Annotated in this window: 39 protein-coding genes and 1 pseudogene (1 of these 40 running past the window's edge); 20 read left to right on the top strand and 20 right to left on the bottom strand. The window is 60.3% G+C overall.

Annotation, left to right across the window (positions count from 1 at the left end; genetic code table 11):
* Positions 1 to 2,538, top strand: the 3' portion of a protein-coding gene (locus tag A9J21_RS16675) for an autotransporter domain-containing protein (RefSeq protein WP_156545963.1). Its footprint begins 1,326 nt before the window's first position; 2,538 of the gene's 3,864 nt are visible here — the last part of the coding sequence; its start codon lies beyond the left edge, outside the window; its stop codon occupies positions 2,536 to 2,538.
* A gap of 561 nt (positions 2,539 to 3,099) precedes the next feature.
* Here the strand turns inward: A9J21_RS16675 and A9J21_RS31605 are convergent.
* A complete protein-coding gene (locus tag A9J21_RS31605; protein ID WP_156545961.1) occupies positions 3,100 to 3,315 on the bottom strand; it encodes a hypothetical protein in 216 nt (71 codons plus the stop codon).
* 78 nt (positions 3,316 to 3,393) lie between these two features.
* A complete protein-coding gene (locus tag A9J21_RS31600) occupies positions 3,394 to 3,891 on the bottom strand; it encodes a hypothetical protein (RefSeq protein WP_156545959.1) in 498 nt (165 codons plus the stop codon).
* Here A9J21_RS31600 and A9J21_RS16665 point away from each other — a divergent pair.
* Both A9J21_RS16665 and A9J21_RS16655 read left to right on the top strand, forming a co-directional pair.
* Entirely contained in the window at positions 3,890 to 4,246 is a 357-nt protein-coding gene (locus A9J21_RS16665) for a hypothetical protein (RefSeq protein ID WP_156545958.1), read from the top strand. The two genes, A9J21_RS31600 and A9J21_RS16665, sit on opposite strands and share 2 nt — an antisense overlap.
* Before the next feature lie 737 nt (positions 4,247 to 4,983).
* The gene (locus A9J21_RS16655) at positions 4,984 to 5,310 is read left to right on the top strand and encodes a type II toxin-antitoxin system HicB family antitoxin (RefSeq protein ID WP_066737554.1); all 327 of its coding nucleotides are present in this window, start codon (positions 4,984 to 4,986) and stop codon (positions 5,308 to 5,310) included.
* Positions 5,311 to 5,584: 274 nt separating this feature from the next.
* Here the strand turns inward: A9J21_RS16655 and A9J21_RS16650 are convergent, their stop codons facing one another.
* The 4 genes from A9J21_RS16650 to A9J21_RS31995 all read right to left on the bottom strand — a co-directional run bounded on the left by A9J21_RS16650 (position 5,585) and on the right by A9J21_RS31995 (position 12,224).
* Complete coding sequence (locus A9J21_RS16650) at positions 5,585 to 7,288, bottom strand: phage integrase family protein (RefSeq protein ID WP_066737551.1); 1,704 nt, start codon at positions 7,286 to 7,288, stop codon at positions 5,585 to 5,587.
* 205 nt (positions 7,289 to 7,493) lie between these two features.
* Positions 7,494 to 9,191 carry a hypothetical protein gene (locus tag A9J21_RS31595; protein WP_156545956.1) on the bottom strand — a complete coding sequence of 566 codons (1,698 nt, stop codon included), beginning with the start codon at positions 9,189 to 9,191 and terminating at the stop codon, positions 7,494 to 7,496.
* Positions 9,184 to 10,221 (bottom strand): ATP-binding protein, encoded by a 1,038-nt coding sequence (locus tag A9J21_RS16640; protein ID WP_066737547.1) that lies wholly within the window; start codon positions 10,219 to 10,221, stop codon positions 9,184 to 9,186. The genes A9J21_RS31595 and A9J21_RS16640 overlap by 8 nt, the downstream gene beginning before the upstream one ends.
* Positions 10,215 to 12,224, bottom strand: a complete 2,010-nt coding sequence (locus A9J21_RS31995) for a hypothetical protein (RefSeq protein ID WP_066737545.1) — start codon at positions 12,222 to 12,224, stop codon at positions 10,215 to 10,217. Before A9J21_RS31995 ends, A9J21_RS16640 begins: the two co-directional genes overlap by 7 nt.
* Positions 12,225 to 12,745: 521 nt before the next feature.
* Between A9J21_RS31995 and A9J21_RS16630 the strand changes: the two genes are divergently transcribed.
* The 10 genes and pseudogenes from A9J21_RS16630 to A9J21_RS31990 all read left to right on the top strand — a co-directional run.
* Positions 12,746 to 14,098, top strand: coding sequence for a deoxyguanosinetriphosphate triphosphohydrolase (locus tag A9J21_RS16630; RefSeq protein WP_066737543.1), 1,353 nt, complete (start codon positions 12,746 to 12,748; stop codon positions 14,096 to 14,098).
* Positions 14,099 to 14,185: 87 nt separating this feature from the next.
* Positions 14,186 to 16,807 (top strand): PD-(D/E)XK nuclease family protein, encoded by a 2,622-nt coding sequence (locus A9J21_RS16625; RefSeq protein WP_066737542.1) that lies wholly within the window; start codon positions 14,186 to 14,188, stop codon positions 16,805 to 16,807.
* The gene (locus tag A9J21_RS16620) at positions 16,804 to 19,983 is read left to right on the top strand and encodes an exodeoxyribonuclease V subunit beta (protein WP_066737536.1); all 3,180 of its coding nucleotides are present in this window, start codon (positions 16,804 to 16,806) and stop codon (positions 19,981 to 19,983) included. The genes A9J21_RS16625 and A9J21_RS16620 overlap by 4 nt, the downstream gene beginning before the upstream one ends.
* A gap of 251 nt (positions 19,984 to 20,234) precedes the next feature.
* Entirely contained in the window at positions 20,235 to 20,438 is a 204-nt protein-coding gene (locus A9J21_RS16615; protein ID WP_066737534.1) for a hypothetical protein, read from the top strand.
* Positions 20,439 to 20,482: 44 nt separating this feature from the next.
* Positions 20,483 to 22,942, top strand: coding sequence for a TerB N-terminal domain-containing protein (locus A9J21_RS16610; RefSeq protein WP_066737532.1), 2,460 nt, complete (start codon positions 20,483 to 20,485; stop codon positions 22,940 to 22,942).
* Positions 22,939 to 24,243, top strand: coding sequence for an ATP-binding protein (locus tag A9J21_RS16605; RefSeq protein WP_066737530.1), 1,305 nt, complete (start codon positions 22,939 to 22,941; stop codon positions 24,241 to 24,243). Before A9J21_RS16610 ends, A9J21_RS16605 begins: the two co-directional genes overlap by 4 nt.
* Before the next feature lie 22 nt (positions 24,244 to 24,265).
* Entirely contained in the window at positions 24,266 to 26,551 is a 2,286-nt protein-coding gene (locus A9J21_RS16600; protein ID WP_066737527.1) for a DEAD/DEAH box helicase, read from the top strand.
* Positions 26,552 to 26,606: 55 nt separating this feature from the next.
* Positions 26,607 to 30,737: a hypothetical protein gene (locus A9J21_RS32355; protein WP_066737589.1), complete on the top strand. Its 4,131-nt coding sequence runs from the start codon at positions 26,607 to 26,609 to the stop codon at positions 30,735 to 30,737.
* A 4-nt stretch (positions 30,738 to 30,741) separates the two neighbouring features.
* The gene (locus A9J21_RS16590; RefSeq protein WP_066737525.1) at positions 30,742 to 32,931 is read left to right on the top strand and encodes a hypothetical protein; all 2,190 of its coding nucleotides are present in this window, start codon (positions 30,742 to 30,744) and stop codon (positions 32,929 to 32,931) included.
* 38 nt (positions 32,932 to 32,969) lie between these two features.
* Positions 32,970 to 33,151, top strand: a pseudogene (locus tag A9J21_RS31990) (IS5/IS1182 family transposase); the annotation flags it as partial.
* 364 nt (positions 33,152 to 33,515) lie between these two features.
* Here the strand turns inward: A9J21_RS31990 and A9J21_RS16585 are convergent.
* Together A9J21_RS16585 and A9J21_RS16580 are read right to left on the bottom strand one after the other, a co-directional pair.
* Positions 33,516 to 33,866, bottom strand: coding sequence for a hypothetical protein (locus A9J21_RS16585; RefSeq protein ID WP_066737524.1), 351 nt, complete (start codon positions 33,864 to 33,866; stop codon positions 33,516 to 33,518).
* A 152-nt stretch (positions 33,867 to 34,018) separates the two neighbouring features.
* Entirely contained in the window at positions 34,019 to 34,717 is a 699-nt protein-coding gene (locus A9J21_RS16580) for a hypothetical protein (protein WP_066737523.1), read from the bottom strand.
* A 375-nt stretch (positions 34,718 to 35,092) separates the two neighbouring features.
* Between A9J21_RS16580 and A9J21_RS16575 the strand changes: the two genes are divergently transcribed.
* Positions 35,093 to 35,326: a hypothetical protein gene (locus tag A9J21_RS16575; RefSeq protein ID WP_066737521.1), complete on the top strand. Its 234-nt coding sequence runs from the start codon at positions 35,093 to 35,095 to the stop codon at positions 35,324 to 35,326.
* A 303-nt stretch (positions 35,327 to 35,629) separates the two neighbouring features.
* Here the strand turns inward: A9J21_RS16575 and A9J21_RS16570 are convergent, their stop codons facing one another.
* Both A9J21_RS16570 and A9J21_RS16565 read right to left on the bottom strand, forming a co-directional pair.
* Positions 35,630 to 36,235, bottom strand: coding sequence for a hypothetical protein (locus tag A9J21_RS16570; RefSeq protein WP_066737519.1), 606 nt, complete (start codon positions 36,233 to 36,235; stop codon positions 35,630 to 35,632).
* Between the two features lie 16 nt (positions 36,236 to 36,251).
* Positions 36,252 to 36,803 (bottom strand): helix-turn-helix domain-containing protein, encoded by a 552-nt coding sequence (locus A9J21_RS16565; protein WP_231906954.1) that lies wholly within the window; start codon positions 36,801 to 36,803, stop codon positions 36,252 to 36,254.
* A gap of 214 nt (positions 36,804 to 37,017) precedes the next feature.
* Here A9J21_RS16565 and A9J21_RS16560 point away from each other — a divergent pair, with 214 nt between their 5' ends.
* Entirely contained in the window at positions 37,018 to 37,509 is a 492-nt protein-coding gene (locus A9J21_RS16560; RefSeq protein ID WP_066737517.1) for a hypothetical protein, read from the top strand.
* A gap of 342 nt (positions 37,510 to 37,851) precedes the next feature.
* Here the strand turns inward: A9J21_RS16560 and A9J21_RS16555 are convergent, their stop codons facing one another.
* On the bottom strand, positions 37,852 to 39,522 hold the full coding sequence (locus tag A9J21_RS16555) for a hypothetical protein (protein WP_156545954.1): 1,671 nt from the start codon (positions 39,520 to 39,522) through the stop codon (positions 37,852 to 37,854).
* 175 nt (positions 39,523 to 39,697) lie between these two features.
* Between A9J21_RS16555 and A9J21_RS16550 the strand changes: the two genes are divergently transcribed.
* The gene (locus A9J21_RS16550; RefSeq protein ID WP_156545952.1) at positions 39,698 to 40,468 is read left to right on the top strand and encodes a hypothetical protein; all 771 of its coding nucleotides are present in this window, start codon (positions 39,698 to 39,700) and stop codon (positions 40,466 to 40,468) included.
* A gap of 433 nt (positions 40,469 to 40,901) precedes the next feature.
* Positions 40,902 to 42,089 (top strand): H-NS family nucleoid-associated regulatory protein, encoded by a 1,188-nt coding sequence (locus tag A9J21_RS16545; RefSeq protein ID WP_066737511.1) that lies wholly within the window; start codon positions 40,902 to 40,904, stop codon positions 42,087 to 42,089.
* Between the two features lie 269 nt (positions 42,090 to 42,358).
* Here A9J21_RS16545 and A9J21_RS16540 read toward each other — a convergent pair whose 3' ends face one another.
* The 8 genes from A9J21_RS16540 to A9J21_RS16505 all read right to left on the bottom strand — a co-directional run bounded on the left by A9J21_RS16540 (position 42,359) and on the right by A9J21_RS16505 (position 49,846).
* Positions 42,359 to 43,165, bottom strand: coding sequence for an HAD family hydrolase (locus A9J21_RS16540; RefSeq protein ID WP_066737585.1), 807 nt, complete (start codon positions 43,163 to 43,165; stop codon positions 42,359 to 42,361).
* Positions 43,166 to 43,300: 135 nt separating this feature from the next.
* A complete protein-coding gene (locus A9J21_RS16535) occupies positions 43,301 to 44,170 on the bottom strand; it encodes a branched-chain amino acid ABC transporter permease (protein ID WP_066737509.1) in 870 nt (289 codons plus the stop codon).
* On the bottom strand, positions 44,167 to 45,027 hold the full coding sequence (locus A9J21_RS16530) for a branched-chain amino acid ABC transporter permease (protein ID WP_066737506.1): 861 nt from the start codon (positions 45,025 to 45,027) through the stop codon (positions 44,167 to 44,169). Before A9J21_RS16530 ends, A9J21_RS16535 begins: the two co-directional genes overlap by 4 nt.
* On the bottom strand, positions 45,024 to 45,833 hold the full coding sequence (locus A9J21_RS16525) for an ABC transporter ATP-binding protein (protein ID WP_066737505.1): 810 nt from the start codon (positions 45,831 to 45,833) through the stop codon (positions 45,024 to 45,026). The genes A9J21_RS16530 and A9J21_RS16525 overlap by 4 nt, the downstream gene beginning before the upstream one ends.
* Positions 45,830 to 46,600, bottom strand: a complete 771-nt coding sequence (locus A9J21_RS16520) for an ABC transporter ATP-binding protein (protein ID WP_066737503.1) — start codon at positions 46,598 to 46,600, stop codon at positions 45,830 to 45,832. Before A9J21_RS16520 ends, A9J21_RS16525 begins: the two co-directional genes overlap by 4 nt.
* A complete protein-coding gene (locus tag A9J21_RS16515; RefSeq protein ID WP_066737501.1) occupies positions 46,600 to 47,844 on the bottom strand; it encodes an ABC transporter substrate-binding protein in 1,245 nt (414 codons plus the stop codon). Before A9J21_RS16515 ends, A9J21_RS16520 begins: the two co-directional genes overlap by 1 nt.
* A gap of 36 nt (positions 47,845 to 47,880) precedes the next feature.
* Complete coding sequence (locus A9J21_RS16510) at positions 47,881 to 48,426, bottom strand: carboxymuconolactone decarboxylase family protein (protein ID WP_066737499.1); 546 nt, start codon at positions 48,424 to 48,426, stop codon at positions 47,881 to 47,883.
* 19 nt (positions 48,427 to 48,445) lie between these two features.
* Positions 48,446 to 49,846, bottom strand: coding sequence for an LLM class flavin-dependent oxidoreductase (locus A9J21_RS16505; protein ID WP_066737498.1), 1,401 nt, complete (start codon positions 49,844 to 49,846; stop codon positions 48,446 to 48,448).
* Positions 49,847 to 50,014: 168 nt separating this feature from the next.
* On the opposite strand from A9J21_RS16505, the gene A9J21_RS16500 reads away from it, so the two are divergent.
* Together A9J21_RS16500 and A9J21_RS31035 are read left to right on the top strand one after the other, a co-directional pair.
* A complete protein-coding gene (locus A9J21_RS16500; RefSeq protein WP_066737496.1) occupies positions 50,015 to 50,296 on the top strand; it encodes a hypothetical protein in 282 nt (93 codons plus the stop codon).
* 908 nt (positions 50,297 to 51,204) lie between these two features.
* The gene (locus A9J21_RS31035) at positions 51,205 to 51,852 is read left to right on the top strand and encodes a response regulator transcription factor (RefSeq protein ID WP_082926466.1); all 648 of its coding nucleotides are present in this window, start codon (positions 51,205 to 51,207) and stop codon (positions 51,850 to 51,852) included.
* A 1,404-nt stretch (positions 51,853 to 53,256) separates the two neighbouring features.
* Here A9J21_RS31035 and A9J21_RS16480 read toward each other — a convergent pair.
* Positions 53,257 to 55,014: a hypothetical protein gene (locus tag A9J21_RS16480; RefSeq protein WP_307188114.1), complete on the bottom strand. Its 1,758-nt coding sequence runs from the start codon at positions 55,012 to 55,014 to the stop codon at positions 53,257 to 53,259.
* A gap of 150 nt (positions 55,015 to 55,164) precedes the next feature.
* Here A9J21_RS16480 and A9J21_RS16475 point away from each other — a divergent pair, with 150 nt between their 5' ends.
* A complete protein-coding gene (locus A9J21_RS16475) occupies positions 55,165 to 56,274 on the top strand; it encodes a LuxR family transcriptional regulator (RefSeq protein WP_066737486.1) in 1,110 nt (369 codons plus the stop codon).
* Positions 56,275 to 57,671: the final 1,397 nt, after the last annotated feature.

Raw genomic sequence — 57,671 nt, 5'->3', positions numbered from 1 at the left:
GCCTCGGACGCCAACCTTGGCGCGCCAGCCGGCACACTTGGGTTGAACGGCGGCACGCTGCGGACTACCGCAGCCATGACCACGGCGCGCGCAACGACGCTCGGGGCGGGGGGCGGTACGTTCGAGGTGACGAACGGCACGCTCACGTACAACGGTATCATCGACGGCCCCGGCAGTCTGACCAAGGCGGGGAGCGCCACGCTCGACCTGAACGCCGTGAACACCTATGCCGGTGGCACGCTGGTCAGTGCTGGCACGCTGAGCGCAAACGTCAATGGGGCGCTGGGCACTGGCGGGGTCAGTGTCGATGGCGGCACGCTTCGCCTGTATGGGAACTTTGATCTCGGTGGCCGACAGGTAGTCAATCGATCCGGCTACATCCAACTCTTCGGCGCAGGCAGCCTTGGCAATGCGCAGGTGACGAACCTCGGCGGGTTCACATACCTGCTCGGCAGCAGCACGGCGGCCAATGCGACGATTGTCAACAACGGCGGCGTGATGTCGTTTCAGGAGGGCAGCACCGGCGGTAACAGCCAGGTGACGACCCGCAGTGGCAGCTACACCGAGTTCTGGGGCTGGAGTACCGCTGGCAACGCCTCGCTGGTGACGGAGGCCGGGGGCTGGGTCGATTTCTCGGGCACGTCCGGTCCGGCGTTCGACCATCGGATCACCGCCGGCGCCATCGCCGGGGCGGGGCGCTTCCAGCTTGGCCAGAACGTCCTGACCGTAGGGGGCAACAACACGTCCACCACCGTAAGCGGCACGATCGAGGATGGCGGGGCCGGTGGCGGCAGCGGCGGGGGGCTGGTCAAGATCGGCGCTGGCACGCTGACGCTGAGCGGCGCGAACACCTATACCGGGGCGACGACGGTGAACGCGGGCACGCTGGCCGTGAACGGCAGTGTGGCAGGGGCGGTCACGGTGAACAACGGCGCCACGCTGAGCGGCGCTGGCAGCGTCGGAAGTACCGTGATTGCATCGGGCGGCACGCTGGCACCGGGCAATTCCATCGGCACGCTGACGGTCAACGGCAACTTGACGCTGGCGTCGGGTTCGACCTATCGAGTGGAAGCCGACCCGGCATCGTCGGCCAGCGACCGCGTTGCGGTGAGCGGTACAGCCACACTGGGCGGTGCGGTGGTCCATGCCGGCCCCGACGGCAACTTCGCGTCCACGCGCCGCTACAGCATCCTGACCGCCGGCACGGTGCAGGGCCGCTTTGCATCGGTCAGCTCGAACTACGCGTTCCTCGACCCGACGCTGACCTATGGCGCCAATGAAGTCACCCTGGCACTCACGCGCAAGGTGGTGACGGACCCCGTGCCGCCCGTCTCGCCGCTCGTTCCGGGCGCAGGTGGTGGCGCTGGCGGGGGCACCGCGCGTGCGATGCGCTTTGCCGATGCCGCAGTCACCGGCAACCAGCGTGCCGTGGCTAACGCACTGGAGACCCTGCCGGACAGCAACCCGGTGCACGAAGCCGTGGTGACGTTGCCCGAGGGCGCGCCGCCGGCCGTCTTCGACAGCCTTTCCGGGGAGGCCCACGCAAGCGTGTCCACGGGTCTGATGACCCTGGCGGGTGGGGCGCGGGCGCTGCCGCTGGCGCATTTGAATGACAGCCTGTCCGCCGGCATGCTGCCCGGCGCGCCCATCGCCCAGCTTGGTGGCCTCCTGCCGGCTGCCGCACTGCCCATTTCCGCCGCCCAGCCGCTGTGGGTGGAAGTGCTTGGCAACTGGCAGACCTTTCATGGAAGCGCAGATGCAGCGCGCGTGCGCCAGCAGACTGGCGGCTTCTATCTGGGTGGCGACGGTGCGGTGGGGCAAGGCTGGCGCATCGGCGGCGCGTTCGGCTACGCCAACAGTACGCTGCGAGTGAGCGAACGGTCGTCGCGCGCCATCACCGATTCATTCAGCGCGACGCTCTACGGCGGCCGCGCATTCGCGCTTGGCGGCGGCAAGCTCAAATGGCTGTTCGGTACCGCCTATAGCTGGCACGACGCCGACACGGACCGGCAGGCCAGCCTCGGCGGCAGTACGGTGCAGTCCCTGACCGCCAGCTATCACGCCAGCACCGCGCAAGTCTTCACGGAAGCCGGCTTCGCCATGCCTCTATCGGCAACCATCCAGCTCGAGCCGTACGGGGGCGTGGCGTGGAGCGACACACGCACGCGCAGCTTCGCGGAGGCGGGCGGCTCGGCCGCCCTGCACAGCCCAGGCGATAGCAACACGTTGACCACCACAACGCTCGGCCTGCGTACCAGCGCGCGCGTCCAGTTTGGCGGCACTGAGGCGGCGTTCTACGTCGGAGCCGGCTGGCGCCATGCGTTCGGCGACGTACGCCCGGCTACCACGCTGGCTTTCGATGGCAGCCAGCCGTTCACGGTAACGGGTGCACCGATCGCGCAGAACGCGGCGCTGGCCGAACTGCGCGCCGACTTCGCCATCTCGCCCATGGCAACGCTTGGCTTGCGCTATACCGGCCAGTTCGGTGGCGGAAACCAGGACCATACCGGCACGTTGGGATTGCGCTGGAGATTCTAGGGTTGAGGGCGAGCGAGGAGGGCGGTTCGGTCGCTTCGAAGGCGGCCTCTGCATGGCGTCATCCGCAGGGTCATTCGCGGAGTGTCGATACCAATGGCCTGCGCGCCGATGACTTCACCGGCGCGCAGGCCTGCGTCGTAGGCTTCAGCGCGCAGCATCAAGGTTCGCGGCGTTAAGCGGGCGGGCAGCCCGATGCTATTGCTACTCTCGTAGCTTTCCTTCACCGGGCAGCCCTTTTTCACGCAAAAGTTGCCGTCACTGATCCTTCATATCCCCCGAGCGGTGGCCTGTGCCGCTGCGGCGTCACCGCACATCGTGCAAGCAGCACACGTGTTGCTTGCGCTCAATGGCGACCGATCGCAGATGCCAGCGTGGGCCCCACGTCCGACGGCGACGCCAACCGGAGCCAGCAACTACGAAGTTATTTTTGTCCGGGTGGATGCCTTCCGGGGGAAGACGTCGACACCCACCCGCGGCGGTTCGAGCGGTACCCATGGGATGGATTTGATGAAGGTAAGCGCGATGAAACCGGACAGATTAGTGCGTGACGATACGCCTAAACTAAGAACTTTTCCGCTGCTTCTTGCCACGATCAGCACGGTCTTCCTTGCCAGCCGTTGTCTCGCTCTTTGCCTTCTTTCCGTTCTTCGACTTCTTAGCCGACGCCGAAGAACGATCACTGGACTTTTTGTCTGCCTTCTTGCCTTCGGATTTCTTCTCCGCCTTCTTATCCTTCTTCCGAGTGTCGTCACTCGCTGTCCCCTTGTCCTTCTTCATGATGGTCTCCTTGGAGAGGTGTTCAGCGTGAGAAAGGCCCACGCGGTAATGACATCGCAAGTGTCATGCCAGATCGTCTCACATCGCAAAGTTCACGAGAACACTGGAGAGCCGCCCACAGCGAGCCAGTTCTCGAAAGATCAATGAGGAGAAATTGCCGTGTAAAGTCGCACCTACGCCGTTGCGAGTCTCGCCGATTGCGCTTCGACCGCTTCCACGCCTGAGGTCTGTTCGCGGGAAGCGGTTGTCTTTCGCTTCGGATTGCACGCTTACCTTCGCCGCCATCCATCCTGTGCGATTCAAGCATTTCTTCCGTCTCACTTGTGCGATCGGCGGATTGCTGGCCAGCCGATCGTGACCACGCTCAACGCCAGCCACACGCCGAATAGGTTCTACCGTGCCGTCGGGGTCGCCGTGGCCTTCGTGGGGATGCCGCTGGCGATCCTTGAAGGCGTGCATGCCGCTTAAGCGCCGTGGCGTGCTACCAAGCGCGGCCGGGGTAGGTACATGGGATTCACCGCCACGCTGCATCCACCAGCGGCTGACGCCGGGCATGAAGTTGTACGGCGTCAACATGCTGAATTACACACTGCCGTTCTACCGGGGCCATCTGCTGATGATGGTGGATGCGGCGGACGAACTGGCATTTGGCACCACGGTGGAAACGCCACGATGGGTGGCCGACATGGCGGCCTTCGCAACGGTCTGGGCGCAGGGCGAGCCCGCGATGGCGGTCAGGTCGCCCCAGACGTACCCGGAACTGTCGCCAGGTCTTCCGCTCACGAAAGTCGAGGGTGAAAAACCACGCTGCGATCGCTACCGCAACGAAGGCAACTATATAAGAGGTAGCGACGCTAGCCGCAGCTGTCCTGGTATCGAGCGGGGCGGAAGCCTTTGGCTGGTACGGCGGTCGACGAACCTGGCGACTTGACATAGAGACTAGAAGGGTAGGCCAGGCGCCGAGCGCTGAGACAGCGCCATGGTGTCCGACCCTGCCATGCCGACCAGGCCTGCCTGCGCGCACCGGCGGCTTCGCCCATCCCACAGACCGCCGCCAACACGCCTGGCGCGGCCGACGGCGCCGCGGCGCTGGCGCTTTTTCTGCGCGACGGGACGGTCCATTCGTCTTGGAGAACAGCACAGCTGTTCGGAAGGCGAGGAGAGCATGACTGGACGCAATATACTGTATATGTGTACAGTATATTGCGTCCAGTCGCAACGGCAGACGAGGCGCTATGGAAGTAGTGCAGTTGCCGGATTGGGTTGGCTCCCTCCTTGCGTACGAGACGCGGCTCGTTGTGTCGCCCAGACCTCCGTAGCGGAGTAGGCACGACAGCAAAAAGCGCGACACACATCTTGTTCGACGGTATCACTATTGATACTATAATTCCATGGCAGACATCGAGAAGATCCTCTGCCCAGATGAGGCGCGACGCGAAAAGCGTCAAGTTCAAAGATCTAGCGAAGGTGTGCAAAGAGTACTTTGGTGAACCACGCCATGAAGGCGGAAGCCATCAAATCTTCAAGACGCCGTGGCCCGGTGATCCCCGTGTGAACATTCAGGACAAGACGGGCATGGCCAAGCCATATCAAGTTAAACAGGTCTTGAATGCTATTGAGAAGCTAGCATTGAAGCCGTCCGAGAAAGAGTAGAAAAGGAGCAATACCGTGCCATTCGATCACTACACTTACCGTGTTACCTGGTCCGCCGAGGATGAGGAATATGTGGGCCTGTGCGCGGAGTTTCCCTCCCTCTTGTGGTTGGCCGAGGACCAGGTCGAGGCCTTGAAGGGCGTGCGCAAACTCGTCGCAGACGTCGTGCAAGATATGCGCGCCTCCGGCGAGAAGATTCCCGAGGCGTTCGCCGATCAGAAGTTCAGTGGGAAATTCCAGGTCCGGATCCCGCCGGAGCAACACCGCGCGCTCGCACTTGAAGCCGCCGAGCAGCACGTCAGTCTGAACCGCTTGGTGAGCTCACGGCTCAAGGTTGCGTGACGCCACACCTACCATAAAAAAGAGCAGATGAGTCCCGCAAAGGCTTTTTTCCTTTCCATAGAGCCGGGATACGAAGGCGCCGAGCAGTTGCTAAACGCTGGCGCTACCTCATGCTCCTTCGCGCCTTCCGAAGTCGAGCCAGCAATTGGATTGTCAGAGAGATACCCATCACCAACGCGACGCGGGGCCAGTTAGCGTGGTGTTCGTAGCCTGAGCTTAGGTGGCGGGCGAGGCTCATACTTGTGTCCCGGCCAATTTACCTTTGGCTGCCGTACTAGCGTCGTCCGAAAACCCTCTCCAATTGGTTGGCGCGCTGCATGTCGTCGTCGTGCAGATAACGGGAGGTGGTCGTGATGGACGCGTGTCGAAGGTTTTCGCGTACCGTGGTCAGCGATGCGCCCTGCGCGAGCGCGTGAGTCGCGTGAGTGTGGCGCAGCCAGTGAGGGGTCGCGCGCCGGAGCTTGTCCGCCAGGGGACGGTGGTCCGACTCGATCTCATTTGCCGCGAGCGTGAGGAAGCGCCGCAGCACGGCCCGCAGTCGCGGTGTGGTGATCGGCGATCCGTCCTCCAGGTCCGCGAGGATGGGGCTGTGGCGGTCCCATCGCGCGGGCATGACAGGCAAACCGCGCGAGACCAGATACTGGTCCAGTGCCTGGCTAGCCATGGAGGGCAGCGCGACCTTGCCCCGGCGCTCGCCTTTGCCGACCAGATGGAGCCAGCGCTCGCCGCGCGGTCCGATCTCGATGCCACCGAGGCTCACGCCGACGAGTTCGGCCGCCCGCAACCCCGTCGCATACCCGAAATCCAGCAAGAAGCGCAGCCGTGTCGCGGCATCCGGCGTCCAACCGTGCGACCACTCCAGGCCATCCGCGAGAGTACGCACCAGCGCCCATTCCCCTTCCGTGAAGGCTCTTGACGTGTCGAGATCCGCGGCGCGCTGGGCGCCCCGCACCTTGAGCCCCGCAAACGGGTTGGCGAGTACATAGCGCTGGGCGATCAGCCAACGAAACAGCGCGGCGATGACACCCAGGGCATAGGCGATGGAACGGGGCGCCAGGGCCCCTGCGAAGGGCCGCCATTCGGGAGATGGCCGGGGCCGTGCCGGACCCACCCAACGGGCAGTGGGTGCGCGAAGGAAGGCGCGGTAGGCCGTGGCGTCTTCGGCGGTCAGCGACGAGAGCGGCTTGCCGCGCTCCAGGATCGCCCAGAGCAGCAAACGCTCGGCTTCCTTGCGGTAGGCCCGCGCGGTGGCCGGTGCCTCGTGCAGGCCGAGCCAGGCATTGATGGCGTCATAGTCGTTGTCCGCGGTCAGCGAGCACATCGCGCGCGGCGCGCGGAACGCCCCGTGTGAGCCGTTCACCGACTGCGGCAGTTCGATACGTTCCCACGGCACGATTTGAGGGCCCGACGCAGCCATTGCATGACGGGAGACCAAAGCGCGCGCGCGCTCAGTCAACTGAGGATGCGCGGCGAAGAACGCTTCGATGGCGCGGGCACTGCGCTCGCCAAGCCCGTCGATGGCGAGCCACCAACGCTGGCGGCGCGGGATCCGCACGGTCAGGTCGGCCAGCGTTTTCAGCCCGTGCGCCTGCAGCGCCGCCGCGGCGCGCGCCGGCAGCCAGGCCTCGACGGGGTCCGTGATCTGCGGAAGGGCAGCTGGTAATTGGCGCAGGGTCTCCAGGGCCCGGACGACCGCTGCCGCATGGGCGGTCCGGCCCTCCGCAGGACAGGTGAAGAGGGCGGCTAGGTCTTCGCGCTGGCGTAGTCGGGCGGCCTCGGCCATCTGCCGCCGGAGGGCACCGATCACGCCTCGTGCGGAGCGGCCCGGCGTCAGCGCGTCCGGCCAGAAGCGGGCGACGGCCGCGCGCGACGGCGTGCCTTCGTACCAGGCACGCAGGGCCGCGAGCGCATCGGCGCGGGGCCAGGATGCGGAGGGATCGAGCGGCAGCGGAGCGGTGGCGGGTCGCGAGCGAGGCATGAGAGAGAGACGCAAATTGCTGCTGCGTAGTTTGCCACAGAAATGCATCAGTATCGATAATGTTTGTTATCGATATAGCAGCATGTTGTGGGGGGAAACTCAACACCGCTGATACCGCTCACTCAACTGAATCTGTAGCTAAATTTCAACTGAATTTGTAGATACCCCATCCCCCGCCTTCGGCATGCCGGTGCCGCAGCGTCAATCAGGGCAGGCTGCCATAACGCTGCACGTAATCCAGCGCTGCCTTGCGCAGGGCAGCTATGGCGGGCGTAGGCGCGGCGCCGAGCGCCTGCAATCGGCTCTGACACAGGCGCGCGACAAAGCGACCATCGGCGCCGCGGTACAGCCAGAAGTGCGGCCGTTTCCCATCCAGGCCCAGCAATCGCAGCCGGCGCATCGCTGCGTCCACTGGCGGGACGCCGTGCTTGGCTTCCCAGCCTGTGAGTACCGAGTAGGTGAGGCAAGGCCCCTCGCATGCCGCCAGCACTTGCCGGTGACGTGCGGCCTGCGACGCAGCCAAGGCCAGGCAGCGCGCGCGCTTGTCCTGTCGCGGGGCGGACTGCCACATTGTGCCGCCGTGGTCTCGCGCCACAAAGCACAGGGTGCCATGGGGACGCGCGGCCGCCCACCAATGCCCCGGCTGGGGCGGAGATTGTGCACCCCGGACGCAGCCGACAATGCCAATGCGGGCCGCAAGGGTGGCCATTGCCTCGGCATCGCGCCAAGCGACTTGCATCGCCGTGCCGGCGGCATGGTAGGCCAGCCACTGCTGGCCAGCCATGTCGACCGTCCCAAACGCCGGCGGCTGGACGCTGGCGGCCGCCATCACGCGTTTCGACAAGCCTCCGGCGGAGCCCGCGGGAGGCGGTCGGTCGGGCCACCGATGCTGCTGCACATCGGGTTCAACGTCATACGTCCACAACAATACGGCGAACGCCAACACGGCCCGGGGGGCCTCGCGTAGCAGGTGTCCGGCCTGCAATGGCCCGCCAGCGGTAACAAACCGTCGAAGCCATCGCGTTGAATCCGGTGCGATGTGACGGCGCACATGCCTTGCCATGGCGCGATAGACGCAGTGCGCCGGGGTGTCTGACCAGAATGGCAGTCTTGATACCGAGTCATGGGGCGGCGCACGCCCCAGCAGTATCCGCGAGGGTATGCCACACGGGATGGGCCGCTTTGCCACGACTACCGGTACCGGACGCGGTGGGGCCCGGAAACAGATCGGATAGGGCAAGCCAAGGGCTGTACACCAGACCGGGATGTGCACGCCCAATGAGTTGCCATCCAACTGCGCGGCGTCGATGCCGTTATTCACGTCAGCGGCTCGCACGAGCCGCCCAAGCGCTTCCAGCCAAGCCGCGGCTGGATCCAGAGCATGGGTCAAGCTGGCATCTAGCAATGGCCGCCGGCACGTTTCCCGTGTAAAGAATCGCAGCTGACCGCAGGCACAGCTGCCCGCCCGATCGTGGCCAGCCGGCCCGAGCGTGGTGGGCAGCAATTGCCCGCAGCGGCAAGATGCGACCAATGGTGTGCCATGCATTGGACAGGCGTCCAACAGCTTTACGGAAAACAGCGCGGCATGATAGCCGCACGCCAGGCACGGCTCGCAGACGCGGGCATATGGCAAGATCAGGTGGCTACGCACCCAGTGGGGAATGGCATCCAGCGTCGCCCAGCGAAATGCTTGTTCGGGTTCACCGATCCAGCGGGCCAGCCTCGCGAGGTCGATGCCGCCGGCGGTAAGAACCGATGGCGCCCCGACCGATCGACGGTCGAGCGCGGGTAATTCACCTCGCCGTAGACAGTTGAGAGCGCATATGCGTTGAACGGTGTGCGGCAGCGAGGCGTACGGCAGCAGACTGCCGACGTGCCAGGTCAGGCGCGCGTCGTCAATCACGCCGTGCCTCTTTCGAGTCGGGTCGCCGCTGCGCCGCGGTGGCGGACACCATCGCCATCAGCATCCGGTGGCCGCCTGCCTCGACGGTAGTTTGCCAGGCGGCGCTGGATGTGGCATCGAGCGGATCGGCTCCGCCTGCCAGACGCAGCAGCACATGACGGCACGCTTGTGCCACGGTCTTCATGGGGAAATCCGTCGGCCCAGCGTAGTGCGGCGGCAGACAATCGGTCATGGCGCGCATCAGGGCAGCGGCCTGGTCGGTCATGCGGAAGCCCTGCGCCCACGCCGACGGGGCCAGCCCCGCGGTGTAGGACTGGCCGGAGTCTGGTGGCCACTCGCTGCCCACGTCATAGCCGGCCATGACATGGGCGAGTTCCTCCACGCTTCGCACACCGTGGAACGGCCTGGACACCAGCATGAAGCGGGCAGCTACGTGGGCTCCGCCAGCCAGGGCCATGCCGAACGGCTCGTCGAAGAACTGCAGCGACGCCACCGATATTACGCACAGGCGAATCCGTTGCTTCTCCAGCAGGCTGTGGAGTTCCACCAACCACATCCACTCCCGCTGGGTCATGCCCTGTGCCTCATCCACTACCAGTACCAGGAAGCGTCCCCCACCTTGCGCGGCCAGCTCGATCCAGCGTTCGATCAGCATCTGCTGGCGTGCCAGGGGGCTACGGACGGCCTTGGCCAAGGGATGCGAGCTAGCGTCGAGCAGGTGGGCGTAGAAACGCCCCACCGCCTGGGCGCTGCCCGAGTCGGTATGACTCCAGACGACCATTGGCACGTAGCCGCCATGCCGCTCCGACAGTAGCCGTTGGAGCCAATGATCGACGGCACTGGATTTGCCGAAGCGGGAAGGGCCGAAAATCGTCGCCCCATCGACCTGGTCGTCCAACCAGCCGCCGATACTGTCGGCCATGTCCTGGATGGCAGGGGTGAACAACGAGTAATCGCGCGTCACCACGGGGTGATCACGCGGAATATGAGGCGGAAGCAGCGGCGCGGCTGTGGCAGTGTTCATCACCATTGCTGCGCCTTGCGCATGGGGGGCAGGGCGACCTTCGCGCCTGTCTCCGGGGGTTCGGCGCCCGCAAGCGTCGTTGCATTCCCCGACGCCCGCACGGCGGTGCGGGCTTTGGCTTGCTCCACCATGGAGTGCCCAGTCAGCGCTTCCGCGTGTTGTTGCAGGATGCGGCGCGCTTCGAGATACGCAGGATGAGGCGGCAGTTTGCGTCCCGGGGAAGATTCCGCATACTGGAGCAAGGCCTCCACGGCGTCGCAATGGCTGGACAAGTAAAGCAGCCGGCGCTTGTCCAACGCCCGGATGGCTTGGCGCACGAATAAGGAATGCGGCATGCGGTGCCACGGTGGCGCGGCACGCACAATGCCCAGGAACTCTCCCTGTTGCGTCGACACGCTGACGAACCGGGCATCGTCCTCGTCCTCCAGGGATAGCCAGAACTTCTTGCCGACGAGATCGCTGCGCAGGCATAGCCATTCGGCGGAGTAGCGGGCGTTGGCGAAATTGAAGTGTGGTCGTCGCCCGGCGGCAACGCCGCCCAAGAGCGTGCAAAGCCTGCGCTCGCAAGCGAGGTGCCGCACCGCGACGGGGTTGGCAATGCGAAGGGTCAGACCATTGGCAAGCCGCTCCATCTGGTCCAGCGGGGTGCGATAGCCCAGGCCGGAATGGGGTGTCGCGTTGTAGTTGGCAATCAGTGTGTCGAGCAACTCCGCGGCGTATTCGAGTTGGAACTGGGTGGCCAGCGCAGCCTGCTCGGGATCGGTGCCGCGCTTGTGCGCCGGGGAACTGCCGGTGGTCGACTTCAGACGGTGAAAGCTTCCGGCGGCGAGATGCCGGAAGAACGACTCCACAAACGGTCGATCGTCTTTGCTGCGCCGACAGCTATAACTCGTCGGATCCTGCGGCTTGAGCACGCGGGCCCCCATCAGTTCCCTCAGAGCGGTTTCCACGCGCGGGCAGATGTTTGCGAGGGCGCCATCCACACTGAACTCGTTCCAGCATGCTCCCACGAAGCTCGCTGACCGGTATGACGGCAGGCCAGCTCTGACGGTATAGGCATGACCACCGAACTGGAGGTCTCGCGGTACCCATGGACTCAAGGCGCACTTCACGGCGCGCAACACGTCTTCGGCCGAACATTCCCTACGCAAGCTCAAGTGGTAGCCAAGCACCGCGCGCGAGGCCACTTCGATCAGGACAATGACCCACAAGCGATGAATCAAACGCGGCTCGGCATCGCCGTGTGGCGATGGCACCATGACGACCATCCGTGCATCAAGCTTATGGGCGTCACATTCCACCCGCTCGAACAGCCGCAGATCCGGTCGCCGGCTACCATCGCCTGCACGAGCCTTGCGCACGGCTTCCGGACCACCAACCAGCTGGCGCTGGCGTTGCGGGTGGTCGGCCAGCACCCGATCAATATGGCGGCAAAGCGTGACGTACCCGCGTTTCTCGACGTTGAAAGGCCATTCCCCACGTCGCTCGAATCCTCGCTGGCGCAATTCCTCCAAGAACCAGCGAAAGATGGCCAATCGTGGCCGCCGTGAAGATTCCAATTCGCCGCGCCGACCCAGAATTTGCTCGCGCAAGCGGGTCTCCAGCTCACGCCCTGTCGGCGACTCAAACACCCACTGCAACGCCCCGCCGGCTCCGCCGCCCCATGCGCTGGGACGCACCGGTACGGCTCGTGTATAGGGCTTGATGTGCTGGTAATACAGTAGGCCGCGCCAGCCGTAGACCCGCCCGTCCGGATGCAGCTGCAGGCAGCGCTCGGTCAAGAGGCGATAGGCCTGGAAACGCCCGATGCCGCATTCCTCCCTGATGCGCGTCGCGCTGACACCGAGCAGGTAAAGCTGGATCGCCCGCACGCGGCGCGCGAATCGCTCTCGCTGCTGTTGCGACAGTGCCTCCTGGTCGACCTGTGGCCAACTGGCGAGGTCGATCTCACCGTCCGAGGTCGCACCTGCGGTCGCTGTGGCATTGGTAAGGCGGGGGCGTCGCGACATTCCTGTGCTCCGATGTGCGGCCAACTACAGCACAAGAGTAGGCGAAGCTGCGCATCGGAATACAAAATCAGTTGAAATCGCACATCGGAGTGCAGATTCAGTTGAAATCTGCTTCCCGTTGTGACGGATTCAGTTGAAATGAGCATCGCCGGAGAAGCCTTGCCGGCCCTGGGACGGTGGGAGCTTTTACCGCCTGCGGTATCGTTACAAATTCAGTTGTGCGAACGATTATCAGGGCGTCAAGCCGATTGTTGATCAGGCCCTTGTCGATGCATGGACGTGGCGGGCAGATGTCGTACCGATGGCGCGCATGCGCCGGGATGTCCAAGCCAAACTGCCGAAGTCGTGGCCAACGGATTCGTCTAGCCGGAATTCGAGCGACAACTAGGCCAGCCGTCGCCGCAAATCAAGCCGTGTCCCGGCATATAGACATGATGCCCCGTTTGGGGGAGGTGTTTTGCGGCTAAATCACGCTACCATGCTGCACGTGGTTCCATTGACTTTGTACCTCTGGATAGAAGATGGATTGGACAAAGCTGTTATCGGTAAAGCGTCTCGGTAGGAAGGCAGAGGCTGGTGGTGGCGAGCCAGTGCCGCGTACGGAGTTCACCCGCGACTACGATCGCATCATTTTTTCTTCCGCTTTCCGCCGTCTGCAAGACAAGACGCAAGTCTTTCCATTGGCAAAAAGCGACTACATTCGTACCCGTCTCACTCATAGCCTCGAGGTGGCCAGCGTTGGTCGATCTCTTGGGATGCTGGCCGCGGACGTCATCCACGAAAAAGACAAGCATCTAAGGGACGTGGTTGCTGCGCAGGACATCGGCAGCATTGTGTCGGTCGCTTGCCTAGCGCATGACATAGGGAATCCGCCTTTCGGCCACTCTGGGGAAGATGCAATCCAGGAGTGGTTCGCCAAATCCGAGGCGGGCGCGAAAATTTCTGGCGGAAAATTGAGTCCGTCGGAATCTGCGGACCTCACGAAATTCGAGGGCAATGCACAGGGTTTTCGGACAGTCGCCGCCCTTCAGTATCCGGGCCAATATGGAGGGCTTCAGCTTACCTGTGCCGTCCTTGGTGCCTTTACCAAGTACCCGCGAGAGTCGTCTGTAGACGACTGCCAGTCTCGGGGTAAGAGTGGGGCGAAGTTTGGTTTTATGCAAAGTGAGAAGGCCTTGTTCGAGGAACTTGCCGATGAAGTCGGGCTGCCTCGCAAACATGGGCAAGGATTGGCGTGGCAACGGCACCCATTGGCCTTTCTGGTCGAAGCGGCGGACGACATTTGCTACCACATCATGGACATCGAAGACGGCTTTCGCGCAGGCGTGGTCACCTTTGAGGAGCTTCGCGACCTGCATCGCCCATGGCTGACGGCTGCTCAACTTGATCGTGCCACGTCGCTGGGCGAACATCGACGGCAGGCAGAGTTTTTCCGCGCCCTGACGCTGAATACGCTGATCTTCTCTATGGTTGCGGTGTTTCGCGACAAATACGATGCAATCCTGAACGGTATGTTCGACCAAGAGCTTGCGGCCCATTTGGAGCGGGCCAAGGAGTTTGAAGCGTTTAAGACACGAGCCGTGAAACAGGTCTATTGTGCGCGACCGGTCGTAGAAGTAGAAGCCTGCGGCTTCGAGGTAATCAATGGGTTATTGGGCGCCTTTTCGGACGCTGTAGAAGATAAGGCTCTGCGCAATGACAAGCCCGGTCCGCGTGCGCGCGTCCTCCTGAACTTGATGCCAGGTGGAGAGGAATCCGTAAAAGACCTCTCACAGTATGAGCGAGCCATACGCGTCACCGATTTCGTGTCGGGTATGACCGACTCCTATGCCGTCGAGCTTTACCAGCGCATTCGAGGTATTTCGCTTCCTTGATGGTGCGCTGCAGCGCGCTTGCGGGGGATAGTTAGTTGAAGGTATTCGAACATGCTCCGATAAGTAATCAAACCAGTTGAGTACTCTATGCACGTCACCTTTGGACTTGAGCTCGATGGTCATCGAGGTTCTCCGCGCGCTGGCCAGTTCTCTGAGCCTGTGCTGGGAAGAAGAGGTTTCCTAAATCTTCTTGAGACGTACTTGGGGCTTGCAGCGCCTGAGCCACGCTCGGCGAAGCGGGTCACTTGTTTTCTCAGGCACCTGAGTCTGCATGACGATGGGAACCGCTTCTATAGCGAGTCCTTGAATGCCGATGGAATCGGCACAGCTGCAAGACTCTTGGCATGGCGCGACGAATGGCGCCTCGGCGGTTGGGATGGCACGGTTAGCCCGGATGCACCCCGCCGCTTGGTACAAATGGCACTGGTTGAAAAATCTGCATGTGGCGAGCTTCCCCTAGGGGAAGCCGAGCGTCTGACGGCCGTGACGCATGCGCTGGAAACCGAACCCTCGCCTATCAAATCGGTTCTGCTGGTTGATCCATTTGATAGCTACCCGTGGGCGTGGCGCCGGGTGCTTGAGAGGCTTGGAGCGTACGACGAGTGGTCTGAAAAATCCGAAGGGATAGGGCAATTGCAGGGGCTTCAGGGCGCAGCGCTATCCGCTACGTCGGATGGTGTGTTCGACCTGAATGCTTCGGAGACTCTCGACGACAGCGTGATATGGGTTCAAGCGTCTACGCGAGAGGCCGCTGAACACTGGCTTAGTGCGCATTGCTCTCATCAGGAAGTCGACCGGCTCATCGTCTGCGAGGAGCACGGCGACGTGCTGGACAGCACCCTCGTGGCGACCGGTTCCTTGGCCTGCGGCTTTGAGCGCTTCAGTCCGCTTCGGCCGGCGCTTCAAGCACTGAGCCTCGCGATCGAGATGTGCTGGACTCCGGTCAATGCCGAAAGATTGGTGGAGTTTCTCTCGCACCCAGTTGGTCCGTTTGCGCGGCAGGCGCGCGGAAAGCTAGCTCGCGCGTTCGCCGAGCAGCCTGGCATTGGAGGTGGCGCATGGATGGCGGTCAAAGAAGAGCTTGCAAAGGACGAGAAGCAAGCCGCTGTGCTAGAAGATATCGCGTTCTGGCTAGAAGGGGATCGATGGGATCGCAATGACGGCATTCCAATCGAAGCGCTACGTATGCGTATCGCACGAGTGCGCAGCGGCCTGACCGGCAGAATGGGAATCGATGCGGAGCAGTCGGCTACGCTAATGCCGGCCCTTGACCAGTGTCTTGCCGTGATGGAAAGCCTGGACGAATTGGAAAAGCAAGCGACGGCATGCGTCGTACAGCGACAGATCGAGCAGATCGTCGCCCATGCCACGCCTGCGGGAGCAGGCAATCCGTGGGCCTTCGCTCAAGCCGGATGCATGCGCTCGACGTCATCGCCAGCTGCCTGCTTCGAGGCGGCGGACGAGGTGATCTGGTGGATGCCCTCAACGCCCTCGCTGGCACAACCGCTGCCATGGTCGGAAGAGGAGATCGATGCACTGCGGAAAATGGCTGTCGAGCTGCGTGAACCCAAGGCTCAGTTGACCTTGCAAGCTCGCCAATGGCTTCGGCCTTTGCTCGCTGCCAGGAAGCGCTTCATCCTGGTTCTTCCGCCAGAAGGCGAGGAAGAGCATCCCATTAGGCAGTTGTTGCTGATGCTGATGCCGGTTCTAGAGAAAAGCCGCATTCATCTCGATGCGGATGATGTATCGCCAGCCCTTTCTGATCTGACACTTCCATTGAACCGGATCGATCTGCCGAGCACCTCGGAATTTATCGAGCTCGGTGCGCCCGTGGCCTTCCCGAAGGAGCCCCAATCCTACACTTCGTTGGCGGAACTGTTTGACAATCCAGCGTTGTTTCATCTGAAGCGTATCGCAAAGCTTAGCGCCACGCAGGTAATGGCGGCAGAAGAGAACAACAAATTGCTCGGTACGCTTGCGCACCGCGTAATCGAGCAATTGTTCGAACACGAAGATGCACTGGAATGGACGTCTGAAAAGGCAGTCGAGTGGTTCAAGTCGACCGTCGATCGCCTTCTTCTGGAAGAGGGAGCTCCTCTTCTGATGCTAGGTGCTGGCGTAAGCCAGCAGCGATTCAAAGGCATCTGCGAAAAGGCCATTGTTTCGTTGCTCGATCGCCTGCGAGCGGCCGGCGCGCGCAAGGTGGAAACGGAGGTTTCGTTCGACGGCAGTTTCGGTGCCGTTCCGCTCACGGGGAAGGTCGATCTGTTGATCGAGCTTGCGGACTCACGCGTCGTCGCGCTCGATATGAAGTGGCGTGACGACAAGCGGTTTGTCGAGCTTTTGCGCGGGGGAAACTACTTGCAACTTGCGTTGTACGCCATGCTGATCGAGCAGAATCGGAGCATGACTCCTGCAGCTTTGGGCTACTTCATTTTTGAGTCCGGCGCGATGTACGTGACGGCTCCGGATGTCATGCCTGGGGCACTGGTTCGCGAGCCTCGCAATGACGTATCGGTTGAGGAGCTCTTGCGCCGCGCGAGCGAAAGCTGGAAATGGCGCACCGAACAGATGGAAAAGGGACGTATTGACATCGTCGTGAAGGAGTCCCTCGTGCAATTTCAAGGTCCGGAAGGAACCCTGCCTGTGGAGGGTTCCAAGCCGTGGCACAAGGAACACCTGATTTTGCTGGGAGGCTGGGACAAATGAATGGCATCGAGTTCATCAGCGCTGGTGCGGGCAGTGGCAAGACATATCGGCTCACACAGACAATTGCTCAGGCGCTGGAGAGCGGGACAGCACGGCCGCATGCGATCCTGGCAACCACGTTTACGAAAAAGGCTGCGACTGAACTCCGTGAGCGCGCCCGGTCATGGCTTCTGGAGCAAAAGCGCCTAGATCTGGCTACTGCTATCGGTCAAGCGAAGATTGGCACCATCAACAGCGTGTGTGGCCAGTTGCTCAAGAGGTTCTGCTTCGAGCTGGGGATGTCCCCCGACCAGACGGTCCTTAGCGAAGCGCAGAGCGATCGCTTGTTGGCAACTGCCTTGGACGAAACGCTCGACGAATCCGGCCAAGCTGAGCTTGTGGCTTTGACGGCTCGATTCGGGATCGATCATGCAGATTGGCCCAAGCCAATCGGTGCCATTGTCAACGCTGCCCGTGGCAATGACATCTCGCCAGATCGGCTGCGGTCTATGGGCGCACGCAATGCCGATCTCATGCTTGCTAATTGGCCTGGCCCCACGGCGCTGGACCCGACCTCGTCGCTGACAGATGCGCTGCGGATCGCGGAAGAGCAGATCAGTGCGCTGATTGAGGCTCAGCGTGCTTCCGGCGCGAAGATTGCAAAAAATCTAACCGACGGATTGCAAGAGCTACAACGGCTTTACCGGGTATTCAGTGAGGGCCATTGGGTCTGGGGCGATTGGCTTGCCGCCAACACGCTCGATGCGGGGGCCAAAGCACGAGACTTCGTGGCGTCCGTGCAGGAATTCGCGCTGGCCCACGAGACTCATCCGCTATTCCATTTCGAGGTTCGTCGCTATCTCGAGCTTGTATTTGGCCTCGCCGCAGATGCTTTGGAGCGTTACGCTGAGGTCAAACGAACACTCGGTGCGGTCGATTTTGCTGATCAGGAAGTTCTGCTTCTCAAGATCGTACAGGACAATGCCGATGTCCGGGCGGCGTTGAGGAGCGAACTCGATCTTGTCGTAGTGGATGAGTTTCAGGACACCAATCCGTTACAGCTTGCTCTCTTTGTCGAACTAGCCGAGCTGGCCAAGCAGTCTGTATGGGTGGGGGATCCGAAGCAGGCGATCTATGGCTTCCGAGGTTCTGACGCCGCGCTAATCAATGGTGTACTCGAATCTATTACGAGGTGGGGTGGGAAACTCGGCGTTCCCCTCACGACCTCGCGTCGCTCGGTTCCGGCGCTTGTGTCTCTGACGAATGCCGTCTTCGAGCCGGCGTTTGCCGACACCATGGCCCCTGAGGCGGTCAAGCTGACGGCTTTCCGGGAGGACATCCCAGGTCAGCCAAGCCTGTTTAACTGGAACTTTACCGCCAGCAGGAACGACAAAGACTACCTGGCGTTGGGCGCCGCCGTGCGCGAGCTCATCGAGTCAGGGTTGGAGGTGTTTGATAAGTCCTCCGGCGTGCTCCGTCCGGTTCGGCCTGGTGACATCGCAGTGCTTTGTCGCGAACACAACCAGGTGGATCTCGCAGTTGCCTCGCTCGTTCGCTGGGGTATCCCTTCCGCTAGCCCGCGGTCAGGATTGCTTGGCACAGCAGAAGCGATCTTCGTATTGGCCTGCCTGAGGCGGCTTCTCGATGGCAACGATACCGTTGCGACGGCGCTGATTGTCAGTTTGAGTGATGGAGTGCCAGCCAATGAGTGGCTGAGCGATCGACTGAGTTTTATCGAGCGCGATGACGTGCAGCGTCGGGACTGGCGAGTAACTGGTGAGGCCGCACAGCCGACACTTTTGCGCCTTGAGACGCTCAGACCCAAGCTGAATGGCTTGACGCCGTCGGAGGCAGTCACAATGGTCAAGTCCGAGTCGCACGTCGCCCGGATTGTGAGCCAATGGGCGCGGTCTCCACAAGAGGCTAGGGCCAGGGTCGCAAACATCGAGGCTCTGGTGGCCCTTGCGAAGACCTACGAATCAGAGTGCGCCGCGACCAGGCAGCCTGCTACTGTCAGCGGATTGCTTCGCTGGTTTGAGTTGCTGGCTGCTGGCAAAAATGATGATCGTGCTACCTCTGCAGGCGATGCCGTAACAGTGATGACGCATCACGGAGCAAAGGGACTGGAATGGCCAGTGGCCATTCTGACATCGCTTGGGAGCGAAGCCCGGACGGCCTTGTGGAGTGTCCGGGCGCGCACCGATGGCGACTTTGACCCCTCGCGGCCGCTCGACGGACGATTCGTCCACTTCTGGCTGAAAACCTGGGGGAAGCGGAAGAAGTCTGCTGCAGTAGAAAACGCAGAGCAATCGGAACTCGGTAAGGCAATGGCCGACGCTGCGTTAAAAGAGAACAAACGCCTCATGTACGTCAGCATGACGCGTGCGCGCGATGCGATGGTTCTCGTGTCTGCAGTGCGCAAGACGCCGAACCGTCAATGGATGGACGAGCTTGGCGCGAGCGACCTTCTTTTTGGCGAGACCGGAACTGTGGTCTTGCCGGACGGAACTCAGGTCCTTCGTGAAACTCGAGCCTGGGAGGCGGACAGCTGTGCGGAGGGGCCCGAAAAGCCGGCACCCATCGACTGCAACTGGTTCAAGTATGCGGATAGACGCGACGCGGTGCCGCTGTGGAGCCGCCCCAGCGATGCACAAGGCGGAAACTATGCTGTCGCGCACACCGAGCAGGTCGGACAGCGCGTAGCATTTCAGGGCAAAGTTGATATGGCGGTCCTGGGTACGGCAATGCATCATTGCATCGCTCGCGCTGGTGTCCGGGGCAATGCCGAGCTAAGCGAGATTTCTCAAATCTTGCGCAATTGGGCCGTCGATCATGTCATAGATGAAGTGGCGGTTCAGGCTCAGGTTCAAGCGTTCCTGGATTGGGTCAGAGGACGGTGGCCTGGAGGCAAGCTCCACGTCGAAGTCCCGCTTGAGTCTGGATTGGCCGACGGCATTCGGCTGCGTGGACGCATCGATTTTCTGGTCGAAACGACGGAGGGTTGGATTCTGCTTGACCACAAGTCGAATCCTGGCGGGATGGAACGAGACGAGACTCTTGCCGAAACCTATGGTGCCCAGCTTGCGCTGTATGCCGCGGCACTTGCTAATACCACCGAACGCCCGGTCAAGGAGCAGTGGTTGTACCTACCAGTGGCTGGACGCGCCGTTCGCCTGGAGGCGGTCGCAAAGCAGTAATCAGAAGGCAAAAGTCGACCATCCTTCTTGGCTGGTAATTCCGCGTACGGCATGAAATGTCAAGAAATGTGCGCAATTTGATGAGTGCTGGGCAGGGATGCCCGGCACCTCGTTGATTGGCGTCTGGTGCCAGTGAGCGCAGCGTGTGTGAGCAGCGATATCCCACTTCAGATGGGTGTGGTCGCCCCAATTGGGTGATGTTCGGCGGTACGTCCTGCTTGTATCGTAGAGTCCTATACATTCGGAACACCATGCCGGGCGCCAAGACAATTTCGGTGAGCTATCGGGTCTCCGCGCGGTTCAAGCAATTGCTTGAGGCCGCCGCAGATCGTGATCGCCGCTCGCAGACGAACATGCTTGAGCATCTGCTGTTCGAGTATTGTGAATCGCATGGCATTCAGCCTGATGACGAAGGCAGCAATGCGATTGAGTCGGTACAGGAAGTGACCAAATAATCGAGGGATCGTCCGGGGATGTCACTCAAGCTGGAAGAGTAGGTATGCCAAAAGCAAAAGGTTCGGGTTCAGGGGGGCTTATTTGGATTGCTGTTGTCATCGCTATTGTGGTGCTGGCAAGTAATCCAAAGAACATTGGTGGAACGCTTTTCTGGTTGACCGCAGTCGGACTGGTTGTCTACCTGTTTCGACGAGGCAAGAAGTCGCCCCCCGATAGAGGGTCGACGATCAAGGATTCCAATGAACCCTTGGCCTCCTACGGTCAGTCTAGGGAGACTGTGGCAAGTAGCGAGCCGGTGCGTAATACGGACAAAGGCGAGAGGGAGTTCGTCAAGTCAGCAAGCGCACAGGGAGCGGTGAAGTCCTCCTCCGGCAAGATCTCAGCGGGTGTCGATGAGGATTTGGTTGCCGCGAGCTATCACAATCCGGAGTCCAGCAAGTCCTTTCGTATTCCGCCAGCCCCTGCGCAATTTGGTCGCGCAAGGTGGCTCTCAGCTACAGAAAGCGTGGAGATCGCCGGCGTTGCCATCTCGGGTGGCTTGATTTACGTCGGGGCGGCTCTTAAGGCGGCGTCCGGCATCGTGGATCCTTGTTTGATCGATCCATCAAAGGATGTCGCGAAACGAGCCGACTATACAGTGCGGGAGATGGGATACTGGCCAAGCTACTCGGCGATCTCGCCCACCGCTCGCAGGGCGTACTTGAACTGGCTATCGACCGGCAGAGCAGATCCAGACGCTGACATCGGATACGTCTTTATCTATTTCTACGGACTTGAGCGCCGCGCAGTGTTCGACGCGGCAAATGATCAGGCGGCCAGAGCCGATCTGCCAGCGATCGCAGCGGAACTGCGGCGGCTCCTCGCCATTTACGGCCCGCGTTCTGGATCGTTTCAAGGATACGGGACCGCGCTATTGGACTGGATCACGCTGGTGAACCTGCCAGAACGCTCCTATCTCCAGCCGCTACCAAGTTCTCCAAGGTCATACGAGCTTCCCTTATACATTCGAGCGGCGCTTGGCCAGGCAGCCGTGGATCGCGTGGCGATTTCAGCGGATCTCGCATTAGCCTGGATCAAACTCGATCCGAGAAGTCTGCTCCGGACGCCAACTCTGCGTTGCGCTCAGGAGTTCAATTCCCTGTTCAAACTCAAGTATCTTGCAGCTGGCGACGGATTGGTGCTGCCGCGAAATCGGACCAAGCTCAAGCTTGTCTACCGAGCCGCTTCTGCTGGATTCCGGGGAGTTGAAGAGCCACGCCTAACCTTCGGCGATATTCCTGACGTCAGCGTGCTCGCCGCACCGTTCAAGAAGCTGCACGAAATCACCGAAGCGGCGACGAACGAACTGGAGCCGCTCAGCAGGTATCTGGGGCGCAACCCTGGGGCCCGGTCCACCGTCGAGGCGCTTCTGTTGCTGCCTGTCGCACTGTGGCCCGATTCCGCAAAGCGTTCGATCGAAGCGCTCAAAGAGCGGATGGATGGAGGCATGGTTACGATGCCTTTCCAAGAGCTTCTGGGGGCGCTGGGCAGCTCTGCAACGCTCAGCAGGGAGCGAACTGTTGCATTGGCTCGCATTTTGGAAGGCATGAGCATCGGCATGGAGCCGGACGTACTCGGCGGAGCCAAGCAGCCAAAACCAGAGGATCAGGTCGCGCTTTTCGTTACAGCGACAGATGATCTGCAAAGTCGTGACGCACCAGACTATCGACTCGCGGCACTTGCGCTGCAACTCGCAGCTGCCGTGGCCACTTCCGATGGGGATTTCGGGGCTAAGGAAATCAGTCACCTACACCAGCAGATTCAGTCGTGGAGTCACCTGAGTCCCAACAACCAGCGAAGATTGGTGGCTCACCTCCGTCTTCTCATGGTCGCTCCGCCGTCGTTGACGGCACTGAAGAAGAGGCTTGAATCACTCGATCCCGCGGCCAGAGGAAGCATCGCATCGTTCGTCGCTGCGGTAGCACAGTCCGATGGAACGGTCTCGCCAGTCGAAGTCAGGATGCTCGAGAAAGTGTACAAGGTCCTCGGCGTCGATCCTCAGAAGGTCTTCTCGGAGCTTCATGCGGCTGCAACCGGCTCCGAACCGGCAGCCAAGCAGGCCCTGGGCGAGGCGAAGGCTGCGGCGGGCTTCACGCTAGACGCGTCCCGGATTGCCGCGCTGCAAAAGGACAGCGAGGCGGTGTCGGCAATGCTCTCGACAATCTTTGTCGAGGAGGCGGAGATGGTCGAGGTAGCGCCAACCGCGAATGCGGTGCCCACCGTCGAACAAGATAGTCTACTCGGCCTTGATGAAGCACATAGTTCGCTCGCACGGCTTCTTCTGTCGCGTCCACATTGGACCAAGGCAGAGCTTTCTGATGCAGCGCTGGATCTCGATTTGATGCTTGAGGGGGCCCTCGAGCAACTTAACGACGCCGCGTTCGACGCGCACGATATGGCTTTTTTTGAAGGGGATGATCCAGTGGAGATCAACCTTGAATTGCGGGAGAAGTTGGCAGCATGAATAGTCCTATTCGATCTAAAGAGCGTGACGCGGTCATTCAATCCTTGCGTGCGGGAGTGGTGCCACGTAGCGGACAGCACCTGATTCAGGTCGGCCGGTCGCGAGAGATTGAGACGCTTGTGCAAGACATCGAGCGCATTGCTGACGGTGGTTCAGCCTTCCGCGTGGTAACCGGGGAATACGGGGCCGGCAAGACGTTCTTCCTGAACCTTGTACGAGCGATCGCGCTCGAAAAGAAGCTGGTAGTCGCCAATGCGGACCTGAACCCTGATCGTCGACTCCATTCTTCAGGCGGACAGGCCCGCTCGCTTTACGCCGAACTCACGCGCAACCTGGCCACACGGACCAAGCCTGACGGCGGTGCTTTGGCAGGCGTAGTCGAGAAATTTATCGGGTCGGTAAAGGCCGAAGCGAAGAGTAACGGGCAATCGACGGAGTTTGTACTCCGCCAGAAGCTGGAACAGCTGACGGAACTCGTCAACGGCTATGACTTCGCAGATGTCATCGCAGCTTACTGTCGTGGTCACGATGAAAACAATGAGCAGTTGAAGGCGGACGCAATTCGTTGGCTGCGTGGAGAGTTCACGACGAAAACGGACGCTCGTCAGGCGCTCGGTGTTCGCACGATCATCGACGACGCTTCGGTGTATGACCAGCTCAAGTTGATGGCGCGCTTTGTCCGCTTGGCGGGGTACGCTGGGCTTCTCGTCGGCCTCGACGAACTCGTAAACCTCTACAAATTGGCCAACACGCAAGCACGGAATTCCAACTACGAACAGATCCTCCGGATCCTCAATGACTCGCTGCAGGGCGCGGCAGTAGGCCTGGGATTCGTCCTGGGTGGTACACCGGAATTCCTCTTGGACACGAGAAGAGGGTTGTACAGCTACCCCGCCTTGCAGAGTCGGCTTGCGCAGAATACGTTTGCGAGCGATGGACTCGTAGACTTCAGCGGCCCCGTATTGCCCCTGTCCAGCCTGACGCCGGAGGACTTTTACGTCTTGCTGCAGAAAATTCGAACTGTCTACGCGTTTGGCGACGAGCAGAAATCGTTGCTTCCTGACCAGGGAATCTTCAGTTTCATGGAGCACTGCTCCAAACGAATCGGCGACACGTACTTCCGCACGCCGCGAACTACCATCACTGCATTTATCAACATGCTTGCCGTTCTGGAGCAAAATCCCGGCGTCGCTTGGGAGGAACTGCTCGGCGGTGTGGCCGTTGAGGTGGATGCGGGAGGCGCTAACGACACCATGGTCAACGTGGACGACGATGACGAATTTGCCTCGTTCAAAATGTGACTGCATTGCCCGGGTCAATTAGATGAGCAGCGATAGTTCTTCCTTCTTTCAACTGGACGAGAGAATCCAGCGGTTCATTTGGGCAGAAGGGTGGGATTCCTTGCGCGATGCGCAGGAAGCGGCCATTCCACTCATTTTGCCAGCGGACAAAGACGTCATCGTGGCCGCGGCGACGGCGTCTGGCAAGACCGAAGCCGCGTTCCTGCCGGCGTTGACGCATATCGTCCAGCAGTCTACGCCCGGACTGATCGCGTATATCAGTCCGCTGAAGGCGCTCATTAATGATCAGTTTGGCCGCCTGGATCGGCTCTGCGAGTTGCTTGACGTGCCAGTTTGGCCTTGGCACGGAGACGTGCCTGCCTCGACGAAGCGGCGCTTTCTAGAGAAGCGTCAAGGCGTTCTCCTCATTACGCCAGAGTCGCTCGAAGCGTTGCTGTGCAATCGAGGCAATTCTGTCGCGACTGCATTTGGACCGCTTGCCTACTTTGTCGTGGACGAACTCCACGCCTTTATCGGGACAGAACGAGGCAAGCAGCTCCAGTCTCTCATGCATCGGCTTGAATTGCTCGTTGACAGACGGGTGCCACGGATTGGACTGTCTGCGACTTTGGGTGACATGGGGCTGGCAAAGAGCTTTCTTCGGCCGGGAGAGGGTGAGCTTGTCAAGGAAGTCGTATCCCGCGCGCCTGGCAACGATCTCAAGATCCTTGTCAAAGGTTATGAGGAACCTCTGGTGTTGAGGCGTCGCGAGATGCCGCGAGACACTGACGGACCATTCCTCGCGACGGATGATGGTGCGGATGAACAGGAAGAAGACGCAGACGAGCCACTCATGCCGGCTGCGATAGCAACGCATCTCTACACCGTGCTGCGTGGAACAAACAACCTAATTTTCCCAAATTCTCGGCGTGAGGTTGAGCGGTACACCCATCTGCTTGGCAAGCTCTGTGCGCAACATCAGGTGCCCAATGAATTCTGGCCGCATCATGGCAATCTCTCCAAGGAGATACGGTCGGAGACGGAGGCCGCACTCAAGCAGAAGACAGTTCCTGCCACGGCTGTCTGCACCAATACCCTCGAACTGGGCATAGACATTGGGGCGGTCAAGAGCATTGCGCAGATTGGTCCACCGCCCTCCGTTGCGAGCCTGCGTCAGCGCCTGGGCCGGTCGGGTCGGCGCAAAGGCGAACCCGCAATTCTCCGCGGCTATAGCATCGAAGATGCCGTTGGCCCAAAGAGCTCGCTTGCCACGGAGTTGCGTCTCGACACGGTTCAGTTCGCCGCGATGCTCTCCTTGCTGCTTGAGGGCTGGTTTGAGCCGCCAGCAACGCAGGGGGCTCACTACTCGACGCTCATACAGCAGGTTCTGTCCTATGTGGCGCAGAACGGAGGAGCGACGATAGTGCGCCTGTATGGAGCCCTTTGCGCTCCAGATGCCCCATTTTCAGGCCTGGGCAAGCGCGAATTTGCGGATCTGATTCGCCATCTGGGCGAGAAGGAATTGCTGGTGCAGGAATCCTCCGGCGAGCTTCTGCACGGAAGTGTCGGTGAGCGAATGGTGAATCACTACACGTTCTATGCAGCCTTCGCGGCCGACGAGGAGTTTCGTATCGTGTCGGGCGGCAAGACACTGGGGAGTCTTCCCGTATCCCAGATGCTAATGGAAGGGCAGCGGATTCTCTTTGCGGGTAGGACCTGGCGAGTAGAAAGCATCGATGAAGAGCAAAAGACGATCGTGGTAGTTCGCGCTGGTGGTGGAACACCGCCGCTTTTCTCGGGAGGGAGCGGCCGAACTCACACGCGCGTGCGCGAGCGTATGCGCGAGCTTCTGGAATCGTCTGAAGTGCCTGCATACCTTGACACCACAGCAAAGAAGTTCCTGGCTGAGGCTCGGAGGAACTATGCCGCCAGGGATCTCGCCCACGCCGTGATGGTCGACCAAGGTCAGGAAGTCCAACTGTTGACGTGGCTTGGGGATGCTGCAAACGAGGCACTTGCGTGCTTGTATCGCCAATACGGATATACCGCGTTCGCTTCCGGACCCGGCATCGAGGTTGTCAAGGGGCAGGTGCAGGCAGACGACGTGCTGACGACCCTCTCCGATATCGTTGCAAGTGAGCCGCCGCCGATTGACGTGCTTTTGGCAGATGTTAGCAATCTGCTCAGAGAAAAATGGGACTGGGCGCTTCCCGAGAACCTGCTGCGCATTTCGTATACCAGCCTGAATCTAGACGTTGATGAGGCAATGCATTGGGCTCGCAGCGTGAATCAATCTGCGGCAGTCAAGGACGACACCGGCAACCGGTAGCGACGAAATTTGACGGGGCCGGTTGACGTCGGCCTTGAGAGAGGAGATTTTCCCGATGAGCAATGGACAAGAGTCTCGAACATCTTCAGAGATATTTCAAAAGGGCTTCCTGGAGCCATTTCTCCACGCGGAGGAGAGACCCTTCGTCAAACTCCTGAACTGGTACACCGGTTTCGGAAAGACGTACACGGCGGCAGTCTTCGCCATTGATCTGTTGCTGAATCGGGATGTGATTCCAGTCTTCATTGCACCGTTGCAGTCGCTGGTGGCCGGTTTCGCGTCCGACATTCAAGCCCATCATCGATCTGACGTATACGATGATGAAATCGAGGCAGCCATCCGAAGCACTGGACATGCTGTTCCGGTGTACCGGCTGTATTCCATTGACTACCACCTGAACGATCGTACGTTCTTCGCTGCAGCTCTGGCGCTGGTGAGCTGGATTCATGGCTCGCCTCAGGTTGTACGCGATTTGGAGATTCTCACGGGCCAGTCCGCTCGCAAAGATGATCTGATGGCTCGTCTTGCGGAGCTTCGTGCTAAATCTGTCATCTGCCAGCAGTCGCCATATCTTGGCATGTCGACGTCCGACGACACCTATGAAGATACGCAGGCGGCGTATCTTCGCGCGGCGAGACGAGCGCGATCGGTTGCGGACAGTCTGACAGCGGATCTCATCAGGATCGAGTTGGCGGCGCGGGAGCGTAAAGAAGGATCGCCAGGGTACCTCGATGAGCCTGCCGTCGCCGATATGGTGCGACGGCTTCATCCGTTGCAGGCGTTCCTCGACAGGCCTGGCATTATCATCAGTACTGCCTCGAAGGCCCAGGTGAGTCACAGCGTCTTCGTGTTTGACAAGGCCCGCCAGCGATGCAAGCCGGAGAATTTTGAGAACCTACCGGCGTTTCTTGAAGAGCTGAATCGTGATGGTAGTGAACTCGGGCGGAAGGTCTCCCAGCGTGCAGATGCTGCACGCGTCGTGACATTTGTGGACGAGGAAGAGGACTCGTACTGGTACCTGTTCAGCCAACGGAAGTCGGTGCTCAACCCGGACGGCCGAAGCGACCTCAGTATCGTGATATCGGAATTCTTTACGTACTTCGACCTGAAGTGGCCTTTCGCGTTCGAACGGAGCAATGGCAACCATGTACTTGCGGGAAAGTTGTACGACTCCCTGGAGCAGATCGCCGATGTAGCTGAGGCTGTGCATCGAGAATTCGAGCTGGAAAGAGAGCGCACGAAAGCACGCTTCATCTCGGATGAGCGTCGCACGGAGATCTTCGCACGCGAGTTGGCAACAAAATCTGAACAGACGGCTGCGCGATTCGACGACGCAGAGCTTCTAGAGATTCTCAAGCAACTGGTCGACAAGAATGACGTGCAGTCCGGATTCAGGCGCTTTCGCCAGAAGGCACACGTGCTGGCCAAACTGCGAGAATACATCTGGAAAATCAGGGGAGCTGGGCGAACGGCCTTTCAGACGTTCAAGGATGTTACGGACCTAGTGTGTGACAAGAAGTTCTTCACCATGACCAGGTCAACATACGGTGAAGTTCTCGATCAGCCTGCGCAGACCTTCTTTACTGAGACCGCGAGCGTTATGGATACCGATTTCCTACGACGCGTGGAGTTGGTCAAGGACACTGGGCATCAGACAATTCGCCTGCACTACCATGAGGCCGAATCGCCTGAGAATGCCTATACCTTGCTCGACTATCTAGGGCTGGTGATCTTTATGGCTCGAGTCCTGGCACCTCGAAGCGGAGAGGCCGCTGTCGAGTTTTCCAATCAGGACATCGAGCGTTACCCGAAACTTCATCGCTTCCGTACCGACGTAGGCGCGTTGTTCAAGGGTGCCATCTCTGAGGACGGTGTTGCGGAAGCGGCAAGTTCTGAGGAAGCTGTTACGGACGATTTTGTTTTTAGCGAGATAAAGAGCGTCGTCACACTAGGCGAGAGCTGGCATCAGGCAGAAGAGTACAACCTTGACTCGGATGTTAGCTTGACGATCTCCATCTCAACGCTTCGAGCAACTCCCGAGGAGGACGTCCGTAGAGCCCTTGGGCGCAGTAACGGGATGTATCTGATGAGCGCAACAGGTGGATTGGAGGATTCGTCGGCTGGTGCGTTCAATATCAGGCAGATCAAGCGGGTCCTGGAGGAGAAGGGCGGTGTGTTCTTCGAGATGACCGCGCCGGAGATTTCTGTTGTTTCTACAGCAGCGGAAGCTCTAATGCAGACCCGGGACAGGGCGGTCACCATTCTGTCGGATTCGGATCCATCGTCAACGTTCGGTGTGTCAATGGGCTATGCGGGGCTGGTTCAGCAGGTCAAAGCAGTAGTTCGTGAGGGGGAAGATGGGCCGTACGCATTCTTGAATCGTCACAAGCACAGCGAGATCGAAGGGCTCGTCGCGAGTCTGGATCGCTTGCTGTCAACGAGTATCCGATCCGGCATCGTGCTCTGCCAGACCGTCTCTCATATGCGCAACTGCTTGATGAAGCTCGCGAGAACCGAAGGCGGTTGGGTTTCGCAGCGCGACGACTCGGGCTATCACTTCGTTGTGCGATCACGCAAGCTGCCTACGTATCGCACCAGCGGAGCAGACAACGAAGACATTACGATCATCCTGTACAAAGCAGAGCGGTTCCGGAAACGGGACGCTTCCAAGATCGGCGCCTTGGAGGAACAAGATGAAGAAGCCGGACAGTTCAATGAAGAGCTGGAAAGCGCCCTTGACATCAGTAGCAAGAAGGTGCTGCTCTGGTCCGCCTATGCTTCCGCATCTCGCGGCATCAACTTTGTCACGAAGCTGGAGGGAGAAGAGCGGGATTTTGAACTTTTCTGCTTGCTCAACGATCCGTACTACACAAAACATACCCGTCCGAGCCGGCGTGGGTTCTCGATGGAGATGTTTCAAAGCTTTGTCCAGGTTCTCAGAGATGATGGTCAAGGCTGGAGCCTGATGTCCCGCGGCGACCTCCTGTATCAGTACGCTCGACATCGGTGGGATCGACTGCAAAAAGAGCACGTCATAGACATCACTCGAACGGTATTCCAGGCACTCGGCCGCGGCGAGCGACGGCCGCAGCAGGCGATGCCCACTCAATACATCTTCCTCAGCTCAGAGGCTGCCCGTACCGTTCATCTCGGTCTCGGCTACGTCAAGGAGCTCCGGAGACGTGCTTCTCCGGCGCAGCGCGAGGTACTACGTGCCTTGGACCGCTACAACGTCGAGACTCGGCTTTTCGAATCAGACGAGCACCGGAAGAAGCACGCAGTCGAAAGTCTGAAGAAAGCCCTCGCGTTCCGGGGATTCACGAGCGAACTGCCTAAGCGGTTCAGATCCGACGAGGGCGTTAGAGTAATGTGGGCTGCACTTTTCGACGAGGCGATGTTCAAGAATCCTGCGGAGTACCTGAGAAAGCTCGACTCGCGTGGGGTGCCGGCAGCGTACAGGGAAGGCTGCTTCGAACGAGCACCACTAGCTGCGCAGCCATACTTGCGCGAGTTTTCCATTGCCGGAAAGCGAGACGTCATCGTGACGGATGCGTTCGATGGGAGCGATATATACGACTGGATTGGCCGTGTCGTGCCAGATGGCCTGCTCACCTACATGTCGAACAAGTCCCGCACACTGCTTCGGCAGGCTGTGGGATACGTCACGGAAGAGCAGGCCGGCAAGACGAAATGGATACCCCAACCGTGGTTCGTGGCTGAAGTCATGAAGGGATACTTGGCGGAGCTTGAATTCGAGGAGTACATGCGTGAGCAGTTCGATCTCGATCTCCAGAGTGAAGCGAGCTCGCCGGGTCGCCTGGCATACCTTGACCCGACGACCCACTCGCGATGTGACGAGATTTATCAAGTCTTTGACTACTACCTTGTGGCACCGAACAACTCGCTCATTGCGGTGGACATGAAAAATTGGGCGCGCAGCACGGATCGACTCAACCGCATGGAGTTGCAGGAGATGGCCGCCGAGAAGCATTCTCGATTGAGAGCGATCTTCCCTTCCAGGACCGTGCATGCAATCTACGTGAACTTGTATGGCGCTCACAAGCACAGTGTTGTGCGCCCGACAAACGGAACGATTCGCTTTATGTCGCTGTACCTGCAAAACACGCATGGTGCACGCAGCTGGATCAGAAATCAGAACCTTGCCTCTGCACTTTGGGGACACTGAAGTCATGCCAATTCGACAACTTGATGACTCTGCCGCAGTCGCGAGACTCAACTCCATTCGCTTCTCGATGCCAGTGGCCGAGGTTGCCGAACGACTGGCTCGATGGCAGGCGAAGGCTGGTGGGTTCGTCGTGCCAATTCAGGTGGAACTATCTCGGCTCAAGGGTGACGGCAGCACGACTCCGCGTGGATTCAAGGAGCGCGCGAAGCTCGTCCGGGCCGAAATTGCAAACAGGCTTGGACTGGACGCTGTTGCGGCGAGAAAGCTGACGTTCCGGCAGAGTTCCAGGGATGCTTGGTACATCGGTCCGAGACCGAGCCTCACAGAAGGCTCAATGCTGAACGCTGTTCGCGATGCTCCAGACGTTTTCATTGAACTCATGCTCAAGCGGCATCTCATCGAGGCAGCTGCATTCGACGATCAGGAAACGTTTGTTACCGGAGGCTTTGGGCCAAGTGTATACCTTGGGGCGGCAAGCGAAGCTGGAAAGAGACGGTTTCATCTAGCTGAGGCAGAGTTCAACATCAACGTCAAGCATGGACACCTGCTATGCGATGTAACGTCGAAGGTCTTTGCGCGAAAGAGCAAGTCGGCTGACGCTGCTGCTGCATCAGCCAGCGAGCTCGCGGCAGTTGGCCATGGGCATCTTCTCCCCGTTACTCGCATTGTTTCTGAGGACTTCATTGAGCTGGACGCGCGTCAGTATCCGTTGGTGGGAGTCAGCCTGCACACGACTAAAGTCAGGCAATGCAGACTGTACTACCTGAACGTCCTTCATGAGTTTGCCTTAGACCTATTTGCGAAAGCCGAGATTTCAGTTGTCCAGGATACGTTTGTCGCAAGCCACTACGTCGATGGAGGCTACATTCCGCTTGCACCCCTCGCGAGTCTTCTCCAGCCGATCGAGGTCGTGAACGCTACGCAGGATCCGATGGATGTCGAGGCGCTAAAACCGCTTCAAGCGTGGCCTGAGTTCTTTTCGAATGGCTACCACGTAGCCGGCAACAAAAAGGTCCATTTTCAGCCACCGGTTTTCCAGGCTTCGTCGCTTGTACCGGAGCGACTGACGTCGGATGTCAACTATCTCTTCCTTAATGGCCCCGGCGATGATGAGAACGGTAGCGTTCGGGTCGCGAAGGTCGGGGATGCTGAAAACTGGCAGACTGTGTCGTGGAAGGAGGCGTACGCTGGCCTGTCGCGCGGCGACATAGTCGCAGACGCGTACACCATGCACAAGTTCCGGCATTTGATGGACGCTCCCGATTTTTCGATTTCCATGCAGGGTATTAACTGCTCGCCGCTGGGCCTGGCTTCGATGATGCCTGGGAAAGCGCGGCCGGAAGATCGACCATTGCAGGAGGCTCTCAAGCGATGCCTCGTTGAGCTGTCCTTGAAAGAATGCCTTCGTGCGCTCAAGCCTGTGCCAGTTCCCGATATGCCACGGGAATTTCTGCCTTCATCATTGACACTGCTTGCTACACGCCAGATCCGGATGAGTGGACGAGAGATCAAACAACTCGTTTCAGAGGTGCAGGTCAAGCTGGATGAGCGGGGTATTATGGTCCAGAGCGTGCGGCGATCGCCTTGGTCTGCGGCTGACGATTCGGTCATTGACATGGTCTCTCTCTACCCGTTCCTGCAACCCGACAACAGAAAACCCATTCGGGATAACCAGTTTTGGGTGATCGACCAGGCGACTGGACGCCGACTCACGGCGTGGGCTGGAGAGATTGTGCCCCGCATCATCCTGAACGACGCGTATTCGAATATTGAAGCTGCCCTGGCTGAGCAGTCAGACCATATTGCTCAAGGCAAGCAGTCGGGACGCGGCGGCAAATACTACTCCAAAGACCGGCGCTTCAATCTGCTCCCTTACTACATGTCGATGCATAAGGCGGGTTATGCCCCCTCGCAAGAACGCGTTGGCGTCAAGATGGCGCTTGAGGATCGAGGGGGATTTGTACGGGTATTCGTTCCACCGGCCGGTGGCATCAACGGAGCTGGCGATGCGTTCTCCGGGATGCGTGACGTTATGGTGTACGAGGAATCCGGCGAGAATATTTCGGAAGGATTGTTGCAAGAATCCCTCGTGAACATCTACCTGCACACGATGACAAACGGCGTGCTGGTTGGGGGAGACAACTCGAAAATGAGCGTGCTGGAGAAGCTCGCGAGACTGGCCGTTGGCAACTAGTTGAACCGCCGCCCTGCGTTAAGTGGAAACCCCCATTCTTGAGAGAACAGAACTCGTTAAGGAAATACACGCGACGCGAGCGCTTCCTGACGGAGATGGAGAGTTTTGTGCCGTGGTCCTGCCTGATTGCGGCGGTCGAACCGTACTACCCCCTGGGCAAACGTGGACGGCCGCGATCGGTCTGGAGCAGATGCTGCGCATCTATTTCCTCCAACAGTGGGATGCAAGGGATCGGTTGGGGCCTGCATTTCGGACCCGAGTCTTTGCAAGGCATTAGCCACGAAGGCGTAGTTCGGCTGGATCGCGTCCTGCTGTGGGCTCGTCTGAGCCCGCCTTGGCGCGACATGCATCGACCGCACAAGGCGCTCGCTCACGAAATGGCAGAGAACGAAGAAGAGCTGAAGTGCCGCAATTCCAGCCGAGTCGTCGTCTCGCCAACTGAACTGCTGAATGCGTCCGTCCGTGATCCATTCCACGGCGCTGAGCGCCCTAGGCCCGGGTGGCGCGCCCGCGAACTCGTGCGATGCCCTGTTTCGGCAAGATAATAAAAGATATCCGCCACCGGGCCGCTAGGCGACGGCGGTTCAGCCCGTCACGCTCTCGGTGACCCAGACACCGTTGTTACCCGTGGTCTCGATGCGGTAGTCGGCGATCTCGCCTGTGTTTTCATCGCGGAGCGGTGCGATGATGCCGCCGCCCTGGCGGGGAATCCACCACTCGTAGGCTTTGTCGCGCTTGGAGCGGTGGCTGGCCGGAAAAAGACGACCCGGGAGGGGTGTGATGGCGCCGGGGCGTACCGGCACCGGATAGCCTCCGCTGCCATACATGAAGCCGTACCGGCCACCGACATACTCGCCGCTATTGTTGGTGGCATTCTGGTTGGCGCAATCTTCCAGCGCCTGAGCAATTGCTTCACCACGATCTGTGATGGACATGATTAAGACTCCATATGAGCGTGCTAGGGAGCGGCGAGCGCAATCGCGCACTCTACGGGCACGTAGTTGCGAATCACGCAGCCCTGCCTGGCTCGGACCAGGTAGGGCTTTCCTCGGTAATAAGTGTCGTTCACCAATAGGCTAACGGCGCATCAAGGTTTCGGGTAAAGCGGGATGCCACCCATGGCGGCGTGAGGGGTAAAAGCGGTAACGACCGTCCTCATTTCGAGGTCGCGTGAAAGGATGACCCGTCCCACCTTCTCCGCGCGGATGTAGGTCGTGGTAGTGATCTGGTCTTCCAGGTACGCGGGTTTCCCGTCCGGCAGCGCGTGATACAGCATGGCCATGAAATGCCCGCGCCATTCGTCGTTGTGCTCCTGATTGATGTCAGGAAAATCAAGATCGTCCGGAACGAACACATCGCAGAACGCGGCTACCGTCGTTTGCGCCTCAACGACTTCCTCGTTGGCATCGTCAAATAGCCACTGCTTGATTTGGTCGGCGAGGTAGGTTTTGATGAGGTGATCTTCATCATCGAACGTCGTCGGCGGAAGGACTTGCAAGAGGTTGGCCTTGACGACCTCGAATACCGGCTGCAACTGATCAGCTCGGACCTGATCCTTCAGTCGGTCGGCCATGCGCAGGTACGCCGCGTGGTTCTGCAGCACGACCAACGGCCGCTGGGTTAGTGCGAACTGGATCTCATCGAGATCGTCTAGCATCTCACGGTGATGGTAGTAGCCAAAGAACGAGGCGTAAAACTCATGAAACAACGACCTCTTGACTTCAATACCACGCTCGCGGAGCGCTTTCTGGCTGAGGAAGGCGGGGGTAGAAAAAATGTCAGACATCACAAGCTCCTAGTTTCGGGTTACGGGGACGCTACTAAGCGATGGATGATTGCCGCACTCACAAAACAAGTCGCTGTGATACAGAGGTAAAACATTTCACGTAGTTTTGCCAACTACGGGCCTTTTTTAAGTCATCCATGTCTGAGGCGGGCGCCTTGAATGGAACTGTACAACCCCCGCCTCAAGGAAGTCAACCGCATTGCCGCGCCTGACGGATGGTGAAACCCGGTGCGCTTGAAAAAAGAAAACCCACCGGTTTGGCTGGCCGTTAGCCAAGTCTGCCCTTACGCGTTCGAGGCTCGATCGAGCGCCTACCATGCCGAACTCGGGACCCCCTCCGTCCTTTTGTGCCCGCCACCCGCTGTGACACTCGATATGCTCGCGGTACTCGCTGGGTATGCTGGCAAGGCCGCGCCGATGGGCTTTCGCTATCCATCGCGCAAGCACAAGAATCACGTCGCGCTGGCGGTCCACTCTGGCGCGCTCGACGAGTGGCGGGCCCGCGTGGGCATTCAAGTGACCCGTTTCGCTGATATGTCAGAATTCCCGGCGCTGCTGGCCGATCCAAACTACGCCAATCCGTTCGATGGCGGATTTTCGGTTCGATAACTTTGGCGCCGAACGTTGCTCCTAGGCCGGCCCCGGGCTCGGCTCCAATTCGAACACGGCGACAAAAAGCGCCTAATAAGGCATTTTGTATCGACAAGCATTGTGCAGTACGGGTTTTTCGTCCACTGATTGCACTCCAAATCGCGGTTGATGCTAGAATTCGTACTCAAGCAGTACTGAACAAGTGAGGCTCCCTACGCCGGTGCGAGGAGCCGCCCGCCTTCGCAAGAGGGTCTAGCAATCGCTGATAAGAGGAACCGGTCCCGATGTGCCAGAAGCCCGCTCACGCGGGCTTCTGTGTTTCTAGCGTCGTTTCTTGGCCTTGCTACGCGGGCCCTTTAGCACCTTCCTGATCAGACCAGCCAACTCGGCGCACACCGTCGCAAACGGCTTCTGATTCTCACGTTGCACCGCCAGCGGGTTGTCCTTAACGTAGGCGCTCTGCACATACATCACCAGACGTGGCGTGGGGTCGTCAGTGCGATAAAGATCGAAGAACACTTGGTAGTGCGGTCCCTGTAGGCCAGCGCCCATCGGCCGCCACACCATGTAATTCGCATTCTTGGCGACGTAACACTTCGTCTTGCCGTCGGGCAGACCGCGAATCAGATCTGGCAGGCTTTGCGACAGCTCATAGCGCTCCGCATGGAAGAGCCGGCAGTAATCACCGGTGTCCACCCAGTACGCCGGGTCACCTTCGACGTCCGCCGGCCCTTTGCTGTCGTCCTTTTCGGTGACCACATGGCAATCGAAAACGACACGAATCCCAATGTTGAACGCCGCCATCTCACCCTTGGCCTCGCGCTCCAACCGCATGTCGAACTGCGTAAGGTGGGCGAACGAGTATGCTTTGCCCTGGATAGTTCGGGTTTCCCACTTTTCCCAGCGGGCCGGATTTCTCCACTCCATAGTGTTGCTCTTCTTGTTAGGTGTGTGTCGTTCCGGCCTTCGCTGCCTTTGTCCGAGAGACTCCGCCTTTGCGGATGACGGCCTTACTCGCTTCCTTCGCTTCTTCGAACTCGGGAGCGAGCTTCTTCAGCCGCTGCACCAGGCCTGACAAGTCATACTCATTGCTGAGCTTGCCGCCGTTCGACGCCACGCGTTCCACCCGTTTGACCAGACCCGCCTGCTCGAGCTCGGCGATGTAACGCTGGATTTGCCGCGCGCTAAGGCCGAGGCGGTCATGGAGCGCGTCCTTGCTGGGGTAAGGCTTGCGCGCAGCGTCCCACCAGTAGTCAGCGAGTTGCATCAGCACAGCCAATTGCGTTGGATTCAAGCCTAAACGCTGTTGGGCTCGCAGCAGCACGGAAGGTACAATGCAAAAGCCATGCTTCATCACGTCGCGGCCCCATTTCGCATCCGACGCTTGCTGAGCCTTCGTGGGCTTAGCCGACGCGGGTTTGATTGTCTTCGTGGGCCGCACGGAAGCGTTCGTCTTGGTCGCCATCGCGCTCCCTTTTGTTGTTGCGGTCGTCATGCGGTATCCTTGTTATTCCTTCGCCATGGCCCCAATCTACGCGGGTTGCAGACGAAATAGAATAGTACCCCACAGGACATCTATGACGCGGGTCACTAGTCGATAATGACACATCCCCCTAGTCGTATATGTCTCCTAAATAAGTACGCACGGCAAACAGGACGCAGACAACGCAGATAAACGAGTAATGCCCTGTACTGGTCGCGGATGACTAGTGGGGCAGGTTGTCGCCCAACTCTATGGCGAAATTATGGGACGGTTTGCCCTTAATTTCCGGACAATCTACGCCGCTCTGAGCGCTGTGGGTAAAGCCTGTGGTGCCGCTGGCGAACCCATCATCACCGCGCTGGTAATTAATAAGAAGACGGGGCGTTGCTCCGCCGGCATTGAAAAGGAGTTTGGCATCACCGACGACGCCGCGGAGCGGGGACGTTGTTATGCCTATGGGCGGGACGAGCAACGGAACAATGAGCCGATCACCGTTGAGCAAAGCACGGAAATGGGATCTTCCGATACCAGCGATCACGGCCGAGACGAGTCGGTGCCGGGCGGCGCTGAAGATCGGCTAACTGGGGTCCCTGTGATTTCCCTGCACTCTACCGGGGTCGCCACGCCTAGCCTCCACGCGGGTTTCCGGGCGGCGCTCGCCAGATATCCCCGTCAAATCAGTCACTTGCTGACTGCCCGTTTTCGTCCCTCTCGATAGCCCGTTGAACGCTCTGGATGCGGCGGCCGACCTGTAGGACAGTACGGTGGATGGCCAGGCCGCACCGGTCCGTGTGACGGTATGCGATTCTACCGGGCGGACTGGTCTCGCCCGTCCTCAGTATCCCGGTACAGCGCGATGGGTGTAGCACGAGCACCTTCTTCGGGCCGGGTCCGTGGCAAACATCTCGTTGTCCCGAGGTCTTCTGCCAGGACTCAAAAGACTCTACTCCGCCGCTGCGTCATCGCCTTGATGGCGCGGCATCTTACTCCGTCATCGACCGCGATAATCTTGGACCGGACATGGTCCGCAGCGCCGCACCCACCGGATTCGCGGAATCCGTCAGGTCGGCGCACCTTCAGCCGACGGCAGGTTCATCGCATGTGCAATCAGCGCGTCTACCCTTTCGTGGGCTTCCTTGATCAGCCGGGGGCTCGTCCATCCCGTAGGGCCGACCTGACTCTGGAAGAAGTCGCTGAAGAATATACGCGAGGTTGCACCGTCATCATTGGCCATCGCAGCCTCGCGCAAGAGCCGCGGCAGATTGACCTGGCCTTTGCGCACCGCACCTACCAGCCGCTCGAATTCTTCAATTCCCATCACGAAGACGTTCGAAAGTGGCAGCCTGTGCTCGGCGGCGGGATCTGGATAGCCTCTGTATTCTTCCGGTATCAGGCGTTGCAGTGCTTGTCCACCGCCGATGAAGAGTTCGCGGCTGGTGACGATTAGAAGGAAATCTTCTCGCTTTGCGAACCGGGTCGCCAGAGCCTCGCTCTCGCGAACTACCTTCCCCACCTTCCATCCTTGCTCAAGCGCGTCACGCACTCGTCGCATCTTTCTATGCGCCCATACTGGGCTGTCCTCCACGATGCTATCGTCTTCGAATTTGCTCAGCTTCGCCTCGACGAAGATATTGCAATCATCATCGCCGTCGAATATGACTTCGACTGACGGCATTTGGGGACCAACGAGGCGCTTGTACTCGGCCTCGTTCATTAAACTCAACCCCGATTCCCCCGCGAGCTCGGTGACGTAACTCTCGAAGACCCGACTGAATGACGCGGTGTATTTCGAATCGAAGAGATCGGAGAGCCTCAGGTGGACGATCTCCTCGATCCCGCGTGCGAACACCTGCCTATGCCAGCAATGAAATAATCCGCTAGGAAGCTGGAGCAACGGAAAGCGTTTCAAGTATGGGAATTCGTAAAGTTCGTTCTTTCCGCGGATACGTTGTGCTGGGTCCTTCTGCAGCTCTTCACGCAGGTTCACCATGTCGCGGGCGAACACATCGAAGATCCTGTCTACCTTGTCGCCGTACGTCGTGCGCATAGGTATCATCCAGTCACGATTTAGCGGGACCTTCCTGTTCAGCACGGCTGCGTACAGAGCGAACGAAAGCACGAGGAATTCGTCCGGCTCCATTCCGAAGGCGGCTCGGAACTGCTGGCGGTCAGCACAGTTCTTCGTCAGGCGCGCATACAGTGCGGCCCAGCGCATGTAGTTTCGGGTTTCCTTTCGCTGGAACTCAACCTGCGGATGCATCAGGCTGCGGAGCATAAGAAAGACGTTTTTTGGATGAGGTTCCCGCACATGTTCCGGCATATCCCACAACTTCTGCCGAATCTCGTTCATCTCGGCTATCGTCATCGCGGCGCCGGCTTGCAGCCTGACGGCCTTGTCCTGGAGCGCCCATTTGACGATCAACATGGTCAACCACGGGGCACTTCGCAGTTCCTCCAGCCGGTCTGCAGGAGGATTCCATAGCATATGCAACGCCGCATCCAGAATCGAAGCCGCGCTATAGCGAGCGAGGCGGTTCCTGATAGACCGGTACGCTTCATCCATGCTGACTTTATGCGCCGGCATTCCTTGAGCGAGGCGCATTGCGAAGGGCATATCACCCTGGAACGACGATACTTTCATTGGCATATCCGGCTCGATCGCCGGTTGAAATTTCGATACCCGCCACGGTAACACCACTCTGTGCGCTTTATAATCGGCGCCGTTCGTCATTGGCGGTTCTCTCCGACATGGCACCCGCTGGGGCCGGCTGGAAAATGCGCAAAAGCGATGTGCTTCCGAACGAGCGGTAGGTAAACTCCGAGAACGACCTGGACGTTGTCGTGGGCGAGATGGCTCGACGACTTCGTATGAAAGACAGCAAGACAGACCAACTGTGGAGTTGAACATGACTATTGACCATCATATCGGACTGGAGACCTCCACTTCGCTTCTGCACGCATACGATTTCGTCGCCCGTGAACACAAGAAGATGCGAAGGTCGGCCAGTATGGAGAGGGAGTTGAGTGGCGCTCCATCGGCACCCGTCCCACCACGACAAACTTTCGATTTCTACGCCACCACCTTCAATCTGCTGTCCCTGAATGCGGCCATCGTGGAGGGGACCATGCGGAGCATCCTTTCGGATAGAGTTTTGGGCGATCGCCGCGCGGCAATCGAAAGGGCCGTCGCTGAGGGTAGAACGGGGCCGACGAGCTCCGAGCGATTGGTCGAACTGTTTCACATGAATGCTGAACTGAACGGCGGATGGGAGAATCTTAAGGGACAATATCAAGATTATCTCGATATGAAGATGTCGGTGATCGTTCCTTCAACAACCTTTGAAGCTATTGAAAGCCTCTTTACGTTGCGCAATGTGCTTGCACATGGAACAGCGCTTGTTGCACCGAAAGACAAGATGGAGGACGACCAGAAAGACGTCTATCCTTTCAAGTGGCAAACGAAGCTTCAGCGTGCGACTGTGTTACTCGAGCGAAACTTCAAGCAGGGAACAATCTTCGCGAATCTTGCCGTGGATGGTGTCCCGGAGTATTTCTGGACGGAGACTCAAGCGTTCTTTGCAGCCATCAAGCCGGAGTTTCCGGAGCTGCCTGACAGAGTGATCAAGACGGTGGATAAAATCGCAGATTTCAGTTTCGGGTACCGGAACTTCGGATAACTCAATCTGAGCGCTGGCCGTGCTCGGCCTGCAGCGCGCCGCTTCTGGCGAGATTGGACAGCCTTTCGGTGTCGCGACCCCGAGCGTCAGCTTGTGGCCAGCTTGAGCCGACCGAGCTAATGCTCACTGATGGTGGGGCGGTCGGGGAGGGCCGACATCGAGGTGTAGTCCGCAAGTTGAACTATCGTTCCGACCTACGCATCGCATTTAACATAAATTGCGATCTACCTCCCTGGGTCGGGCCGACGCACGCCAAAAGAGGGTCGGGAAGGCCGTTCTCATCTATTCTCATGCTTTTTGAGAATTCTCAAAACATGTGAGAACGTGTGATACAACGGTACCGCCCATTCGGCTAGCGTCGCAACGCGACACGCAAGAGACAAGGTCTCACCGTCCACGGGATTAGGAAGCGACTGCACGTGCAGTGACTTCAATGAAGGAGAACGAATTGGCCCCCCAGCTAAAGGTTGAGCCGGTTATCGCGAGCGATGCGACGGACGGGCTTGGTCAGATGGAGCTTCCCATAGCTGAGGCGATGCGCGACGCGGATTGTTTCAGCGATGAAGCCAGTGATGCATGCGTCGGTATTGGAAGCGTTGACTCTCAGGCTCAACGCTCGGACTTCTGGTCGACAAGCCGGGGTGGCGGCCCGACGGCGACCGTGTCATATCGGCGCCGGCGGCGTTATACGGCCCCTGACGCTTCGACGGAAAAGGCAGCCGAGGAACCGATGGGAGTGACTGAATCGGAATCGTTGACGGAATCCGGCTCGCCGGAAGCGCCCCTTGAAGCCGCACCCTCGGAAGCGACCTTTGAATCCGTGCCCGAAGTCCCGGTTGAAGTCCTGGACACGGAGGAACCGACCGAAATCTTCTCCCGTGACGAATTGACGGAGTCGCACGCCCCGGCTGCGTCGCGTTATGCCACAGCTCGGGGAGCTGCGCCAGAAGCCACGCGAGCCCCGAAGCGCGGTCGGAAGCCTGGAGCCCTAGCCGAGGTTGCTGCTCCGGAAGTCACAACTCAAAAGGGCCCAACCCGGAAACGCGGACGGAAGGCCAAAGAGCTTATCGAAACTGCCGCTCCGAAAGCTTCGCCGGAAGAGAGGCAGACCCCGAAGCGCGGTCCGAACCCGATAATCCTAGCTGAGGTTGCCGGTGCGGAAGTCACGAATCAAGAGTCTCCAACCCGGAAGCACGGACCGAAGCAGATAGCACCGCCTGGAGGAGAGGCTGCCTCGGAAGCGCGGACCCACCAAACGCCAACTCGTACGGCGCGACAGAAGCAAAAAGCGCCCATTGCGACCCAAAGGCAGTCCATATCCTCGCTGCTCGCTCAGCTAGCATCTATCAATGCGCAACTTCAGCGGTTGCGCGCCACGGAAGTGCCAAAGGTCGTGGCGGAGATTCAGCAGTTAATGCAGGAGTACGACCTCAGCGTTGACGACATTGCGCGCAAGCCCAAAGTCGAGGCCGCGGCCCGCGCTGTTCCAACCGCGACGAAGGCCGCGCCGCGTCCGCGGTACCGCGATCCCAAGACGGGCCAGACCTGGTCGGGGCGCGGTAGGGCTCCCGCGTGGCTTGGCAAGAAGCCCGAGCGATTTCTAATCGATCGCTTGTACTGAACGCCACGTTGGCGAGTGCAGTCGGTCCGCCCGTGTTCCGATGTTAATCTGCCAAAGTGTCCTGAGCTTCAACGCCCCCGCTAGTCTGCAGCTGCCCAGGTTTACAACTGGAGAGTAGCGTTTCCGCGCCAGCGACTCAGTCCCTTGGCCGGCCAGGGCTGTTGGCTCATCCTGGTAAGGTATGGGTGTCAGGGCAACTACCGGAGCCTCGGACCGCGGCCGGGATCTCTGAAGGAGTCGGCTTGGTGGTAAAGCAGCCGCCCCAAGGTCTATCGCTCGGACGCGTCGCGAGCGTTCGTTGAAGCGGAGCGAAGAATGGCATTGGAGAATTCTACGAAGCCAGGCCCTCCAGGGCCGTGTGTAATCCACTGGGGTGGAATCGGCAACTGAGGAAGGCAATCAATCACCGTGCTAACGCCTGCCGTGTGCTTAAAGAACTCGAACATTGGTGCGTCGTTGGCGGAGTCGCCGGAATAGGCGACAACTTCGTGGGCTGTTTCAGCATTGACGCCGTATGCGTTGGCTAGTACTCGCAATGACATTGTCAGCTTGTCGTAGTCCCCTAACCAGCCAAGAACCCAAAGGTTATTGATTGTCGCGTTTGCTCCCGCCTGTCTCAGCACATCGACGATGCGGTGATCGGCATCGTTATCGGTGCGTCGATAAGCTAGGCTCGTCAATCGAAACACTTGATCGTCGGCCTGTTGTGCATCGGGCGCCATCTTCTCGACAACCCCAGCGATCGACTTCAGTTGTTCACGTACATGCTCGATGTGTTCGGGCGGATGCCAAAATTGCCTATCTACGCCGAGTCCGTCTGGACTTCGCTGTAGAAACAAGCCGCCGTTCTCGGCGATGACACCGTCTACCGGCCACATGCGGGCCATCTGGTCGCACCATCCGGCGGGGGCCGCCGTGACTGGCACGACATGAATGCCGCTGGTCTGCAACTTTTCCAGCGCAGTGTAGGTCTCCGCAGATAGACGGCCTTGATGTGTCAATGTTTCATCCATGTCCGTGAGCAGGAACTGGATTGTCGAAAACTGATCTGCTGCTGCCTGGGAAAGGGGTTTCATCTGGACCAGTTTCAAAAAATAGGTGCATTCCGAGCCGGGCTCGGGGCAGCCCCGCTTCGATTCCGTTTCGATGCACATGGTCGACTGGTCGAGCCGGATACACACGACCTCGACGGCCAATAGCGGTATCGAGAGTTATACCTTCAGTCGGTGCTCCGCTAACAATCCAGCGGGCCTCACTATCAAGGCTGCGATAAGCGCGATCCCGATCAACATGAGCCGCAGCGCCGCCAGTTGCGCGGGCGTCATCCAGCCGACCTGGTCGTTCAGGAAGCGCGTACCTTCGAGCAACAGGATCACCGTAAACGCGCTCAGCAGCACACCACGATTGCTGCCGCGTCCGCCGATGATGACGCCCATGAACGCATAGGCGGTGATGATGGGCCCGAACTGCGTGGGATCGATGTACTGGTAGTAGGCGGCATGCAGCGCGCCGGCCACGCCAGTGACTGCGCCGCCGATGCCGAACAGGCGCACACGCAGCCACAGCACGTCCTTGCCCAGTGTGGCCGCCACGAGGGGGTCGTCCCGCAAGGCGCGTGCGGCGCGTCCCAGCGGTGAGCGTGCAATCGTTTCAAGCAGCAGGAAGCTGAGCAGCAATGCCGCCAGCGCTAGCAGCAAGAAGGCGCCGTCATTGGCCACGGGACGCGAGATGTTGGCAATGCCCAAGCTGCCGCGCGTGAGCCAGTCTTCGTGGATCACGATCAGTCGAAGGCATTCCGCAAACGCCAGCGTCACGATCGCCAGGTAGTCGTCGGCCAGCCGCATCGAGATCAGGCTGGTCAGCGCGCTGGCGATGCCACTGACGGCAATCGCGCCGGCCAGCGCGAGCCAGGGCGATGCGCCCGTGGCGGCCAGTTGCGCATACACGTAGGCCGCCAGCATGTAGAACCCGAACAGCCCAAAGTTGACCATGCCGGTCAGGCCCCATTGCAGATTGAGCGACAGCGCGGCGATGCCGGCAATCGACACCAGCACGAGGATGGAGATTAGGTAGGTTGTCATTTTGCAATGCGGGCCGTACCGAAAACGCCCCAGGGCCGCACCAGCAGCAGCGCGGTGAGGACCGCGAATGCGACGAGCGGTCGGTAGTGGGGCGGAACAATCAGCGTGGAAAGCTCGGCTATCACGCCCAGCGCCAGCGCGCCAAACACGGCAGCCATCGGATGTGCGATACCACCGAGGATGGCTGCGGCAAAAACCTGGATCACGTAGTTCCAGCCCATCTGCGGGTCCAGCGTGGCATCGAGCCCGATCAGCGTGCCGGCAGCCGTCGCAAGCGCGCCCGCGATGAACCATGTGATGCCGATCACGCGATTACCGACGATGCCGCGCGCGGCGGCCAGCGACGGGTTGTCCGCCACGGCGCGCATGGCCCGCCCCAGCGATGTCAGCCGCAACAAGCCCCAGATGGCCAGCAGCGTGAACAGGCTCACCGCCGCGATCAGCAACTGTTCATGGTTGATGCGCAAGCCGGCCACACGCAGTGGGCGCGCGGGATCCACCTCGTAACCGACGGCGGCGTTGCCCGCTATGAAACGGACTGCGTTCTCCAGCACGAATGCGACGCCCATGCTGGCGACGAGCAGCGCCACGCCCGATCGATCGCGCAATCGCCGGTACACGACGGTATCGACCAGTACGGCGAGCAGGCCGCCGAGGACGGCGCCGGCCAGCGCCGACGGCAGCAGCGGCCAACCAAGGCCGGCATTGAACGCGTAGACGATGTAGCCCCCGGCGGTCAGCATGGCGCCGATGGCGAAGTTGGCAAAGCGCAGCACACTGAACGTCAGGGCGAGCGCCAGCGCGGGCAGGGCGACCAACAGTCCCGTGACCACGCCGTTGAATAAAGTCTGGATCATGCGGGAACGGTGCTATCGGGAGTGTCGGCTGAAGCAGTAGTGTCAGCGTCAGTGAGTGCCTCGAGGTCGTGGCCGAAGAACAGGCGCGGCAGATCGTCGTCGTTCAGCAGCGCCTGCGCGGGACGCTGCCTTCGTACCTGGCCGTTGACAAGTACAACGCCGTGATCGGCGACCGTGAGTCCCAGCCGCACGTTCTGTTCGATCATCAACAGGGTCACGCCGGTACGGCGTACGTCGGCGATGCGTTCGAACAGCAGCGCGGCGTTGCGCGGTGACAGTCCCGCGGAAGGTTCATCGAGCACGAGCACAGAGGGTTGCTGCATCAGCGCGGCAGCCATGGCCGCCATCTGGCGTTGACCGCCGCTCAGCAGGCCGGCAGCGCTTCGCAGCCGCGTGGCGATTTCGGGGAACAGCGCCAGCACGGCGTCAAGATGCGCGCGTTGTGATGGGCCCTTGCTCCGGTCTCCATCGGGCCGGTTGCCCTGCACGCCTTCCCAGCCGAGCTTGAGGTTGTCCAGCACGCTCAGGTTCGGAAAGACATTGTGTTCCTGCGGTACGTAGCCAATCCCCAGCCGCGTGCGTGCTGGCGCATCGAGCGGACCGATCTGGCGCGCGCCTAGCGTCAGCGTGCCCGATGCCAGCGGCAGCAGGCCGACGACGGCTTTCAGCAGGGTCGACTTTCCGGATCCGTTGGGGCCGATCACGGTGACGGCACCGCCCGCCGGGATGTGCAGCGAGACGTCGTGGATGATGCGCTTGCCGTGGTAGCCCGCGCTAATCCCGTCCAGTTGCAGGGCGAGGGTCATACGATTTCCCCGAGGTATGCGGCGCGCACGCGCGTGTCGGCCGTCACGTCGGCGAAGCTACCTTCGGTGAGCACGGCGCCTTGCGCGAAGACGTAGACGTGATCGCTCAGCGCGGCGACCATGTCCATGTTGTGCTCGACCAGCGCAAAGGTCATGCCCTCGTCGCGCAGATCGGATATGAAACGCCCCAGCGATTCCATCAGCACCGGATTGACGCCCGCCGCCGGCTCGTCCAGCAGGACGATCGACGGATCGGCCATCAGCGTGCGGCACAACTCCAGCAGCTTCTTCTGACCGCCCGACAGGCCGCCGGCCAGCTGGTTGGCCAGCGGCAGGAGCCGAGCCCGTTCGAGCAACCTCCGTGCGCGATCAATGGCCTGTCGTTCGGCCGCCTGCACGCGCCCACGCGCGAACAGCAAGTTCCAGAAACGCTCGCCGGGATGCGCCGGCATGGCCAGCAGCAGGTTTTCTAGCACCGTCAGGCTGTCCAGCTCGCGCGCGAGCTGGAAGGTGCGCGCCACCCCGTGGCGGGCGCGGCGATGCACGGGCAGCGCTGTAATATCGACATCGCCCAGCGCGACGCGCCCGGAATCGGGCCGCAGCACACCCGCAAGGACGTTGAACAGCGTCGTCTTGCCCGCGCCGTTGGGGCCGATGATGCCGGTGATGCGCCCAGGCTGCAGGGTAAGGGTGGCGTTGTCCAACGCGCGCAGGCCGCCGAATGCAATGTTCAGCGACGTGGCTGACAGGGTGGCAGCACTACGCATTACTTGAGGACGTCCACCAGGTGGTTGGCGCCATCGCGAATCACGAAGTGCCCGTACTCGCGATTCAATTGATCGCCGGTCGGCGTGAACTGGAACTGCGAACCCGCACCACTGTAGGCGATGGCCTGCTTTGCGCGAATGGCTTTCAGGCCGTCCACCGGATTCTCCACCGCCTTGCCAGGCCCATTGACCACGGGCAGGATCGCCTTCGCAAATACCTTCGGGTCGGCGCTGCCGGCGCGTTCGATGGCCAGTGCCAGCACCGAGATTTCGTCCCACACATTCGACGGGAAGATGGCGAGTGTGCCTGACGGAATGCCGGCTTCGCGCGCGAAGGTCTTGTACGCCGTGGACGAGGCGGGCGGGATCGACTGGATGTGGTGGATGCCTTCGGCCACCTGCTTGCCTACGTTCTTGATGAACGCGCCTTCGGCGTCGGCGGCGGACGAGTTGGCGTAGAGACGCGTATCACTGAAGCCGCTGCGATACACCTCGCGCGAAATCGCCGACAGGTCGGGCAGGTAGCTGGGAATGAACACCGCATCAGGCTTGCGCGCGAACACCTTTTCCACTTCGGCGCGGTAGGAGGGCTGGTTCGGGTTGTAGTAGACGACGTCCAGAATCTGACCGCCCGATTTCTTAAACGTGTTGACGAACGGATCGACCATGCTCAGCGTGAACGGCGTCTGCAGCACCAGCAGCGATGCCTTGTGTGCGCCGTCCTTCGCGGCGGCGCGCGCGAACACCGTGCCCCAATCGCTGCCGCGCGCCTGGAATCGCCACACCAAGCCCTTGTTGTCGCCCTGCGTGACTTCGTCGCCCGATCCTGTCACGAACAACGGCACGCCGCGCTCGATCGTCAGCGGCTTGACGGCCATGGCCACGGCGCTGCTCCACACGCCGACAATCGCGTTCACCTTCGAAACGTCAAGCAGTTTGCGCGCCGCCGCAACACCTGCCGTCGGATTGCTTTCGTCGTCTTCGACCAGGATCTCGATCTTGCGGCCGCCCAGCAGCCCCCCGGCCTGGCTGTTGATGTAGTCGGCGGCCTTGCGCGCGGCGTTGGCCATGCCGGCACCATAGGCACCGCCACCGCCGCTCAGCGGTGCGAGGATGCCAATTCGGATCGGACCATTGTCCTGTGCGAGGGAAAGGGTGGGCAGGGCCAGGGCGGCCGCGCCGACGCCAGCGGCGCGCAGCCACGCGCGGCGCTGCAACGAGATAAGCGACGAAATGTCAGACATGCGAATGAAGACGGACGAAATGGAAAAAGGGGTGCGTCAGGCCGGATGTACCGCGGTGGCGTCTTCGCCAATCTGCAGTGCCTGATTGAAGCGGTTGAAAAAGCCGCACAGCGAGATGCGCAGCGTCAGCTCAACGATCTGTGCCTCGCTGAAATGTGCGCGCAGCCGCGTGAACACGTGGTCGCGAATGCGTTGTGGCTGCTGCGTGACAGCGATCACGTATTCGACGACGAGCTTGTCGATGTCCGACAGTTCGGGGTGATCGGCGTAGTCGAGCAGCTTGCGCGCGCCCGCTTCGCTGATCCCTTCCACTTCCAGCCGCGGCGCGTGATTGGCCACGCAGTATTCGCAGTCGTTGAGCAGGGAGACGACCACGATTGCCATCTCGATATAGCGATAGGACACCCCATTGCGTGCTTTCAGTTCCAGCAGCAACTGCGGAAGATGATCGACTGCGGGACCCACATGGGCTAGCACCGAGAACTGATCGGCGAAATGAGCGCCGTTTCCGGTGAAGGCGTCGAACAGTGCGCGGCGCGCCGGGTCGAAGGTATCGGGAGAGATTTCGCTGACGCGAGGCATGGTGACTCCGGTGAGACGGCTATTTCGTGAGTGCGGGGATGTCGACCGACGCTGGTGACGTGCGACGGAACGACGACCCGACATGCGGCGCACGCAGCGTCGGCCCCGCGTGGAAAAATTTATCGCGCAGCGTGCCTTCTGCGTACGCGGTCTTGTACACGCCGCGGCGCTGCAGTTCGGGCACAAGATGTGTCACGATGTCCTGGAACGTGCGTGGCATTTCGACAGAGGCCAGGTTGAAGCCATCGATGCCGGTGTCAGCCATCCAGGCCTGCAGTTCGTCGGCTACCTGCTGCGCGTCGCCAACGGCCAGGCCACCGCGACCGCCGATACCGACGAATTCCACCGCATCGCGCACGGTCCAGGTCTTGTTCGGGTCGAGTTTGCTGAAAGACGCCAGCGCGGATTGCCCCGCATTGGTGTCCACGTAGTCGAGCGTGTCGTCAGGCGCGTAGCGGCTCAGGTCGATGCCGGTCCAGCCGGACAACAGGGTCAGTGCGCCTTCGTAGCTCACGCGTTCCCGGTAAGCGGCGTGACGTGCGTGCGCTTTCTCCGCCGTGTCGTCCACGATGACTGTGAACATAGCGAAGATCAGGACGCTGTCCGGGTCTCGCCCTTCAGCGCGCAATGCATCGCGCAGCTTGGCAACGGTACGGCGCAGCCCCTCGCGTGTGGGCGCGCCGACGAAGATGCATTCGGCATGGCGCGCTGCAAAACGCGAACCGCGATCCGAACCGCCTGCCTGGAACAGCAGTGGCGTGCGCTGCGGCGAGGGTTCGCACTGGAACACGCCGTCGATCCGAAGGTCGTCGTACTGATAGGTGGTGCGATGCACGCGTGCCGGATCCGCGTAGACGCCGGTCTCGCGATTGCGTACCACGGCGCCGTCTTCCCACGCGCCTTCCCAAAGCCGATAGCAGATATCGAGATAGGCGTCGGCACGATCGTAGCGGGCATCATGCGCACGCAGGCCATCCTGGCCAAGGCTTTTCGCGCCACTGTCGAGGTAGGACGTGACGATGTTCCACGCCACGCGGCCCTGGCTCAGATGATCGAGCGTGGTCAGCCGTCGGGCGAGCAGATACGGATGCTCGTACGACACCGACAGCGTTACGCCGAACCCAAGATGCTTGGTGGCATGTGCCATCAGCGGGATCAACGGCGCGGGATCGTTCATGGGAACCTGCGCGGCCGTGCGCAACGCCGCATCGGGCGCGCCGCCGGCCACATCATAGATGCCGATGATATCGCCAAGAAACAGCGCGTCAAATTTTCCTGCTTCCAGCAACTGTGCGAGCGCGACCCAGTGATGCGTATGCAAGTAAGCCGCTGACTGGTCCTCTGGATTCGTCCATTGCCCTGGGGCAAGATGGGCGACGCAGTTCATCGTGAAGGCGTTGAGGCGAATCTGGCGGGTCATGCTGAATGCGGGCGCGATTGCGGCGCGGCGTGGCGAAGGCAAGCGACCGATTGTGTGCCACGCCGAGGCTTCAAGGGAACTGCGGATTTTGCATAGGCTTATGCGTTGATCGTTGTGAGGCGGAGGTCGGGTAGCTCCATTGCGTATACGTCATGGTGGCCTTTCCATATGCGTTATGGTGGCACCGATGCCTGGCGCGCGGCCGGCAAGGAGCTTGAGACGGGGGCCGAAGACGATTGGTTGCTGACGGTTCATGCGCACGTTTTCCTGCAGCAGCAGTTCTGCTCACATCTGCAAGATCGTCCCATTGCCGCCCGCTGCAATCCGAAGTTGCCGTATGACGCAGTCAAGTCGTTTGCGCCGGTGGCGGTGCCGGGCACCATCCTAAAGCAGCTGATCGTCGGGCCAACAGCCCATACAAGAGCGTCAAGGCCTTTCCTGGATGATTAGAGTCCATCATGCGACGTGCCCGAGTCCGAGCGTATTGCCGCGTGGGAACGATACCTCCGTTAGGGAACGCAATCTCGCGCCACGGGTGACGCAAGATCCTGCCGTCCGTTTTTAGGTTCTTTGGCTAGGAGGAAAGGCGAGAAGACGGGAGAGGGCGGGCCTTTTCCAGGCACCGGCGATTGGACTCCGTAATTGCCATCGGAGAAAGCTCGATTTAATTGACCTCCGCCACGCGAGCCGTGGCGCGGACGCTCGCCAACCAAGTCGCAATGACTGAGTCTGGCCGGTCTCGGCCCTCGGCCCACATTCACAGGCCGGCCAGGCTCAATCGGCGCCTCGCGACCCATCTCGGTCTTTCATTCGCATTGAAGCGAATGTCCAATGGTCTGCGAAGAACAGACACTAGCTTGCACTCGGGCTAATGATGGACCCGGAGAAGCAAAGCAGCTCGTCGGCTTAACGACGGAAGTTCCTGGCGGTCTGTTCGTTCACCATGCGCCCAGGGCGCGGAGCTGTCCCCAGACACGCGCGCGCATCCTTCCTGTATGGCGAGCGCAGGACGAAATCTGCATGTTCAAGCATCGTCTCTCCGGTTGCCGACTTGGATGTCGTCTGTGTTATAGCGTGCTCCGCGCGAATTCGGCGTGTTCGAAAAGGGAAGTTGGCCGCCCGTGCAGGCAGCGATTACCACGATATCGCGTCGCAACAGATCTCCTCAATGATCTTTGGCTCGCCATCTGACAGAACGGGGCATGATAGGGTCCAAACTCCGAACGGAAGGGGCTCAACGTGGACCAGTCTTAACTAGCACCGATGTCAGAGCTGAAAGTTTTCGTCGGCTCTCGTAGCCCTAGTCTGACAGCGCTACCTTTATGCCAAGCATTGTCGTGTGCTGACGAGGTAACTATATGCAACCATCCATCTACGTAGTTGACGATGATAAAAGCGTTGGTCGGGCCCTATGTCGCGTATTGGGAGCCCATGGACGCAGGGCAATACAGTACGAATCGGCGGAGAAATTTCTTGCTGAGGCCGACATTTTAGGAAAATGCGTCTGCGTTATCGTCGACCTCTTACTTCCTTGCATGGACGGATTGGCGTTGCAAGCTGCATTAGGCCGAGATGTACCCATCATCGTCCTTACCGGCCATCCCGATGTGCCGAGTGCCGTAAGAGCACTCGCAGCAGGTGCGGTGGATTTTCTTGTGAAACCTGTGGATGAATCCGTACTCCTCGCTGCTGTGGATAGGGCGATGTCCAAAGCGGATGAAGCAACCCGTAGGCGCCAAGAGTTGAACATACTTCGGGCCCGGCTGGACCGCCTTACCAAACGCGAACATGAGGTAATGCTTCTCGTGGCTGAAGGCTTGATGAATAAGCAAGTCGCTAACTTACTCGGAACTGTTGAGAAAACCATAAAGGTCCACCGCGCTCGCGTGATGCAAAAGCTGGAAGTGGACTCTTTGCCGGCATTGGTGAGAGCCGTGGACCGTCTCAATCTGGACGAAACTGCGCAATCGCCTCCGCCACCACTTGTTAAGCCGGCTCAGCCATAAAAGAAAATGCCCCGACGCGCCGGGAGGGAGTCAGGGGCATAAAAGTGGTCCGGCCGAGTCGCGCGGACACAGAGCCGGTCCGCCATTGCACCTTAACGGACTTCCCGCTGCAATATGCCGAACGACGTGTGTCACAGACACAACTGTTGCTCCATGCAGCACTTCTTGCGCGATTTCGGCGAAATTTGCCGAATCCGCATGAGTTTGCCGGATTGATGGCGTCACGGACGCCGAATTCGACCTGTCCCTATCAACGGCAACTATGCCTTGCCAAGATTCATCGGCGTAAAGGGCCGCAAGGTTGGCATCGGTGATGCGCGTTGCTAGCGGGTGACCGCCGGCCGGCGAGGAGGCAGGATCAGACTGCTCGGCCATCTCGGCTGCCGTTGTGCGGGCGCGCAGAACCCATCCTCTCTCGCTACGTGCTCACGATTACAGGCGCTAGTACACCGCTGAACTTTTGAGGCGTGGTCGACGACGATCAGTCTCGCTGCGCCGTTTATTAGGGTGTTCCCTGATGTCTCCAGTGGCTAAACGAAAATCTCAAAATGTCAAATGGCTGTCGCCCGTTCTGGCCAAATGGCTGTCGCCCGTTCTGGCCGATACTGGTCAGCTCCCCTGAGGATTTGCGGATTTGCCGAGGAAGACTAGTGGACAATCCGACGATCGTCAGAGGCTCGCGTTCTTTGGCGAGCCGGTAGATCATGCCGTGATGGAAAGTCTCCGAGTTACCGCGGCAGATAGTCTATATTTTTAAAGCTCAGACGAGCTCACCGGCAAAGCTGCTAAACCTGTCCTGTGCTGAGGTCGCCATGTTCATCACCCTCCATCGAAATGGGCCCCGCGCGTTGTTTGTGCGCGCGGGTACTACTCTCGAACAAGTTCCCCCAGAGGCTCTTGCCTGGCTCGGTGCCATCGAGACTTCCGTCGACTCGGAGCTTGATGCGAAAACCCCAATGCTTGGATTGAACCCCTCTGCGATACTGTACGATCTCACGGTTCATGGGTACTGCGTAGTGGACGCTCAAGAGATTGACGGCGTGACACCGCAGGCTGATGGTCCGCCGGGAATCGCTGATAGCTTGAGGCTCTAGGCAGGGATAGCATGTTGATTTGCACGGAAAACGGACCCAGTGGGTCAGCTGGGTCAGTTCTCAGTGCAAATCAACAGTCTTTAGGAAGGAAGTTCTCTTGGCCACAGTTTTTGCCTCCGAACGGACCGTTCCCGCCCCTAGAGACGATCTCGGCGGTGGTGACCAGTTCTTCCCGGCTCCACCACTTATGGTCCGCCATCGTCTCCATCCCATCGACGGTCCAGCCCTCGCGCGAAACGAATTCCTCGAAGAACCAACAAAAGCCCCACGCGGCTGCGTGGGGCAAGGGCTGAATCGCCAGTGAGTCGTCTTACGGACGGTCGACCGAGATTGAGTAGAAGTGGTTCAGCGGGTCCGGCGGGTTGACACTGATCGCCACGCTCAGGCCCGTGTTGGGCAGGTTCATCGTGATGGCCTCCGCCGCGCCAGGAGCGCCGCCGGGAATTGCCTGGACCTGCGGGCGATAACGCAAGCCAACCGACGGCATGTTGTCCTTGAACGTGTCGATTCGGCCGTCCTCGGCGCGCTGGCGTGTAAAGAGACCATTCGCCGTATCGACGGAGATGACCTTGGTCGTGAACGCGTTGATGCCGTTGGTGCCAATGTTGCCACTCGAGTTCACGTTGACGTCCCAATAGGAATTCGTGAATCCGAGAGCAGGCATCGCGCGAGGCGTGGGCCGTTTCGCCATCCAGAAGCCGTTGGCGTGGATGACTACGATCGACAACTGCCCGTCCACCCCCTTAAAGCCAAACGCGCGCGCGGTGCCGTCGCTGAACACGGCGTCGAAGCCGCCATTGGCGTTGACCGAGACCGTCGGAAGATCTGCGGGAGCCCACGCCGAACAGCCGTTCATACCGCAGTCGGCACCCTTGGTGAACTTGCCTGCGATGTCCACCGTGAACCTGATCAGGCCGGAGTCATAGGTGGAGACGCTGGTTTCTTTTTCGAAGGCCATTGCCACCCAGTCGCCAGCAAGTTCGGCAAGCGGGATGGTCTGCTCGGGGATCACCAGGCTTGGGGCGCCGAGGCGACGCTCCACACCGATGCCGGACTTGGAGACCAGCAGGCGAGCGTCGTTGTTGCTGAAGCGGCACGCTTCGCCAGCGAACGCCGGGAACGACTCCACAGCGCTGGTCGAATCGTTCGTGCGCGTCAGGGCCACGGCATCCACCGTGAAGCGCTGGACGGTATTGCCGGTCAGGTCGACCTTCTGGTACTTCCCGCTGCGGAACGATGCGCAGGTGGCGGAAGCGGGCTGCAGGATCGTCGTGACGCCAGCGGTCGAGCCCGAGTTGGAACCCACTGCGGCGGACAGATCCGCAATCGAGGTCTTTGCGGTCTCAAGCACCCTGCCAAGCGTGTCGAGACGCTGGTCGAGCGCGTTCCCCGGCGTGTTGCCATGCGCGGCCACCAGCGTATCCTTGAGCGGGTCCATGCCGGCGAGGTCGACGGTGCCGGTCAGGATCACCTTGACGGCCTCGATGGCGTTGCTCACGCCGCTGCCGTTGAGCTTCGATTGCGCCTGGGCGTCGAAGCTATCGAAGAAGGTCTTGGTGCTGCCGCCGGCAATCGACGCGGTGATCAGCTCGGTGAGCGGCGTGATGTTGGCGACGGCTGTCGTGCCGGTGCCCGCTTCGACCACGGAATGCAGCGTGGTGCCATCCGGCGTCGTTACGCTGAGCACGCACGGGCGCGTGGCGTCAGCGATGTTGATCGTAAAGGTGCCGTCGGAGGCCGTCGTTGCGGTACCACTGCCGGAAGCGCACTTGGCCTGCACGGTTGCATTGGGCAGTGCGGCGCCCACGGCTGCCGTGCCGGCGATCTTGGTGGTGGGCGTATTGGATGTGGATGGCGTCGACGACGTCGAGTCCGAACCGCCTCCGCATGCGCTCAAGGCCGCTGCAGCGATAGCAGCCAGATAAAGTTTTGTTTTCATTTCCCGGATTTCCCCCTGTCTGATCAGAACGATTGCGGGAAACGTTGCGTGCCCTAACCCATCCGGGCAATGCGATCCACTTCCCGCGATGCGATTCTCTGAGAACGCCAATCCGCGCGCATCATTCATTTAGATGAAAGGATGGCAATCCCCGCTGACGAAGGGCATCAAATCCGCATGGCCCTATGGGAAGCTGCCATCAAGTCCGCAAGAGACCACCAGCGTTGCGTTGCGATGTAAGCGTGTGCTGAATGAAATGACCCCCGGGGAGAGAGAAAATTGTTGAAAGATCTCTTGATAGGCGATCTTTACGAGGCCGCAGTTCGACAGGATGGCTTTCTGGCCACATTCCAAGCTGTTGTGGAATCACTGGGTGCCACTGTATTCCACATGTTTAGCTGGGATGCAGCGCGCAATGCGCCGCATTTATCAGTCCACACCGCCGACAGTCACCTGGACTGGGTCGTGTCGCTCTACGACCAGTACTACGGGGCGCTGGATCCCAGGCGCGAGGTCGTGGAGAAAGGGAGCCGTGGCAATTTCCTCTTTTGCCAGGACTATCTCAAGGAGTCGGACGTCGCGCGTAGCGAGTTTTACCAGGACTTCCATATTCCGACGGGCTTCCGATATCTTGCGGGCGCGCGCCTGGCGCGTCCGGGGGCAGACGATATTCTTCTTGGATTGGTGCGAGGTAGCGACATGACGCCTTTCTCGCCTGAGCAGCGGGTTGCCATTTCCGGCATGGCGGGACATCTGCAGCGATCGATCAACCTTTGGCAGGATGCGCGGGTGCTGTATCGCGACGCAGCGCTCGGCACGGAACTGATGGCGCAACTGGGGCTTGCGGTGTTTGCGCTGGACCGGGACCGCAAGCTCGTTTTCGCCAACCAGGAAGCCGAAGCCATGCTGCGTGCCACAACCTGTCTGAGGTTGATTCACCAACAGCTGGTCGCGTCGGTCGCCGCCGAGAACACCGGTTTGCAAGCCGCCATCGCGCGCGTGGCACAGTCACGCCAGGGTGAAAGCCTGGCGTTGCGCGCCGAGTCGGGGGTGCAGCCCGAGATTTTCCTGAACATCAGCCGGCTGCCAGGGCGAGACACCCAGTCGGCCTTCGGACACGCTGAAGTTCTGGTCACGGCCAGACGGCGCGGCACGGCGCCGCTGGTCACAGCCAGGCAACTACAGCAGTCGTTCAGGTTATCCGCGGCCGAGGCGGCAGTGGCCGAGGCGCTGATTTGCGGCAGGACGCCGGACGAATATGCGGCTGGCACCGGCGTTTCCGTCGCAACCGTGCGGACCCAACTTCGCGCCATCTTCGAGAAGACCAGCACGCGATCCCAGACGGAGGCCGTGGGCGCAATGCTCTGGGTACTGTCGCAGTCCGCGTAAGCCTTGGGGGTACCCGACCACGGCGGGCCAGCCGAAGGGACTCAGGCAAGTCCGTCGGCGTCCGCCGGTCCACATAGCGTGCGATTAGGTGGAATCGGCCTGCCAAGCCTTTGCAAGGGCGCGGCCTCAGACGGGCGCGGGTATAGGCGCGTGTTCACGTGCGTGTCTTTTTTGATGCTGTCTCGGTTTGTCCAATATCTGCGGTCCCTTACAGCGTTTCATCTGCGTACGGAGCTCAGCGACGTCGACGCGCTCCGAGTGCATCGTCGTGTCAACGCGTCCGCCTCTACTGTTTCCACAATCCTGCTCAGATCGACTGCAGTACCGCCGTTTGCGCATCGCCATAAGTACCGCGGCTCAGGCGCGCCGGCGTCGACTATTGCAGGGCATGCTGCTCGATTGAGAGTGGGCAAGGTCGGGCGGTGGGGAAATTTCGTCCGCTGGCGTGCGAAGCGCGATGGGTCTCCACTCCCGCACAGGCGCGACCGGATCGTAAAGCGCGTCCGATACGTAGTGCTTTGGTCATCTGCATTCCACACCGTTGGAAAAGTCGTCCAGACTACCCGAAAAACCGATATTCGCGAGCGGCGGCAACTGGCCGGGCCCGGTTGTCGGCCCTCATTCACAGGCCTGGTCTAGCTCAATCGGCGGTTTGCGGTCCCATGGGAGCCGTTCAAGTGCGTTGAACCGAATGACTGAAGCAGGGCGTAGTCCGGCCAATGATGGACTGGTGCGAAGTGAGCCTCACTCTGGCTTAACCACGCGGGTTTCCGGGTGGCGCCCCTTCGTCGCGTAGCAATTCCGTAGCACTGCCCGCCGCGTTCCTGCGCGCGGCGACCTCCACCGCCGCCGTGCCGAACCCCGTCACGATGCCGTCCAGATCGACGGCTCAATACCCGGTGTCCCGCAGCGCCTCGAGCACCATCGACCGGTCGAGACCGAGCAGGGGGGCAGCGTAAGGTCGGCCACGGTCTCGGTGGACACCGGGCCCAGCCACGCCTGCACGGGGCTGGGCAACTGTTCAGGCTCGCGACCGCGTACAGGAACAGCGCGCGGTCGCCGCTACGCAACAGGCGGACGTGCATGGTCCCGGCTGGAGGCGAGGGCGATGACGTCGCCGGTGACGTCACCGCCCGCAGGGACAGAAAAAGACCCGCAACCATTTCCAGGTGGCGGGACGCCCTAAAGCGCACCGCCAAGGGGCGGTGGCTACATCCATCATAGGTGAGGCGGGGGGCGACCGGCGGCAATTTCGGCCCATTAAACGGATGAGGCGCGCCGACCCCGTTCCCCCATCCGGTCGATGCCGGGTCGACCCCGTTGCCTATGCTTGAAGCGAGCGGGGGATTCGCGCCTTCCGCGGATGGAGAGCTGCTCGGCCCGACCCTTCCCGGCGT

The sequence above is a fragment of the Cupriavidus sp. D384 genome, from assembly GCF_001652915.1.
In the GTDB taxonomy this organism is placed as follows: domain Bacteria; phylum Pseudomonadota; class Gammaproteobacteria; order Burkholderiales; family Burkholderiaceae; genus Cupriavidus.
Note: the sequence above shows the minus strand (reverse complement) of the source record. Positions and strands in the feature narration are given on the sequence as shown.

What these genes read in the sequence shown, in the direction of transcription:
- A9J21_RS16565 (WP_231906954.1), bottom strand. Translation starts at nt 36,803, where the DNA reads ATGACGACCGCAACAACAAAAGGGAGCGCGATGGCGACCAAGACGAAC.
- A9J21_RS16555 (WP_156545954.1), bottom strand. Translation starts at nt 39,522, where the DNA reads ATGACGAACGGCGCCGATTATAAAGCGCACAGAGTGGTGTTACCGTGG.
- A9J21_RS16615 (WP_066737534.1), top strand. Translation starts at nt 20,235, where the DNA reads ATGCCGGGCGCCAAGACAATTTCGGTGAGCTATCGGGTCTCCGCGCGG.
- A9J21_RS16625 (WP_066737542.1), top strand. Translation starts at nt 14,186, where the DNA reads ATGCACGTCACCTTTGGACTTGAGCTCGATGGTCATCGAGGTTCTCCG.
- A9J21_RS16605 (WP_066737530.1), top strand. Translation starts at nt 22,939, where the DNA reads ATGAATAGTCCTATTCGATCTAAAGAGCGTGACGCGGTCATTCAATCC.
- A9J21_RS16505 (WP_066737498.1), bottom strand. Translation starts at nt 49,846, where the DNA reads ATGACCCGCCAGATTCGCCTCAACGCCTTCACGATGAACTGCGTCGCC.
- A9J21_RS16580 (WP_066737523.1), bottom strand. Translation starts at nt 34,717, where the DNA reads ATGTCTGACATTTTTTCTACCCCCGCCTTCCTCAGCCAGAAAGCGCTC.
- A9J21_RS31035 (WP_082926466.1), top strand. Translation starts at nt 51,205, where the DNA reads ATGCAACCATCCATCTACGTAGTTGACGATGATAAAAGCGTTGGTCGG.
- A9J21_RS31600 (WP_156545959.1), bottom strand. Translation starts at nt 3,891, where the DNA reads ATGTTGACGCCGTACAACTTCATGCCCGGCGTCAGCCGCTGGTGGATG.
- A9J21_RS16540 (WP_066737585.1), bottom strand. Translation starts at nt 43,165, where the DNA reads ATGAAACCCCTTTCCCAGGCAGCAGCAGATCAGTTTTCGACAATCCAG.
- A9J21_RS16500 (WP_066737496.1), top strand. Translation starts at nt 50,015, where the DNA reads ATGCGTTATGGTGGCACCGATGCCTGGCGCGCGGCCGGCAAGGAGCTT.
- A9J21_RS16630 (WP_066737543.1), top strand. Translation starts at nt 12,746, where the DNA reads ATGGATTGGACAAAGCTGTTATCGGTAAAGCGTCTCGGTAGGAAGGCA.
- A9J21_RS16590 (WP_066737525.1), top strand. Translation starts at nt 30,742, where the DNA reads ATGCCAATTCGACAACTTGATGACTCTGCCGCAGTCGCGAGACTCAAC.
- A9J21_RS16575 (WP_066737521.1), top strand. Translation starts at nt 35,093, where the DNA reads ATGCTCGCGGTACTCGCTGGGTATGCTGGCAAGGCCGCGCCGATGGGC.
- A9J21_RS16585 (WP_066737524.1), bottom strand. Translation starts at nt 33,866, where the DNA reads ATGTCCATCACAGATCGTGGTGAAGCAATTGCTCAGGCGCTGGAAGAT.
- A9J21_RS16530 (WP_066737506.1), bottom strand. Translation starts at nt 45,027, where the DNA reads ATGATCCAGACTTTATTCAACGGCGTGGTCACGGGACTGTTGGTCGCC.
- A9J21_RS16520 (WP_066737503.1), bottom strand. Translation starts at nt 46,600, where the DNA reads ATGCGTAGTGCTGCCACCCTGTCAGCCACGTCGCTGAACATTGCATTC.
- A9J21_RS16525 (WP_066737505.1), bottom strand. Translation starts at nt 45,833, where the DNA reads ATGACCCTCGCCCTGCAACTGGACGGGATTAGCGCGGGCTACCACGGC.
- A9J21_RS16545 (WP_066737511.1), top strand. Translation starts at nt 40,902, where the DNA reads ATGAAGGAGAACGAATTGGCCCCCCAGCTAAAGGTTGAGCCGGTTATC.
- A9J21_RS16610 (WP_066737532.1), top strand. Translation starts at nt 20,483, where the DNA reads ATGCCAAAAGCAAAAGGTTCGGGTTCAGGGGGGCTTATTTGGATTGCT.
- A9J21_RS16665 (WP_156545958.1), top strand. Translation starts at nt 3,890, where the DNA reads ATGCTGAATTACACACTGCCGTTCTACCGGGGCCATCTGCTGATGATG.
- A9J21_RS16620 (WP_066737536.1), top strand. Translation starts at nt 16,804, where the DNA reads ATGAATGGCATCGAGTTCATCAGCGCTGGTGCGGGCAGTGGCAAGACA.
- A9J21_RS16515 (WP_066737501.1), bottom strand. Translation starts at nt 47,844, where the DNA reads ATGTCTGACATTTCGTCGCTTATCTCGTTGCAGCGCCGCGCGTGGCTG.
- A9J21_RS16640 (WP_066737547.1), bottom strand. Translation starts at nt 10,221, where the DNA reads ATGGTGATGAACACTGCCACAGCCGCGCCGCTGCTTCCGCCTCATATT.
- A9J21_RS16535 (WP_066737509.1), bottom strand. Translation starts at nt 44,170, where the DNA reads ATGACAACCTACCTAATCTCCATCCTCGTGCTGGTGTCGATTGCCGGC.
- A9J21_RS31605 (WP_156545961.1), bottom strand. Translation starts at nt 3,315, where the DNA reads ATGAAGAAGGACAAGGGGACAGCGAGTGACGACACTCGGAAGAAGGAT.
- A9J21_RS16600 (WP_066737527.1), top strand. Translation starts at nt 24,266, where the DNA reads ATGAGCAGCGATAGTTCTTCCTTCTTTCAACTGGACGAGAGAATCCAG.
- A9J21_RS16570 (WP_066737519.1), bottom strand. Translation starts at nt 36,235, where the DNA reads ATGGAGTGGAGAAATCCGGCCCGCTGGGAAAAGTGGGAAACCCGAACT.
- A9J21_RS16550 (WP_156545952.1), top strand. Translation starts at nt 39,698, where the DNA reads ATGACTATTGACCATCATATCGGACTGGAGACCTCCACTTCGCTTCTG.
- A9J21_RS16650 (WP_066737551.1), bottom strand. Translation starts at nt 7,288, where the DNA reads ATGCCTCGCTCGCGACCCGCCACCGCTCCGCTGCCGCTCGATCCCTCC.
- A9J21_RS16510 (WP_066737499.1), bottom strand. Translation starts at nt 48,426, where the DNA reads ATGCCTCGCGTCAGCGAAATCTCTCCCGATACCTTCGACCCGGCGCGC.
- A9J21_RS31995 (WP_066737545.1), bottom strand. Translation starts at nt 12,224, where the DNA reads ATGTCGCGACGCCCCCGCCTTACCAATGCCACAGCGACCGCAGGTGCG.
- A9J21_RS16480 (WP_307188114.1), bottom strand. Translation starts at nt 55,014, where the DNA reads ATGAATGATGCGCGCGGATTGGCGTTCTCAGAGAATCGCATCGCGGGA.
- A9J21_RS32355 (WP_066737589.1), top strand. Translation starts at nt 26,607, where the DNA reads ATGAGCAATGGACAAGAGTCTCGAACATCTTCAGAGATATTTCAAAAG.